We start from the raw sequence: 57,671 nt of genomic DNA on the forward strand, positions 1-57,671 counted from the left end.
AAGGTTTTTAACGCGTGAATTTTTTTACAGCCGTTAGTTAATTTAGTGCCAGATTGTGACTCAAAAAATACACTGTTTACTTTGGAAGCCGTTAGCTAATTTAGTGCTAGATTATGACTAAAAAACACACTGTTTTCTTTAGAGGTGGTAGTTATTTTAACCTTTAGTCTTTGTTGGTACTGTAAAATTATTGAGTTACAATCACCTAATACTAAATCCATTCATTTTCTGTTCGTTTATGCAGGTTAAAATACATGCTAGCTAGACATAAAACGTCGTTTTAGTCTTTGTTATTCATTTGATTCATAACATCCTGTTATTCTCTACTACGTGGCAAGCTAAAGCGGTTCAAAATCGTTCTTTACGATTTTTTGTCATTAGAATAATTAGTTACTGCAATCAATACCTTGCTTTCATGCGTTTTCCTGTGCATAAACAGATCACTTAATAAGTGGAATTGGTATAATTAGAAATTTAAGCCTTATGCTCTTGAGGAAACATGGAAATTCGCAGAATAAAGTATTCAGATTTGGGTGGCTTTGTAGCCCTATGGGATGGCGTTTTTAAGGAAGGTAAATATTTAAGCAGCCCGCCTCCGCCTGCCGGTGGAATAGGCCCGGTTTTACAAAAAGTTGCAGCGCATAAAATCCCGCAGTTTGTGGCTATTGTTGAAAATGAATTAGTTGCTAGTGCTGAAGCATTTCCTGGGGATATGTGCGGGCTTAAAGAGAAAAATAGTGCGCGAATTGGCGTGGTTGGCGCGCATGTAAAGCAGAGTCTGCGCGGTCAGGGTATCGGACGCACTCTGTTAAAAATGCTTATTGCCGATAGTAAAAGATACGGTTATTCAAAGTTAATACTGGAGGTTTACGAATCTAATAAGCCAGCCAAAAAACTCTATGAATCATTGGGTTTTATTTATAACGGCTTTGGTCGCGATGTCGTTTTCCCCTCGGGTCTAAAAGTACGCAGTGAACGAATGTCTTTGCTGTTAGGATAAGCTAATAAGCGCGTCAATTAGGACGCGTAGGACGCGCGAAAACTTGCCTCTATTCCGAGGGGGGGATAGGGGCGTTCTTATGGGAACCGGTTGTTAATAAACCTGGGTGATGCAATGTAGGCTGGCGATCAGCAACACCTAATCAAACCACTTTTCCTTTCAGCCTATGCAAAGCGGGCATTAAACAGAATTTATTTAGCCCTGTATAAATAAGGGGCACCATGCTCGCGTACTATAACGGTCAAACCTTTATTACGAGAAAGCTGATTTCAACGCATTGCTTTCAAAAAAATGATTATTTGTGTTTATTACAACGCAGGTAAAAGGTCGTTTCAGAGGCGCTCATTACTTTTTTATGAATAAAGTGTTCTTGTCCGGAGTCGAATCGATAAGAGTTTGAAAATTCCTTCTGTTCGGTATTGTCTAGCGCATCACTAACGATATTAATACCTAAGCTGCTCGCAATAACATTAGCGGATTTTAATTGTGCGTTATTCGCTAATGTTCCTGAACCATTTTTAATCTGCGGGTCTGATCTTTTTAGATTTACAACGCCCAGACGATTAATTAAATCGATAACATTAGCGTCCAAGCCAAAATTCGTCACTGTCAATGTAATCCCCATCTTATTAATATTATCCAGATTGGACAGAATATCTGCTGAGGCGTGGCGAATAATCGCTTTATCAACTAGAAATTCAAGCTGCCCGGTTGAACAGCCCGTTTCTTTTAAAATAGTTTGCAGTTCCGCAATGAAGCTAATTTGTGATAATTGTATTTGGAATAGATCAATGGCAATCCGGCCAAATTTAATCTGCGATTGTTCCCAGGAAAACGCTTGTAAGCAGGCTTTACGGATCATTTTCCAACCAATGGGTATTAGTAAATGACTCCCTTCCGCCACACTCAAAAAGCGCTCAGGCGGTAATATTCCACGTTTCGGGTGATGCCAACGCAGTAAACCTTGCAGCGCAACGATTTGCTGTTTATTAAGATCGTATTCCGGCTGGTAATACAAACTGAACTGATCTAATGAGAAGGCCTGTTTTAACTCTTTTTCTAATTCAAACTCTTTATTCAAACCGAGCGTCAAGCCAGGGGTATAAAAATTGTATACTGTGTTTTTGTCTTTTTTTCCACGCAGCATTGCTGTTTCAGCATTCAAAAATAGGGGCCCAACCTCAATCCCGTCATCGGGGGAAAGACTGATACCGATACTCGCGGTAAGATTTTTGTACACGTTTTCGATCATAAATGTGCTGCTAAACTGCTCTGCTATTTTATATGCGACCTTAGCTGCATCGTGTTCACTGGCTAATTCGTCAATGATAATAATAAATTGGTCCTTAACAAAACGTCCCAGAGTATCTTTTCCATAAATACAGTTTTTTAGACGCTTAGCAATCTCCTTTAAAACCTGATTGCCGCCATTGTATCCATACTTATCATCAATCGCTTTAAAATCATCAATATCAACTAAAATGACCGCCACTGCGCTGTGCTGATAATTAGCACGTGTTAACCTATCTTCCAATCGCCTAAACAGGGAGATTCGATTATGTAATCCCGTTAAGGGATCTTGTTCAGATAAAAAGCTGATTTTTTTATCTGTTACTTGAAAGTGCGTTAAATCGGTATAAGAATAGACTCGTTCAACCCTGTTTTCCTGCGTGTGCCGGATCTCATAGGCCTCTAACCAGGCGTGACAAACATCACCAAGTTGAGTGCGATAGGTGATATCTCCCTGCCAGGAACCGTCTGTTTCTAAAATCTGCTCAATGTTTTTATAATATGAACGATCATGGGTAGCTGAAACTAATAAATTGATCTTTTGCGCTAACAATTGCTTTTTACTATAGCCAAAAACAATACAAGCATTGCCATTGGCTGAAATTATCCTGCTGTCCCCGTCGGTAACGATCAGACTCTCTTTACTATTTTCAAATACAGCATCCGCAATCTCAGATCGTTTCTGCTCCTTTCGCTGTTCGCTTATATCCCGGCTAACAGAAATTAACCCTTGTAGATCTCCCTGTTTATCCTGCACAGGTATTTTTTTCATATTGAGCAAATGACGTTCGCCATCGTAATCGGTGGAAACAACTTCCTGTACATTGACGTTGTTATTTTTTATAACCTTTTGGTCTTGCTCTATAGACGCTATTGCTTGCTCTAAGGGGGAAAAATCATATACTGTTTTACCCAAAATCTCCTTTTCCAAAACACCCACAAATTTCTCAAATGGTCTATTACAGCCTAATATCTGGCTTTTTAAATCTTTATAAGAGATCATGTCCGGAGAAATATCTGCTGTTGCGCGCAACATGGTTTGCTGTTTTTCTAATAAATATTTTGACTTGTTGAGCTCTGTAATATCAAAAATAAGTCCGCTTTGTATTTTTCCGTCAGCGGTGAACTCTTTATGAATGATAAGATCATGCTCTTCACCGGCTTTATTAGTCCATTTATATTCATGCAAACCATCTTGATAATCAATAAGGGTTTGCCGATCTACCTTTTCGATCTCATCTTTTAAAGGAGAGTCAGATAGATCTGCTAATGTTTTTCCTATTACTTGCGCGGGAGTGAGACCTAACAGCTCGGAAAAATGGCGATTACAGGCTAAATATTGCGCTTGTTTATTTTTAAAGTAGATAGGAATACTAAGAGACTCTAAGACGGCTTTAAACTCGTCAGTAAAAATATTTTCAATACTAAGGGATAACTCTGTCTCTTTAGTTCCGTCACCTGTATTCAGATAGGTGGTATTCAACAAGGGAAAATTAGTTTTAATTTTATTTTTTATATCTGTATTAAGGGGGAGTTCTGATATGAAGTGGCTAAAATTATTTTCCGATAAAGTCAGCTCGAGTTGCGCGGCACTCACTAAATGAAAAAAGTGATAGTTATCTGTTTTTTTACCCGTAAAAAATGAGTTAAGCAATGTATCAACAAGGGCAATATTGTCACCAAGATACAATAGATTTTTAATGGAATTAGACAAAAATAACCCCCTTACATACAAATGCTACCTTAGTAACGTATGCTTTATCGTCATGGATGTATCGGTCACTCGGGTTCGAGTGTGTTGATTCATAGCCGATTCGTTAATAAATTGCTCTGTTTAAGCCATTTGCATAGTCACAATGGACTTTTATGTCTCCTGCGAGTCTATTTTCAGGAATATTACAATCATAGTGCGCTTTGAATAATGAATTATCAAATTTGTCAGCTAACCACTATACGGCAGCCAGTTTGACTGCTCGCTGGTTCAGGCTAAATACCGGCAGTATCAGTAATACCCCCATAAGCACTCTATCTGAGAGGATGTACTTGATCTATGTGCTCACTACTAAATTGAGACACAGTAACCATATCCTGAGTTATTACATTCCCTTTGGAAGGTACATACTTTGTTTTTTCATATACAAAGTCACAGTCAACCGTTGCGATCTTAGCTGCTGGTTGAATTTTCTAATATATAAAATTATTGGCTAAGCACTTAGCGGTACAGGCTAAACTTATGCTCCCGTATTTCAGTGTGTGAAATGGCTTGTCAACAAGCCTATAAAGTATAAATAAAATTATTTCTAATGACTGATTATACTAATTCCACTCATTAGTTGGTCTTGTTCCAGGCCGCCACACTTCAAATATCCGCAGACAGCGTTGCCGCTGAAAAGACGGTTTTACAAAAATGCGCAGTAAGAAGCTGGTGGTTTATTTAACTTTAAAAATTTTCGTGAAAAAACCTTACCGTTGAAAAGATATAATGCACATTTGTGCACAAATCCCTTCAAAGTTGTTTATTCTTTCACCCTTATTGTTTTAAGATTAAAACCACTATTAACAAAGATGTTCGATTGCGGCATAAAAAGGGTAAAAGTACCCGCAGTGTCAATCCAAAATTTAAAGGTCAAGCCCGCTTTTTAAGGATAAAAAATGATATTTGAAGATCAATTTACCAAGACAACAGTGAAGACTGCCGGCGCACAAATCAATGTGCTGCAGGGAGGATCCGGCGCGCCTTTATTGCTTCTACATGGTTACCCGCAAACTCATGTTATGTGGCACGAGGTTGCGCCGCATCTTATGCAAAATTTTCATCTGATTTGTCCGGATCTTCGCGGATATGGGGATAGTTCAAAACCCTTTGGCAGTGCCGATCACGCCACCTATTCCAAGCGCGAGATGGCTAAAGATATGGTCGAGGTGATGGCAAGCTTGGGGTACAGTGAATTCTTTGTCGCGGGTCATGACCGTGGCGCTCGAGTTGTCCACCGTATGGCATTAGACTATCCTGAAAAAATCAACAAAGCCTGCGTGATGGATATTGTTCCCACGCATCATATGTTTAAAACGACTGACCAGCAATTTGCGACCAGTTACTACCACTGGTATTTTCTTATACAACCGGACAATCTTCCTGAACGTATGATTGGCGCTGATCCTGCTTACTATTTGGGTGAAAGTCTAAAAAGATGGAGTGCTTCAGGCGCGGTATTCAAAAAACAAGCCGTTGATGAATATATACGCTGTTTTAGCAGCGCAGAAACAATTCATGCTTCCTGTGAAGATTACCGTGCTGCTGCAAGTATTGACTTAAAGCACGACCAACAAGACATGAGTCAGAAGATTAAGTCTCCTCTGCTGGTTCTATGGGGAGCAGAGGGATTTATTGAACGTAATTATGATGTGCTCGGCGTGTGGCGGGAACATGCCTTAAATGTACAAGGGAAGAGTTTGCAGTGTGGACATTTTTTGGCAGAAGAGGCGCCATTGGCAGTATGTGCAGAACTTATGCGATTTTTTGACCATCCCAAATAAGCGCCTTAGCACATTTTTACTGTCCTACCAGAATATATACCGCGCCTGCTCCTAGGGGGCACGGCTAGCGCATTTTAATCCCCGATTCTAGCAGGGTTGAACGGTAATCATCATCCAGTCCTGCCATCTTCTTTTTATGTGCAATACTGACTGATTTTGTATCATCTTGTTTAAACAGAGCCATTGCTATTTTTCGCATGACATTAAAAGCGAGGGGACCACGTTTTTTTCCGGATACGAGATTCATCTTCTCTAAATATCATATCAAGTACCCAGTGCATGCTTTCTACTTGCCAGTGACTACGGACGTCATGAAGTGTTTGCGCTGCATTTAAATCCAATGAGGAGATATACCAACGTGGTTCTGTTGTATCTTTACCCGTCGATTTTTCATGTTCTTCTGAGCTTACTTTGACGATACTTTTTAAACCAGACCAGCGATACTCTTTGCCTAACCAGCCTTTATCAACCTTCTCGCTGAGTCTTATACCACCAAGCCTCTAGCTTTGAAGCTTTGAAGGCTGGAAGGTTGGAAGGTTGGAAGGCTGGAAGGTTGGAAGGTTTGAAGGTTTGAAGGTTTGAAGGTTTGAAGGTTTGAAGGCTGGAAGGTTGGAAGGTTTGAAGGTTTGAAGGTTTGAAGGTTTGAAGAGTTAGAAGTTTTAAACAACTTAGTTTACCAATGTCGAAAAAAGAGGTTGAATTTTATGCATCACTGCATTGTATTATGGTAAGGCTTTGGGCAGTAGGGGGCGCTTCAGCCCCGATTGCCGCTTTTTGCGGCGCATAGAATAGAGCCTACTAACAGAAGGCTAAAAAATAATTAAATGATCACCTTGTAAAAAGGCATAAACCCTTCAACTGTTAATTTAAATGGATATTACAAGCTTTCTTTAGCGCATGCATAATGCAGCTTTACTCTGTTGTATATTATTAGAGCATCATAAAGCTGCGAATACGCCTGCAAAAAAGGATTGCTTATCCGTCTGAACTGACCTTGCTCAATGGATTAAGAAAAATGACACGATGTTGAGATAAGAGATTACTGAGAGCTGTCATTGAGCAACTATTCTTGGCACTCGACTGGAGATCGCCGTGACTATCTCATAATTTACAGTGTGCTGTTTTTTTGCGAGATCATCAGCTGTAATGGTTTCACTGCCCTGGGTTCCGATAATAACAACTTCGTCACCGATTGAGACTTCACCCCGAAGGTGTGTCACATCAATCATGCACTGGTCCATACAGATATTTCCAATCTGCCTGCAGCGCTCGTTACCAATTAAAACGTCAATTCTGTTGCTCAGCGTCCTGCTCAAACCATCACCATATCCAACGGGGATAGTGGCAATAAGAGACGGTTTATCGGTGCAATGCAGGTGGCCATAACTGATTCCGGTATCTTGAACGACTTCCTTGAGCAGCGTTATTCGGCTTACAAGGGACATTACCGGCTTGAGTTCGTTTAATTCTGGAGCCGCCATAGAGACAGATGGCTTTAGACCATACATTGATATACCTGGACGAATGGCATCAAGGTGTGCTTCTTCTAACGCAAACAGGGCAGCACTATTGGCAATATGATACAGCGGAATATTATAGGCTTGGGTCTCCTTCTTGAGTGCAGTGAAGGTATTGATCTGTGTCTTTGAAAATGACAAATCGTTTTCATCAGCGCGGGGAAAATGACTACAGATTCCACCAATAATGATTTCAGGTTGCGATTTACACTCATCAAGAAAGGTCAGTATCTGGTCGGGTCTGACACCCATGCGGCCCATTCCTGTGTCTACTTTGATGTGTATTGTTATCTGTTTTTCTCTTCTTTTTGCTGCCTGGGCAAGTGCCTGTAACTGCATCTGGCTACAAACTATCGGTTGAAAGTCATAGTCAAGGAGATAGTCGCTGTTTTCAGCAAGCGTTGGTGACAGGATGATAAATGTAGCGTTAATCCCTTTTTCGACAAGCTCCGCAGCCTCACTTAGATGTGCGGTACACAGAGTAGTGTAGCCCAGACTGAGCAGATGCTTTGCAATAATCTCTGCATCATGACCGTAGGCATTCGCCTTAATAGCGGGGAAAAGTGGCCGTTTACCGGCCTTTTTTTGCAGCACCTCCATATTATGAGTCAGGTGGTCGAGATGTATAATGGCTTTGGTTAAATGCGTGTTTTTATAATTCACAGTCCTGATAGCTCCCATTTAGATCATAATAAAAAAAGTTTAGCTTCCCTGTCTTTTTTGAGAGGGGTGAAAATGCGAGCCCGATGGCCCGCATTAAATATAACAAATTGATTAATAAACGATTAAATTTACCCGGCTGTTGAGCTAAATTTTATCCTCAGCAGGCAGGGCTATATCAGCGTCGTCTTCTTCCTCAACAAATTTCTTTATTTTTCCTGATTTTAGGCGTGACATATAAGAGTTTAATTCTCTTTTTACTACCGGCATTAAGAAATATAAGCCAATAATATTGATGATCGCCATAGCAAACATAGCGGCATCAGAAAAGTCAATCACAGCGCCTAAGCTTGCTGCAGCACCCACTATAATTAAGCAACAATACAAAATTTTATAGCTCATTTCTGTCTTTTTGCTCTCACCAAATAAATAGGTCCATGCTTTCAGTCCGTAGTATGACCAGCTAAGCATGGTTGAAAATGCAAATAGGACAACAGCTACCGCAAGCACGTAGGGGAACCAGCTAGCCGTTTGACCAAAGGCAACCGATGTTAAGGCAACGCCGGAAGCGCCGGAAGCGGTCAGAATCTGCCCATTTTCACCTAATAAATAAAGGCCGGTATTAGCATCAATCAGTAATTGACCGGAAATAATAATAACCAATGCTGTCATAGTACAGATAACGACGGTATCGATAAAAGGTTCAAGCAGTGAAACCAGGCCTTCAGTAATTGGCTCATTAGTTTTTACCGCAGAGTGCGCGATAGGCGCCGAGCCGACGCCCGCTTCGTTAGAAAATGCAGCACGTTTGAAACCTTGAATTAATGCTCCAACAATCCCGCCTGCCAAACCAACTTCAGTAAAAGCACCCTCGAAAATTTGAGTAAATGCCCAACCAATTTGATCCGCATTTGCGCCTAAAATAATCAATGCCGCCGCAACATAAAGAATGGCCATAAAAGGAACCACTTTTTCACTGACCTTAGCGATAGATTTTATGCCGCCAACAATCACTGCAAAAATAATAACAGCAAAGACAACGCCGGTGATCCAGCCTGGATATGCACCGGTAATAGTGCTTATTTGAGCATGAGCCTGGTTTGCCTGGAACATATTGCCTGCCCCAAATGAACTCAGTACACAAAATATAGCAAAAATACTGGCCATTATTTTGCCTCCGGGAATGCCTCTTTCAGCAAAACCTTTAGAGATATAATGCATTGGGCCACCGGAAATACTGCCATCAGCATTTATCTTACGGTATTTTACACCTAGCGTACATTCGGTAAATTTAGACGCCATGCCTAACAGTCCCGCAAGCACCATCCAGAATGTCGCCCCCGGTCCGCCAATACTTAAGGCGACAGCGACACCTGCTATATTACCGAGGCCAACGGTACCCGAAAGGGCGGTTGTTAACGCCTGAAAGTGGGTCACTTCACCTGGATTTTTGGGATCGGAATAGTCTCCCTTAATTAAATCAATCGTATGTCTGAGGGCACGAAATTGAATAAATCTAAAGTATAAGGTAAAAACAACGGCCGCAATGACCAGCCAAGTGACGATCCAGGGAAAACTGGTACCCGGAATAGGTGCAAAAATAAGGCTCACAAACCAGCCCGTTGCACTTGCAAAAGTATCATTAATGGTTGTACCAATGCTTTCATCTGCGAATGCAGCTTGGCTTTGGATCAGGGTTGTTATAAATATAACGAGTGAAAATATTAATTTTTTAATCTTCATTGTACTTTCCTTGGAAAATGACTGGGTGTATAAATGCCAAGAAGAAATAAAATTGTCAGTAACGCTTGCACATATTTTACTAACAGCACAAATAAGCTGTGACGAAATTCTTCCTGGCATTCCTTCCAACAATATAAATTTATTGATAGATATGCTGCTCTGTTCTTCTTCTTGATCTTTTTGAACTTCTTACCTTTAGGCATAAAAAATGCCTTGTTAAACTTTGTTAAGCCTGATGACTGCTATTAAACATTTAAATTAATAAACGCCAGCGCAGATCTTTATAATGCCTTTTTATAATATTGACATCTACTGTAAGTAACTAATTTTATTGTTTTTTATACCTTTTTTTGTACTTGTAAATAATCTTTATTATCCTCAAAAATAAGGCTTATGCCACAGGGCAGTGAATCACCTCATTTTCAATGTCTGCACCAGCTGTAATATAATATTGACAACTATAAAACCAATCCCCATACCGGCATTCTTTTCAGCAATAAGATCATGGGGATTCTGCATTAGTTCATGCTCACTGGAATCATGGCAAAAGAATGTTCATGATTTTTAATCTTTTTATGTACACCGATAAGCATAATAATTTCCTTGTTATTTATTGTTAGCAATAAACTGTTTGCTTGTTAATAGTTTGTTGCTTATTTGTTATTGCTGCGTGTTTGTGGGGGGAATTATAAGTGATTTTAAATGGTTTTTTTGACTCTAATTTCCTGATTAAAATAGATTTTTTAGATTATAATGCTGCAAATAAATACAAGTGCAGTTTATAATACTATTTATTGCACTTTGTGTGGTTGATGTAACTTTGGTGGTTGATCGGAATATCTATCTGTGTTTGTTGATCTAAATATATGATAGAGCGGCCGAATTGGACTGTCCCCCAAAAATTCGATTGCCTTCTGATAAGGGGATTACTTGCTGTTTTCCGAAGCGTTCTTTAACGGAATATTCACGATCTTAAGCCGTGTGAGTGCTTGGGGAAATATTGATTTTGCCTGATATCGTATTTGTGACTTATTTCAATCTATCGGCTGTCGGGAAATGAAAAATAATCACAAACTATATTAAAAACTTTAAAATGACCATTTTGTAGTTTTAAATGCTTTTCATGACTAATAAATAAGATGATAAAACTGCATATTGTGTGAGATTATAGGCCATATGACTTTAATTTAATTTGATTTGAGAGGTTGCGATGCAAGTTTGTGTATTAGGTGCGGGTGTTATTGGTCTTACTTCCGCTTACTATTTAGCGAAAAAAGGTTTTCAGGTGACAGTGATTGATCGTCAGCCCGGTGTTGCTTTGGAAACCAGTTTTGCTAATGCAGGACAAATTTCACCCGGCTATTCTGCGCCTTGGGCGGCGCCAGGTATCCCTTTTAAAGCGGTTAAGTGGTTAATGCAAAAGCATAGTCCGCTTAGACTGAGTCCTGAGCCTGAAATGAAAAAGCTTTTATGGATGGCGAAGATGTTGGGACAGTGCAATGGTGATGATTACAATATAAATAAATCCAGAATGATGGCCCTTGCCGAATACAGCCGCGATCAATTTATTGCCTTAAGAAAAGAAATTGGTATTTCATATCAAGATGGTCAGTCTGGTACGTTGCAGTTATTTCGCAAAGATGAGCAGGTGGAAGCCTCAGAAAAAGACATTAAAGTACTCAAGGCGTTAGGTGTACCTCATCAGGTATTAAGCCCGGAACAAATCGCGCAGGTGGAGCCTGGACTTGCCCCTGTGATTGATAAGTTCAAGGGGGGGTTGCGCCTGACCGGGGATGAAACAGGAGATTGTTACTTATTTTGTCAGTCTCTTAAAGAGAAATGCGAAAATTTGGGCGTGACTTTTCAATTTAACTCCGATATTAAATCTTTGGATGTTCAAGCAAATAAGATTAAAGGCGTTGAAACTCAGTTTGGTGTGCAAGCCTTTGATAAGGTACTGGTGTGTCTGGGGAGTTATTCAAAAGAGCTGCTTAAGGCCTGTGATATTGATATTCCGGTTTATCCCGTGAAAGGTTATTCATTAACTATCCCTATTTCTAATGAAAAATATGCACCGCTGTCAACGGTAATGGATGAAACCTATAAGGTCGCTGTCACACGCTTAGGTGACCGTATTCGTGCTGCAGGTACAGCCGAGTTGGCCGGTTATAATCTGGATTTGCCTAAGTCTAGAACCGACACTATTAGTCACGTAGTGGGTGACTTATTTGGTCAGGGATGTGATTTGTCTTTGGCGGATTATTGGACGGGTTTACGCCCTATGACACCCGATGGTACGCCGGTTGTCGGTGCCAGTGGGATTGATGGTTTATATCTTAATACCGGTCATGGCACCCTGGGCTGGACAATGAGTTGTGGTTCCGGGGCTGTTATTGCCGATATCATAGCGGGCAGCAAAACTGAGATTGATTCCGAGGCATTGTCAGCTAAGCGTTATAAGTAGTTTGACTATAGGTCGATCTCAAAGATAAGCAGGACAGGACGCCCTGAGCCCATTGATGACAATGAACTGTCGTCAATGACTCAGGGCGTCCTGCCCTACGCCTTTCAGGCCGTTGTCGTCAATTCCAGCGTTCAAATTTGTTCCTGATACATTTGTCACTTCCCGATAAAACAACGTGGGAATGGCGGGGGAGTTCGGTGCATAAAATAATGGTGATTTAGAGTTGAAAGAATAAAAAAGGACAGGCCGTCCAGTTTTTTTCTTGAATAAATTAAATCATTTTTAACTTGATCCGCGTTTAAACAACTTGCCTAAACAGGCATTAAGAAAATATCTATTAGCGGTGAGGTTGCAGAATTACCCGCAGCATAAAGAGGTTGAATTGATCACAAAGACTGATCGTCTTGAATTTTTCCTACCAGTAATACCGGGGCAGCATCGATTTCGGCTGCGTCCATCATTGACGCAATACGTTCTACAGCCGAAAGTAACTGGCTTTGCTCCCACTCTTCAAGATTTTTATAGCGCTTAATAAAATGCTCCTGAAGTGGTTTTGGCAGGTCGTTTAATAATGTTTGGCCCACTTCACTCAGGGATAAATGCACTTTACGTTTATCGGTTTTACTGCGTGTTCTAATAATTAAATGACGGCTTTCAAGCCTATCAAGAATAGTGGTTACAGTGGCTGCGCTGACCGTGATTTCTTTGGCAATCTGCTTTGCAAGCGGCTGGTCAAGTTGCGCTATTTTGCGCATTACCATTAATTGCGGCACGGTTAATCCAGTCTCTTTATGCAGTTTTCTAGAATGTATGCTGATCGATCTGATTACTCTGCGTAATGAAATTAATAGCTGTTCGTATTTTTCCATAGTTCCCTCATTATTTTAAGCGCACCATAACAGAAATTTCCATCAGACTCATGCGTAAAATAAAAAAAAGCAGAATGTCCTTATTATAACCAAAGGGCGATTCTGCTTTTTTACAAAAGGTACTTATATGTTAAGGGTTTGTTACACCGAAAGCTCCGATTTTATGATCAATTTGCAAGTTCAATCTTAGTAAAGTCGATTTTGTTTTCTATTGGAGAACGCTCAATATCGGCAACCGTACGGGAGTGATTATTCAGAATATAAGCGAAGCACCCTAAAATTAATGCTATTGCCAATGCGCCAACCCACTGGATTTGTAAAAAGTCTAATTTGAACAACAGTGTCAGTCCGCTTATTAGCGTAATGTTACCGATAATATAACGCGCTTTACCAAAACGCTGCACGGTCAGATTTAAGTTGTCCGTATAGAGCCGAACCAGTGAATCCAGTGAGTTGATCACAAATGTCACCCCCACGATCACCATCGCCAGATTATATAAGCCGACGGTTGGAATGGCGTTAACGCTGTAGTAATAAAGCACGGAAAACCAGATTGCAATTGGGATAGACGGGAATACCATCATCGCCAGTAATACCTGATAGGTTCTCATTCCGCTGACAAAACGTGCGGTAAATTGACCAATCATAATGCTCCAGGCAAACCACCAGAATAAGTAAAATTCATGGTAATCATTAATCGGCAATACAAAGTTGTGCAGATTGGCGAAGTAATCACCTAATAAAGCGAAGGTGGTAAAGAACTCACCAACACTTCCGTTATCGGATAAAAAGGCACCTGCCCACATTAATGCGATTAAGGCTAAAAATAACCAGGTACTGGCCAAACTTAAAATTCTGACGTAACGAATATTGGTACTGGAATAGACAGCCGCGGCAATCACCAGAAATACAATTAAGTAAAAACTGCCGACAATGCTTTCACCGTTACCTAAATCAGGTAAATACCAGGGCAGATTGATCAATAACAAGTAGGCAGTAAAGGCACAGGTACCAATAATGACGACATTATTAATAAATTTAATTAACGGAATTTCGAAAAACTTAACTCTTGGTTCAATAACACAAAAGTAGAAACAGGTTAAAAAGTAGAATGCCCAGATAAGGAAAGCCCAAAAACCAAACTCAATGGCTAAAGGATTACTGAAACCATATTCAGGGCTGCTCACCAAATCCGCATAACCTGCAAATTCGGTTAGCGGGAACATGATTAATCCGACATCTAAACCCGAGGTAAAGAGAATAGCGATAAAGGTAAACTTGCGCACGGGGGTGACACCGATACACTTCATATTACCCCAACGATAAATAACAAACGCAATGGCGGCAAAGGTAAATAAAATGCCTATTGATAACCAAGTAGCCATTATTTGACTCCCGAATGGATATTGTTAACAAACATAGTTAACTCCTTTTTTATGTTTTATTTGCGTCCTCAAGCCTTAAGTATCGTGCTAACGATAGTTAAACCCTGAAAAATTGAACGCGGCTAAGTAGGCCATTTATCTGTTTTTCTTAGGCTGGCCATGTACCTTTAATTTTTCATCAACGTTATTCTGATTAATATCAGAAGGCGAATAAAAGGACCGCAAAATGTGGCCCCTGGTTGCCTTCGTAACGATAATCAATCCAGCCTATTTATCGCCAATAAGCTTGCCAAGCATGGCATGGTAAATCTCCCGGTCGCCAACATGACCCATTAATTTACCGTCTTGCTCGACTAATACGCCGTGTCCGGAATGGTATCTAAGCGCCATAACGGTTTGCATTCGCGTTTCCAGCGGCACGACTAACGCACGCTTTTTATTAACGTCGTCGGTATCACCATCGCGCCACAGCGCTAAGGGTACTTTTATATCACCGTAACGAATCGAGCTGCTTGCAATGCTATCACCTTGATACAACCAGCAATCATCACGTTCACTAAGGCAGATTTCACTTTGTTGTTCCTGGAAGTCATTCAAGGGGCGCATTAGCGCCTGCGCGTTAACCACATCGATAGGATTGGTATGCGCGACAAAGGCTTCTACATAATCGTCCGCAGGATTCATCACAATGTTTTCCGGGGTATCGTGCTGCACAATAACGCCGTCTTTCATGATCGCAATATGATTACCAAGCTTTAGGGCTTCGTCTAAATCGTGGCTGACAAACAACACGGTTTTGTTTAATTGCTTCTGCAAGCGCAATAATTCATCCTGCAGATCGCTTCTAATAAGCGGGTCTAATGCGGAAAAGGGCTCATCCATTAAAATAATATCGGTTTCCATGGCAAAGGCGCGTGCCAAGCCAACCCGTTGCTGCATACCACCGGAAAGCTCACTGGGTTTTTTATCCGCCCATTCGCCCAGGCCTACCAGCGCTAATTGCTCAATGGATTTGGCGCGAACCGTGCGTTTATCCAGGCCCTTTTGCTCTAACCCAAAAGCAACATTTTCAGCCACGGTTAACCAGGGCATCAGGGCAAATTTTTGGAACACCATGGAAATGCGGTTCATGCGCACATGACGTCGCTGGTCTTCACTGAGTTCGTGAAAATTCTGCACACCTTGATCGGTTTCCAAAAATACATCGCCGCGTGTTACCGGATTCAAGCCATTGGCGGTACGTAATAAGCTTGATTTCCCTGAGCCCGACAGACCCATCAATACACATATTTCGCCTTTGCCCACTTTTAAACTGGCATTTCGTACGGCGGCGGTTAAGCCGGTTTTCTCTTGAATTTCCTGTAGACTTTCGCCATTGTCCATTAGCGGTAATGCGCGCTCGGGTTGCTTGCCAAAAACAACATCAACATTTTTAAATTCAATCATTTTATTAAGTCCTGTCGTTTATTTACTTTTAAATATGCGGTCAAGCATGATGGCAACTAATACGATGGCGAGTCCAGCTTCAAAACCCGTCGCAATATTGACCGTATTAAGTGCCCGTACTACGGGTTTACCTAAACCGTCGGCGCCGACTAAGGCTGAGATAACAACCATCGATAAACTGAGCATGATGCATTGTGTAATGCCCGCTCGAATACTTGACATGGCCGCAGGAATTTCAACTTTTAAAAGCAAGCTGCGCTTAGTGCAGCCAAAGGCACGACCGGCTTCCAGCAACTCTAGTGGCACTTGGGAAATACCTAAGTGGGTCAGCCTGATAGGCGCTGCTATCGCGAACACTATGGTCGAAATAAGCCCCGGCACCACGCCCAAACCAAATAAGGTTAACGCCGGAATAAGATACACAAAAGGGGGAATCGTCTGCATTAAGTCGAGCAACGGCCGTATAAAACGGTACAACTTAGGACGATGTGCTGCGGCAATGCCAATGGGCACACCCAGTAAGACGCAGAATCCGGTGGCGTAAATAATTAAAGAAAAGGTTTCAATGGTTTCTTCCCAGTAGCCGAGATTCCAAATCAGCAACAAGGACAAAACAAAAAAAGCGGTGACGGCTTTATTACGCTGTTGCCAAAAAATCAAACCCGCAACAATAATAATAAATAACCAGGGTGGCAGCATTGATAAAAAATCCACCAAACTTTCGATCATGACGTCCAGTACCATGGAAATCGCATCAAAAAAAGCACCGCAGTAGGTAATTAGCCCGTCCATCATAGTCTCGGCCCACTGACCGACAGGTAATTTATGCTCTGTTATAAAATTCATATTTTCAACGCCGTTTAATAAAAAAATTCAGGTTGACGATTGCCAACCTGGTATATACCCATGTTACTTCAAGATGCTTTGTCAGGCGCAAGCTCGGAGACCAGAGCAAGATGCAACATGAGGTAATGGTTATTCCCTTTCCGATTGGTGCAACGCAGCGCTGGTTTTCGAGCTAGCGCTCCGTAGGGTAAGGAAATTGTACCAATCTGCGTTGTTATAAAATCTCTATGTAGAATAACTAACCTTCAATTTTATGCCTAGCATCTCGGCACCATTTTCTTTGCTGACTTTGCATCTTGAAGTATCATAGGTATAAAACACTTAAAGCTTTAAATAGGCTTTTACGGCAGGTAAAGCAGGCTTACCATCGATAGTGTTAACACCTTTCAACCATGCATTTAAAACAGACGGATTATTTTTCAGCCAATCTGTTGCCGCGTCTTCCGGCTTTTTGCCCTCATTTAAAATAGCAGCCATGACTTCATTTTCAGCGGTCAGGGTAAAGGTAAGGTTGGTTAACAATGTGCCAACATTTGGACAGGCTTGGGTGTAACCTTTACGAACATTGGTGTACACACTTGCTCCGCCAAAATCAGGACCGAAAAAATCATCGCCGCCCGATAAATAAGCAATATCAAAATTTGCATTCATTGGGTGGGGTGCCCAACCTAAAAAGACGACCCAGTTGTTGCGACGTGTTGCACGTTTAACCTGCGACAACATACCCGCTTCGCTGGACTCGACGACTTCAAAGTCTTTTAGACCAAAGGCATTTTTAGCGATCATATCCTGAATGATACGGTTACCGTCATTGCCGGGTTCAATGCCGTAGATTTCGTTATCAAATTTATCCGCAAACTTAACAAGATCGGCAAAGCTTGTAACACCCGCATCATAAACATACTGCGGTACCGCTAATGTATATTTCGCACCGGATAGATTTTTGTGAATTGTTTCCACGGTGCCTGCTTCACGGTACGCTTTAATATCATTTTCCATGGTCGGCATCCAATTGCCGAGAAACACGTCGATGTCGCCATTTTCTATCGATTTATAAGTTACCGGTACAGACAACAATTGCGTATCCGTTTTATAACCCATTCCTTTTAACACGGTAGAGGTGATAGCGGTCGTTGAGGTAATATCTGTCCAACCTACATCAGAAAAACGCACTGTCTCGCATTGATCCGCAGCATTGGCTGTCAACGCGACGGTAGCCGCTAGCATGGTGAGTATTTTTTTGAGTTTCATAATCGTTCCTATTTTTTAGTTTGCGATATAAAAGACCATTGAAAAGATCGGCTAAAGAAATGCTTATTCTTCGACGGCCGGACTTAAATAGGGTGCTTTATTCCTATAGCGAAGGAGCACCCCATTAATTTTAAACCTTAACTTGGCGTTTAGGCGCTTGTAATCGTTGACTGTTCTGCCAGTCATCGGCCACAGTGACCTTAGCGTTGCTTGGCGCAATAGGTGTTTTGCCTAAAATAATATCGGCTGCACGCTCAGCGACCATAATGGTTGGTGAATTCAGATTACCGTTAGGAATGGTGGGGAAAATCGATGAATCGACAACACGCAGTGCTTCGATGCCGTGGACTTTCGTATCCGAGTTCACTACCGACATAGCATCCTCACCCATTTTGCATGAGCAGGAAGGGTGATAAGCACTTTCAACTGAACTGCGAACAAACTGATCAATTTCCTGATCGGTCTGGACCGTAAGTCCCGGCTGAATCTCTTCGCCGCGGTATTCATCTAAGCCGGGCTGATTGATGATTTCGCGGGTTAAACGAACACAAGCACGAAATGCTTCAATATCATCCTGGTGTGATAAATAGTTAAATTGAATTTGCGGCGCAATATGAGCGTCGTTTGATACAATTTTCACCGCACCGCGGCTTTTCGGTTTATTATGACCGACGTGAACCTGGAAACCATGACCTGCAAAGGCTTCTTTACCGTCATAGCGCATGGCTGCCGGCAGAAAGTGATACTGAAGATCCGGCCATTCCAAACTCGCCTTCGAGCGAATAAAGCCACATGATTCAAAGTGATTGGTCGCACCTAAACCGGATTTATTCAATAACCAGCGTACCCCAATCAATAATTTGTTGAACGGGTCAATTTTACCGTTAAGCGATATCGGTTTTAAGCATTTAAATTGAAAGTAAAACTCCAGATGATCCTGCAGGTTTTTACCGACACCCGGTAGCTCATGATGTTGCTCGATACCGGCTTGTGCCAGGGTATCGGCTTCACCAATACCCGACAGTTGCAGAATATGCGGTGAACCGATTGAGCCTGCACAAAGCAGAACTTCTTTATTACAGCGCGTATCGGTTAATTGACCTTTAACCTCATAACGCACTCCAACGGCTTTTTTACCTTCAAGCAATACTTTGTGCACTAGAGCATGCGTCACAACAGTCAGATTTTCGCGCTTCATGGCCGGTCTTAAATAGGCATTTGCCGTAGACCAACGCACGCCATTTTTAACCGTCATATGCATCGGGCCAAAACCTTCCTGCTGCTGCGCATTATAATCTTTCGTTGCTAAATAACCGGCATCCACACCGGCATCCACAAAGGCCTGGTATAACGGGTTTTTCATGTTATTGCCGTTATTCACAGCAAGCGGGCCAGTGTCTCCGCGATAATCATTACCGCCAAAGGACCAGGTCTCGGCTTTTTTAAAGTAGGGCAGACAATGAGCATAATCCCAATTTTTAGCGCCAGACTCCTGCCACTCGTCAAAATCACGTGCATGGCCGCGCACATAGACCATGCCGTTAATAGATGAAGAACCGCCTAATACTTTACCGCGCGGGCAATGCATGCGGCGATTATCCAAAAACGGTTCGGCTTGTGTTTCGAACTGCCAGGCATATTTTTTACTGTTCATCGGTATAGATAATGCGGTCGGCATTTGAATAAAGATACTCTTATCGCTGCCGCCAGTTTCTAATAACAGTACTTTATTTTTCGAATCTGCTGACAAGCGATTTGCAAGTACACAACCTGCACTTCCGGCACCGACAATGATGTAGTCATATTGTGCTGTAGTCATATTTATTCCTTAAAACGGGCTGTCAAGTAACTGCATGCCGATATATACCGCTTTAATCTGGGTATAGGATTTAAGTGTTTCGCTACCATTTTCGCGGCCAATACCGGACATTTTATAGCCACCAACCGGCATTTCAGCGGGAGATGCGCCAAAACTGTTAATCCAGCAAATACCGGCATCAATCTGATGTATCACTCGGTGAGCGCGCGTAATATCCTGAGTAAACAGGCCTGCTGCTAATCCTAAACGGGTATCATTTGCACGGCGAATAACTTCATCTTCATCACTGAAGGTCAGGACAGACATAACAGGACCAAATATTTCTTCTTTAGTTAAAGTCATTTCGTCGGTGCAGTCAGCAAAAATCGTTGGCGCAACAAAATAGCCGTCGGGTGCATTTTCTGGTCGTAATGCTTTACCGCCGGTAAGCAGGGTAGCGCCTTCGGCTTTACCTATTGCAATATAGTCGAGCACTTTTTGCTGGTGATCCTTGGAAATAAGAGGACCAAAGTTGGTCTCAGGATTCATCGGATCGCCGCAGATAATATTTTGCTCTGTACGCTCAACCAGACGCTTAATAAAACGGGGGTAAATATCGTCCTGCACAAATACGCGGGTGCCGTTTGTACAGACTTCACCCTGCGTATAGAAATTGCCTAACATAGCTGCAGAGACCGCATTTTCGAGATCGGCATCATTAAAAATAATCAACGGTGATTTACCGCCTAATTCCATGGTGACGGCTTTTAGTGAACTAGCAGCTGCTGCCATTACTTTTTTGCCAGTACCGACTTCACCGGTAAATGATATTTTAGCAATATCTTCATGGTTGGTAAGCCAGGCACCAACACGGCCATCGCCTTGAACTACGTTAAACACACCATCGGGCACACCCGCCAAAGTGAATATTTCGGCTAAACGCATTGCACCGCGCGGTGTTTCTTCCGACGGTTTAAAAATCATTACATTACCGCAAGCTAAAGCCGGGGCTGCTTTCCAACAGGCAATCTGCAGAGGATAGTTCCATGCACCTATGCCTGCACAAATGCCCAGAGGCTCGCGGCGAGTGTAATAAAAATCATCACCGACCTGCTGCTGATTACCTTCAATGCTCGGGGCAAGACCTGCAAAAAATTCAATGGTATCGGTACCTGTCACGACATCAACAACCGATGCTTCCTGCCATGGTTTACCGGTATCAAGTACTTCACCCTCGGCAAGCTCATCATTGTGTTCACGCAATAACGCCACGGCCTTAAGCAGAATACGACTGCGCTCGACCGGGGTCATTTTTGACCATTTAGCAAAACCTGCTTTGGCGCTCTCGATGGCGGCCTGCTGGACTGCTTGATCAGCTGTTTCAACTAAGTAGCTAACCTTTCCTGTCGCGGGATTGATTACTTCAAATGTTTCACCTGTGTTATTGGCTATATATTGACCGTGGATATAATTTTGATAAACGACTAATGATGACATTAATTTTCTCCGTGTTGCGCGATAAGGGCCTTAATAAAGGCTTTAGATAATATTTGGGCTTGTTTGAAATCTTCTTCGGGTGTTGAACTCAGCGCACTGCGCAGCCAGAAACCATCAATCATTGCTGCGCTTTGTTTAGCGGCATTCATTGCGTCGGTTGCGGGTAAAAGCTGCTTAAAAGAAAAAAGCAGGTTGCTGTATAAACGCTGGTTATTGATATGTTGAAATCTTGCCAGTCCCGGATCATGCATTGCCTGGGCCCAGAAACTTAACCATGTTTTAGCCACTGCTTCAGACCGTTGTAACTCGGTAAAATTGGCTTCAACAATCATAGAAAGTCTGACGGCAGGAGACAGTGTTTTTCCCGATGTCCTGATCAGTAATGCCTGCTTTAATTCATCGATAAGATATCTAAGGGTTGCTTCTATTAAACCCTGTTTTCCGCCAAAATAATGGCTGATGATGCCCGATGACATTCCCGCGAATCCACTGATGGTATTAATTGTCGTGTGCTGCAGACCATGACGTTCGACAGATACCAGCGTGGCATCGATAAGTTGCTGTTGCCTTAGCTTTTTCATCACTGGTCTTGGCATATATCGCTTCCCTGTGGTGTTGAAAATATTGTTGATTGAACGTTCAATTAACAGCTATCCTAATGATTCGTGCCCTAACTATCAAGTGTTAATTAAATGTTATTAGAATTGATTAGTCGTTAATTTAATGTGATGCGCCGTAAAAAAAGAATAACAAATTGCTTGGGGATGTTGATTCATGGGGCTTGTGGCATGTTTGTGAAAATAAGAAATAATTTAATAGTTACAAAAAAAATGATTTAGGCTGTAACTATTTAAGGGGGGGTAATAATAAAATAAACAGCAGTTAGGCTGTTTTTTAAGCAAATAACCTTGATTGTATTGCTTAAAAAGGGGAATGTGTTTGGCATTGTGTTCTGCGAAATGAAGCCGCCGCAGATTCTAATCAGGGGCTCAGCGGATTCAATAGAGGAACATATACAGTTCCAATCAAAAAGAAAAAACGCGTGTTTTACCCGCAGGGTAAACGCCAATATGACTCTTTTTTTATGGGTTTTAATGCCTCGATGGGGGCTCAAATGCTTGTTGTTCTGCACTGCGAAACTGTAACTCTGCCAGATGCGCATATAAGACATCGGTGCGCATAAGCTCTTCATGGCTGCCAATCGCTCGAATCCTGCCGTTATCAATAACAACAATGCGTTTTGCCTTGACCACCGTGGCCAAACGATGTGCGATGATAAGAGTAGTGCGCTTGTGCATTAATGTTTGTAAACTCTGCTGCACCAGTCGTTCACTTTCGGCATCCAGCGCACTGGTTGCCTCATCTAACAGCAGTATGGGGGGATCTTTAAGAATGGCACGGGCGATGGCAATGCGCTGTTTTTGACCGCCGGATAAACGCACGCCTTTTTCGCCTAAAAAGGTATTATAACCTTCAGGTAATTGCAAAATAAAGAGATCGGCAGAGGCGGATAGCGCCGCTGCCCGAACCTCGTGATCGCTCGCAGCCGGACGACCATAACGAATATTTTCCAGTGCACTGGTCGCAAATACGACGGTTTCCTGAGGAACAACGGCCATGACTGAACGCACATCCTGCGGATTCGCCGCGCTTATATTCACCCCATTGATAGAAATACAGCCCGATTGCGGATCGTAAAAGCGTAATAGAAGCTGAAAAAGGGTACTTTTTCCGGCACCGGAGGGGCCGACAAAGGCGATAGTCTCACCGGCTGTTATATTCAAATTAATGTTTTCTAATGCATTTTTATCGGGGCGTGAAGGATAATGGAAATTGACTTTATTAAAGCTTATCCTGCCTTCTCCCGATGCCGGGATAGGCATTGGATTCTCGGGCATACAAATCTTTGCTTGGGCATTGAGTAATTCGATTAACCTTTCCATCGCGCCAGCGGCGCGTTGCACTTCCCCCCACATTTCGCTGAGCATCGCACCTGAACTTGCAAGCAGTACGGTGAATAAAACGAACTGTGCCAATTCGCCGGGTAACATATTGCCATTGATCACTTCCTGCGTGCCTATCCAAAGTACTAAGGTGATTGCACCGAGCAGCAGAAACATGCTGCTGAAAGACATCACAAAGCGCAGCTTAATACGTTCAACGGCAGCTATAAATGCGGCTTCTACTGCTTTTTTAAAGCGTTGATTCTGGATTTTTTCCAGCGTATAAGCCTGCACTGTTTCGATAGCATTGAGCATTTCATTGGCCATCCCGCTAGACTCTGCAATTTTGTCCTGAGCGTTGCGCGATAGTGTGCGTACCCTGCGCGCAAGCCAAATAATGGGCCCGATAACCGCGGGAATAAGTAATACAATGATCAGTGTTAAAGAGGGGCTGCTATACATAATGCCGGCCAGGGAAATAAATAACATCACAGTGGAGCGTAGCGCGATTGAAATTCCGACACCGGATATGGCTTGTACCAGTGTGGTATCTGTGGTCAGACGGGAAAGCACTTCCCCTGTTTGTGTTACTTCAAAAAAGCTCGGATCTTGTTTGAGTACCTGCGCATATATTTTTTCGCGTATATCGGCAACAATTCGCTCGCCTAACCAGGTGATAAGGTACAAGCGCGTGGCTGACAAGATACTGATCAGGAGAATAACCCCCAGAACCACCTTAAAATAAAAATCTATTTTGTCAGCATTACCGCTGGTTATGCCGCTATCAATAAGGTAACGGGCTGCAATCGGCAGGCTGCCTGTGACCGCTGACGCCAGTAGTAGAATAATAATGGCCAGGATCAAAGTATTTTTATAAGGCCGCATAAAAGGCAGCAGGGCTTTTAAGGGTTTAAGGGAAGCGCCTTTAGGGCGTGGCTTAAGGGATTGCATATTATCCTACCTGCAAGTAATTAAATATATGAAAGAGAGTCAGCGCACTAGGTCATTAGATTAGGTCATCACATTATGCCATTACTCTATGTCATCAATCTACACCATCACTCTATGGCATCACTTTATGGCATCACTTTATGTCATCACGCCAGGTCATCACACTAGGTCATCACACTAGGTTGTTATTACTTCTCCGTGTTTATCCTGATTTTAGTTGGGCAATACAAAAAACGCTTGTTTTTGTATTAGATATTCACAGCTGATCATATAAAAACCCACCCAAAAAATTACTTAGGTTTGCAGCTTATAACGTATTTTTAACGGGGTTAATTTATAACGGGGTGATGCAGTATCACCCCTTTATAAAGCAGCGAACAGTTATTGCTGAGTTTGAAACCCCGCTATTTTATGCCAAAAACCATTGCACTCTTTACTCGCAAGTTGGATAGGTGAGCCTGTTCCATTAACAGCCGCCCGGTAATCTTGCAGTGAGGTAAAACTCTCTGTCCCGCTGGGGCTAACCCTAATAATATCCACAAGTCCCTGCATCGAAGGCACATCATTAAGCAGGTTATAACAATATCCGGATTGTGTTTGTATACCATTTAACACAAAAACTTGCTGATCCTCCTGGGTTGTTGCAGGACGCCCGACAGGATATTTAATGCAGCATAACTTACAATCATCCTTGGCTTTATTTTCTGATCGTGCGGTAAAGCAGCGCGCAGAATAGGCTAAGGGTATATGCCCATGAGCAAACAGCTCAACCTCGAATTGCTCCCTTATGCCTAATTGCGTGCACTCCGCTAATATTTTTATTAACCAGTCACGGGATAATTCTACGGGCATTACCCAACGCTGCATGCCTTTATTGATCAGCAATTTGATCACACTGGCGTTATAGCAGTTGATCGCAGGCCCGCACACAAAGGGGACTTTATTTTCTGCCAATATCTGCACCGCCCCCAAGTCATTTGCTTCTACTTTAAACAGTCCATTCTCACATATTTGCCGCAGTATTTTAATTTCAGAAGGCGCTTCTAACAACGCCATGGAGGATAAAACGACCTCTTTTTTTGCGTCTGCTAATTGTTTCGCTAAATTGATCCAATCTCGTGTTTTTAGTTCTCGTCGTTTACTGCAAACTGTCTCACCAAGATAGATAATGTCAGCTTCGCTCGTTAAAGCTTGCTGATAAAACGTCTCTACTGTCTGTTTTTCCCAGTAGTAGAGCAGGGGGCCTAATGCTAACTTCACTTGTATTCCTTAATATTGATTGTTTGCGGCTGTCGTTTATGATCAACAGGTTATTGCCAATCTCGGTGGTAAGCGCCTAAGGTTGTCTGAGTTCCTTCAGAAACATTTGCCAGCACCCTGTCCCATGACTCTTTTACTCGATAGGCAGCTGGATTTGCTCGATAGGAATCAATCGCTTCACGCCAAACGCGGGTTATTTGTTCAACATAAGCGGGGCTCCTTTGCCGACCTTCAATTTTAACGGCGCAAATATTAGCCTCCATTAACGCCGGCAGCATCGACAGTGTGTTCAAACTGGTTGGCTCCTCAATAGCATGGTAAAGGTTACCTTCAACATTAAACTTACCTTTACAAAGGGTTGGATATCCGGCTTTATCATCGGCTTTATAACGATCGATTAAAATATCATTTAAGCGCGTTTCGAGCCCGTTCTCGGTTTTTTGATAACGTACATACTTAGCCGGAGAACATGCCCCGACGGTGTTTGGTGATTCACCGGTAAAATAGGATGACAAATAACAACGACCTTCGGCCATAATACATAAACTGCCAAACGCAAAAACCTCCAGAGGCATATCAGTACTGCGGGACAGTTGTTTCACTTGCTGCAGGGAAAGTACACGTGGTAAGACAACGCGTTGTACATTAAAATTTTCTTGATAAAACTTTATGGCTTCGGTATTGGTGGCAGAGGCTTGTACCGATAAATGTAATTCTAAATCTGGGTGTTTATTCACGGCATAATCAAGTGTTGCAATGTCGGCAATAATGGCTGCATTAGCCCCTAAGTCAGCACATTTATCAACGGCGTTAAACCAGCGTTTTTCACCACCGGGATGCGCGAATGTATTGATTGCCACGTGTAATTTTTTATTATGATCACGTACATATTGCGCCCCCTGGTCCATTTTTTTGTCGTTGAAATTTAAGCCTGCAAAATGGCGCGCATTGGTATCATCCTTTAAACCAATATAAACGGCATCAGCACCACCATCAATTGCTGTTTTTAATGCCGGTAAACTACCAGCAGGGCACAAAAGTTCCATTTAAATTCCTCACTATAATAAACATAATGGATTGTAGGAAATGGACATTTTATTTTATTGATGTAAGGCAGGAGAAAGTAAGATAAACACAGTTTCAGCACTGTTTTTGATTTGGATCCGTATTTATTGATGAGATTAGTATTTATAATATGGGATATATTTTTACGCGGGAAAATCAATGTTTACTTCAGCCATTGCAAATGTTCATCACCAGCTTGTTATTAATGCGCCAAAGGCGTTAGCTTATCCAAACGCCTTTGTCCCTTTTTTTATGCAAAAAAAATTGTTATCGGAGTTATTAGATAGGTTACTTTCGGAGGCTATTGAAGATAATGAGTTGAATTTTTTACACCATAAATGGTTGAAAATTGAAGTGACAGATCTTAAGTTTAGTTGTTATTTGAGTTTCTTAGATAAGAAATTTATGATTAAACAGCAATGCGAACAGAGTGATGTCACATTTTCAGGGGCGTTAAATGAATTTATATTGATTGCCGGAAGAAAAGAAGATCCCGATACACTCTTCTTTCAAAGGCGTTTAGTGATTGAAGGGGATACTGAGTTAGGTTTAGAGATTAAAAACCTGCTCGACAACATAGATTTTGAAAATTTATCCCCTCTTGTTGAAAAATCCTTGAATAATTTTGCTGATTTTGTACAGCGCGGTTTAATTAAACCTCAGCGAAAAGAGATAAGTGCATAATTTTTGTGTCTGATCAGTAAGAAAGTTTCATAATCATTGCAAAAGCACTTGCTGATTTCGTTATCTTTAGGTAGCTTCGTCGTAATAATTAAGTCATAAAGAGAAATATATGTTAATAGTAGAATATTTGAGCAAAAGTTATCATCGATTTTTACCCGATTTAGCTGAGCATGCCAACCTAAAGTCTCGTTTTCTGATCACGCTAAACGGGCCAAGCAGCAGTGAACTGAGTGCTATTATTGGTGATATCAACAGTTTGACAAACAAATCGGTACAGGTATCTACGGCGATTTTAGATAAAGAAACCAATCAAGGCGTTGGTGAAATATTCCAAAAAGCTAAAGTTAGTCGCGATATTTTATTGTTTTCCGGCGCTGATTCATTACTTGAGAAACGTGCAGGAATAAGAGGTTCCCATGATCGTGATGCAAGTTTTGATCTTAATGAACTGCAGAAAAACATCGCCAATCATGATGGTATTGTGATCCTTGCGACAGACAAAAAACAGATATTGACGTCATCAATGTCTTCAAAAGTGAATGTGCTGATCCGTTTCCCCGTTGCAGATAAATAATTTTTCATTTTTAAAAAAAGTGTAATTTTAGACGCGCAGTACCACCTGTGCGTCTAAAGTCGTGCTTGCAGAACAATAGAACGCCCTGTTATCGTCCTCGCCAACCCCGTTTATACTCATACCTCCCTGTAAAAAATGATCAGTACATAACGATCCAAATGTTACTATTCAAATAATGTATTGTTGTTGCAATTATTCGAGCAATTGTAATAGTGCTTTGGAAGTGGCAAACGCTGCGATGGTATTTAAAAAAGAGCCCGATTATTATAATGTAACAAGAATGATAAAGGTGTATTAAAGATGTTTTATAGAGTAAGAACAGATCAGGAAATTGAGCAAGTGATTAATCTTGCCTGGTGTATTTGGACTGAACATTACACGCCTATTATAGGCGCTAAACAGGTTGAGTATATGCTCAACCATTTTCATTCAAAGGCACAAATAGCGCAGCAAATAAATGTCGATAATTACCAATATTTTTTAATTAAAAGTGAGACTAAAGAGATTGGTTATATTGGGCTTAAAATAGATAAAGATGCACTTTTTTTAAGTAAAATTTATATTTTAGGCTCTGCTCGAGGCACGGGCGTTGGCAGGGCCACAATTGAATTCATTAAAAATTTGGCAGAAAAAAACAATCGAAGAAAAATATATTTAACCGTTAATAAATATAATAACGATGCCATTACAGCTTATGCTAAATTTGGTTTTATTAAAACCGGTGAACTATGTGCAGATATCGGTGGCGGTTATAAAATGGATGATTTTCAAATGGAACTTGTTTTTTAGCTCGTTGAAAATTTCATCTCGTATAATCAAGCACAAGCGGCTTTAATTTCATTATGTTACCGGCCTTATTAAAGGATAAATAATATCTATTACATGCGCTATAGGGAGTAAACATGAGACGTCCATTTTCTGTAAATGTTTTTTTATATAAAATAGTGGCAGGAAAAATTGAATATTTAATGCTCAAACGCAACCCTCGAACTGACTTAAAGATACCCGGTTTTTGGCAATGCGTCAGTGGTGCTCTTGAAAAAGATGAAAATTTTGCAATGGCAGCTAAACGCGAGGTATTTGAGGAAACCGGACTGCTAATAGAGACTGTTACAGCGACCGGATTTAAACTGACTTACCCTATTCAAGATGAATGGCGTACTCATTACGGGCCGGATCCTATCGACGTGGTTGAGCCTGTTTTTTTCAGTAAAGTAGAAGCGGATCCGGTGTTGTCCGAGGAGCATTCTCATTTTGAATGGCTCGCCTATTCAAAAGCTTATCAACGTTTAACCTTCGGTGATTATCAACGCGCTATTGCGTCAGTTAATAATATGTTGAAAGCGAAAGCTTGAAAGCTTGAAAGCTTGAAAGCTTGAAAGCTAGAAAGCTAGAAAGCTAGAAAGCTAGAAAGCTAGAAAGCTAGAAAGCTGAAAGCTGAAAGCTGTTATAAGAGTGAGAGTAAATACACGAATCTTAACCACCCATATTTATCTTCAGGAATTATTATTATGAAACGTGTTGTATTGTATTCTATGAGCCATTGCCCGCATTGTGACGCGGCTAAAAAGTATCTGTCGCAACAGAATATCCAGTTTCGTTTAGTCAATGTTAAAACAGCAGCAGGGCAAAAAGAATTTAGTAAAAGCGGTTATCGCGGAGTGCCAATTCTAAAAATAGGGGATCAGTTTATAAACGGCTTTTCTGTTAAGGAATTTAATAAACTTTATCAGCTGTAAAATTAAAAAAGCGGCATGCAACACCATTCGAAAGTTTAATATTCAAATGCTGTTGCATGCCGCCGAGTTTTTTAAACAAGTGTTATTGAAGTTGTAATTAATCAGGTAACACTGATCAGGCCATTTTAATCAGGCAGGACAGCGTTATGGTAAACCTCTTGTACATCATCACAGTCTTCTAACATGGCCATAAATTTTTCAAATTTATCAACATGCTCAGGGGCAATATCATGGTCTATTTGCGGTACAAAAGTTATTTCTTCTATATCCAGTTCAAGATTCGGGTAAATATCATTTAATGCTGTTTTTGCTTTATAAAATTCAGTATGAGGACAAAAAACAGTGATTTTACCGTCTTCACCTTCGACATCGATCACGTCAACATCGGCCATCATCAGCTCTTCTAAAACTGCTTCATCATCTTCGCCTTTAAATACAAAAACAGCTTGATGTTCAAACATATGCGCAACCGTACCCGGTGATCCAATTTTACCACCCGTTTTCATAAAACAGTTGCGTACATCAGTCCAGGTCCGTTTATTGTTATCGGTTAAACAATCAACAATAACGGAACAACCACCAGGACCATAACCTTCATAGCTGGCACGTTCATAATCTTCACCGCCGCCGCCTTTCGCTTTTTCAATCGCACGTTCGATGACATGTGTGGGTACTTGGTCTTTTTTGGCGCCGTCGATTAAATGACGTAATGAGAGGTTTCCGTCGGGATCGAAGCCACCATTTTTAGCTGCAACGTAAATCTCTTTACCGTACTTAGAATAAACTTTAGTTTTAGCGCCCGCTGTTTTGGCCATAGACAATTTGCGGTTTTGATATGCTCTTCCCATTCGATTAGACTCTTTATATTGGATTGTTAAAAATAATAGTTAGAATTTTACCTCTTAAGGAGACCATTATGAAAGTCCCGCATCAAAAAAGTTTGTTTTACACAAATATTTATGGGTTTTTACTGATTTCAAAGCAAAAAATCAGTAAAAATGAGCAAAATTTTCCTTTCTAAGAATATTTAAAGTGCGGTTTCCCAATAGCGATAGGCCTTCATTTTATCCGTTGGCATAAAGTGAAGGCAAAAAAAGGATATAAAATCGCTATTATGAACTGCAGGATAACATTGAACAACCTGCTTTATCCCGCGCCCAATCCGGACGTTTTTGAGCATAACTGTTATGCTCGGGTTGATCATTATAGGGGTTTTTTAATATTTCCTGCAGGGTGGCAATTTCACTGAAATCACCCTTTTCAGCAAGTTCGATAGCCTGCTGCGCAAGATAATTACGGATGACATATTTAGGATTGACTTTATTCATGGCTGTCGCACGCATCTCTTGACTTAAACCATCAGCATTAACTCTTTCAAGATAAGACGTTAACCACTTGGTCATATCTTTAATATACTGATCATCAAGATCGAGCAGGCTGTAATAGCATGGGCCTAATTTTGCCATCCATTGGGTGGCTGTTTGCGTGTTCAAATCATTGGGAATATTTGCAAGTAAACGGTAAAAGACGGTCATATCTGTTTCCACCGCAGCCAATAATTTTTCTAAGGATTTAAACAGCGCTAAATCAGTTTCACCCTGATAATGTTTAAAGCCTAATTTTGCCGCCATCATATCGCACCATTTACGGTGATAATCGATGCCATAATCACTTAATATTGTTTGTAAAGGCTCAGCTTCTCCGATTAACGGGAAAATAGCATTGGCCAATTGAAATAAATTCCACTGACTAATTTCTCCCTGACCGCCAAAACGATAGCGTTTTTGCCCTTCATCCGTGGTGTTCGGTGTCCAATCAAGATCAAAATCGTCAATCCAGCCATAGGGACCATAATCAATGGTTTCACCAAGAATTGACATATTGTCGGTATTCATTACTCCGTGTACAAAACCAACCCGCATCCAATTAACCACAGTATCACAGGTACGCTCGCAGACTTCTTTAAACCACGCAAGGTAGACCTGTTGATCAAACACCCCTGAAGCGGGCGCTAAATGAGGATAATCAGACTTAATACAATGCTCTACAAGCTGTATTAAAAGTTGTTCATCACCACGAGAGGCGGGCAGTTGAAAACTACCAAAACGTAAAAAAGAAGAAGATACGCGGCACACTATTGCGGTAGGCTCTAATGCCGCATTACCGTCATACATCATATCCCGAACCACTTGATCGCCTGTTAAGCATAAACTCAAGGCGCGTGTTGTTGAAATACCTAAATGAAACATCGCCTCGGAGCACAAAAACTCACGTATGGAGGAGCGCAGCACGGCCATACCATCCGCCCGGCGAGAGTAGGGGGTTGGACCTGCGCCCTTTAGCTGCAGTGTTTGGTGACCTAAATTTGTCGTGACCAACTCGCCCAGATTGATTGCCCGTCCATCCCCTAATTGTCCAGCCCATTGACCAAACTGATGACCACCGTAACAAAGTGCATAGGGCTGCATTCCATCGAGTAACAGATTGCCGGTCATTATTTGAGGAAATTCAGGGCTGTTCAGGGCTTCGGTGCTAAAACCTAATTGTTCTGCCAATAAGCTGCTAAGCGCAACTAATTTGGGCGCTGTGGCTTTTACTGGAGAAACCAATGAATAAGCTGCATTTTCTACGCTGCGGCAGTAATTGTCGGTTTCATTATCAGCAGGTAAATTATTTCGAAGACGGTTATCAAATTTAAGATGGTTGAACGGCATGGGTTTCTTCCTTGCTGAAGATAAGAGAATTTTATACCATACTAAATCAGTAGGGTATGTTGAGCAACCGATAGTTAGGGAATGTCCCTATGCACTTAACCTTGCAGCTGCAAATAAATGCCATCTGGTTACCTTTATTCGTAAATGCTGATACGCATACCCAGAGTATGGTCGAGATAAAATAGCTATTTCCTGAATCTTATTAGCCTCGTCAAACAGACCCAACCTACAGGCAGTAATCTATTGCACCAACTAAACAGACCCAACCTACAAAGTATTTAAAACCAGCTTAACCAAAGTGAAGTGATAATCGGCAATGTGAAATGATAACAGACGATTATCCTCGTTATGAAAGGCATTATTTAATTCAGGTTAACAATGTTAATGCTCAAAAGCAGATTTGATTATTAAAAACGAGCGTAATTTCTGATCCTTCGCATGCTTTGCAGAGTCCGGTTTTATAAGTAGACAACTTTGTCTACTTTTCTCATTGAAAGTAGATTTACGAGAACACTTATATTATGTGAAGCTAAGCTGGTCTTTTCTTACTACCGGATTATAAATAACTAAGGTACAATTTTAATCATTTAACTTATCCTATACAGTATTGCCCTATGCCATTTTCAAAAACCCAGTCAATTGCACTTAAGTATCTATCTGCATATTCATTCGAAGTGCAAGATCAAATCAGAACCATGATTGAACAGGATACCTTAGGTCGTTTTTTACTTAAAAAATATCCTCAAAAACATAATATTAACAATGATAAAATGCTTCGTGAATATGTAATGGACTTGAAAAATACTAATTTACGAAAATCTTCACCGTTAAGTAAAATCATTTACGATAAGAAAATTCATGTTATTAACAATGCGCTGGGTTTACATACTTTTATTTCAAGAGTGCAGGGGGGGAAATTAAAAAGTAAAAATGAAATACGAATCAGTGAAATTTTCAAAACAGCACCGGAAGCATTTTTAGAAATGATTGTTGTCCATGAGTTAGCCCACCTTCGAATAAAGGCGCACGATAAAGCATTTTATCAATTGTGCCAGCATATGCTGCCCGAGTATCATCAGTTAGAATTTGAAATGCGTTTATACCTTACTCAGCTGGACCTTAAAGGAAAAATTTACTGAGGGTTGTGAGCACCGGCCTGATTTCGATACATTAATAAAAGGCCCTGGGGTTTTGGGCTATTTATCTGTTGAAATAATTCAAAGTTAAAGACCTGAGGAGGGGCTAAATAAAAAAGGTTAAGACAATATCTTAACTCTTTTCTTCAAATTCAACGTTCTGAATATTAATGCGCTTTACTGTTGGTACCATTACGCACTAAATCTTGGCCTGTTTGGAATACTTCTTCCGTAATCCAACGTGACAATAATAATTGGTGCTCGTCATCTAATACTGCGACAAAACGACGACCATCTTTATTGTTTGTCGCCATTGCCACACCTGCTACATTTGTTAAATCCAAATCATCATTTTCAACTGAAATTAAAAAAGTTTTTAACTCTGCTAGGTTTGTGATGATATCTGTTTCGTTACTCATATTTACATTCTCTTGCTGAACTAAATCGATAATCACGGAATGTTACGGTGTTTATCTTTCTAAGGCAACTCTTCACTTCAGTGGCCATGGGGTAATGTAATATAGTGTCATACTAAATTTGGTGTCCAATTTTTTATTTTTTTAAGGTGTTTAGGGGGATTTTCGAGTTAGCTTCTGAGGCGATGTATGGACTCCACAACGCTAGCAACTAGCCTAGCGTTACGGTAACCATTAGGAGATCATACAATGTTGAAATCTAATACCAAATCCATTAAATTCATGCCCATTTATACTTGTTAAAACACATGCTAGCTAGATATAAAACGACGTTTTAGTCTTTTTGCTTGATTTGATTCATAACATCCTGTTATTCCCCACTACGTGGCCAGCTAAAGCTGTTCAAAACCGTCCCCTACGATTTTGTGCAATTAGAACAACTAGTTACTGAAATAAACTCCTTGATTTTATGCGTTTTTCCGGCGCCTAAACCGATCACTTAATGACTGATATTGGTATGATGTGACAAAATATACTGCTTAAATAAAATTTTTATTGGCAAATATATTTTATGCTTTCTATACTTAATAGTGGTAAAAGTACCGCAGTTATCATGGTATTTAAGGGATTACTAATATATCGGTTGAAGACGGATTTTTAACTCATTTTGGAGGAATCTGATGCTGTCTAAACCAATCTATGAGTTTGTTCCCTACGCTTGTTTAAGTGTAGGTGGAGTGAGTATTGTCTCTTTTGAGGTGGTACTTGGTATTTTTTCTGGGGCGATTTTATATGCATTGGGTGCATTAGTGTGGACGATGCGTTTTCATTATCGGCATCCCCCACAACTCAACTTTACTCGTCGGGGTAATTCCTTGCCTGAAGAGATTTATGAGTTCAAACCATTTCTATTTTTAGCCAGTTCACTGTTCCTGTTTTCATTTTATACTAGTGCTTGGACCCTTGGTATTGGTTTGGCGATAATTGTGCATAGTTTTTATATCTTGTTTAAGCGTTACCGGAACCGTTCTTGCGTAGGTGCGTAATTCTGTTCCTTCTGCTTTACCTCTAATGTTTAGTGAAATATGGCTTTATTTATATTCTCATTTCCTTCCAAAATAAAAATCAAAGTTTCTTCCCTGAAAAGTCGATGTACTGCCTGAACGATTTCGCTAAGGTGCTTTCGTTCTCATAACGGCTTACAAACCTTTGGCTAACTAAAAGGCAAAAGCGATCCTATTCACACGGATAGATTAGTAAAAATATTACCATCGCATCGAAAAATAGTCCTATTAAACCTTGGTCTGTTTTTGTGATCGACAAGGCTCAGAAGGTATTCCTTTTTCGCGGCTTGATCATATTGTGAATGACTGGATTGGACGAGCAGAGTCTTACGAGATGATAAGCGGGTGATGTAAGCATTGATGATCAAATCGGGTGTGAATTAGCGAGTCGTTTTGATGAAAATTATCATGGTGCGCTGGGGTCGTTAGAAGAATTAGCCTTCTATGCTAACATACTGTTAAATGTTGGATTACCAAGAAGAATGTCTTGCATCGATCTTTGCATTAATCCCCCTGATTTAAAAATACTTTAATGACAATCTATGCATTTCTGCTCGTTGAGGGTCTTCAACACGCGTTCAATTCAGTCAATCTAACCATTTAACGTGTTTTTCAATGAAATTTTACTGACTATTTTAATAAATTACTTACATTCTGCCTATTAGGGCTGATATTTATGAGTCTTTATATTAAATTATAACCATTGTAATTAATGGATGTCCGCAATTGTTTTCTTATTAACAGTAGTAGGGCTGTTTAACGAATATTCGGAAAGTGCTCTAGGTTTTCCTATTGCTTTTTTAAAATTTAATATTAACTGTTAGGGTACAAATAACTATGAAAATGTTAATAATTGGTGCGAATAGTGCCTTATCTACACTTCAATTTACTTTAAACCACAGCTTACCCAGGAAAACAGATGTGTCTGTTTTTTGCTTAAATACAAATGGAAAAGTGAATGGTGATGAAGGAATGGTTTTTTACGGTGCACCTAATTCAGCATGTGGTTCGGTCAAAATAAGCGATAGCGCAATTGAATTTGATCTCAATACTGTCCCAAGTCACATTAAAAAGTTTGCGATAACGGCAACATTAGATCAGGGTGTTTTTGGAGAGCAGGATAATATTAGATTAAAAGGAACTGATTTTGAATGTTTATTAGAAACACAAGGTCGTTCCGAAAGAGCGCTCATTCTTTTAGAGATTTACAAACATAATAATGCATGGAAAGTACGTTTTGTAGGGCAGGGATTTAATGGTGGATTGCAGCCTTTAGCTGAATTATATGGTGTTGATATTGCTGACGTTGAGGTTGCTGAGGTTGCTGAGGTTGCTGAGGTTGCTGAGGTTGCTGAGGTTGCTGCTGAAACTCCTGTTCCTAAGCCAATTGTCCCACCTACCAATCTGAGTAAAATAAGCCTAACTAAATCCGCGCCCAAAGTTGATTTAACTAAACGCGCTGGAGATTTAGGTTTAATCAAAGTAAATTTAAATTGGAATAAAAAAGCGGGTGGTTTCTTCGCTTCTAAAATTGACTTAGATTTAGGGGCATTTATTGAATTAAATAATGGTCACCGTCAAATCATACAGGCTTTAGGGGATAGTTTTGAATGCTCCCCCTATATTAAATTATTAGCTGATGATCGGACAGGGGCAAGCGAAGAGGGGACATGGTTGCATATTGACGGCAATAAACTCCAAGATGTAAAACAGATTATTATTTTTGCTTTTATTTATAAAGGTGTTACTAATTGGAATAAAATAGATGCAAAAGTTACTTTGCATGTTCCCGGAATGCCGCCTATTGAAACTAAATTGACCGAGCAGGATAAAAATAACAGTTTTTGTGCTGTTGCGGCAATCTCCGTTAATAATGGTTTTGTTAATGTAGAACAATTAAATCGATTATTTTCGGGACACGAAGACTGTGACGAAGCCTTCGGATGGGGATTTAACTGGAAATTGGGCAGTAAATAACCTTGTCAATTGATGGATAAGTAACTGTAAGGTCTGTCACTGGCCCCCCTCTAATTGACTAAATATCAATCCGATGTTTTATTTTATTCGGTTAGAAAAATGAGTGGCCTGGTTCGTTTAGCCTAGCTCGTTTATTAATGAATGTCCGCAATTTTTATGATTTAAAGAATATAAGGTATGCAGCCTTTTTGTGTTGATAAACAAAAAAGGCTGGTTTAGCCAACGGCGCGAGTTTTACCTGTGATTTTTGTAAAAGAGTTGCGTAATAGGCGTTTAATGTCACCCCATAGCGATGAAAACGAAGGCAAATATGAGGTAAGCATATTTTAGATATTACGAAAAAGGATATTAATTATATCGATACTCAACCTTGTCGATTTGCGCTATTAAAAGATTGAGTTCCTCTGGTGTGACAGTCGATATTACTTGCTAAATCCTAAAATTATTTTATACAAAGAGTGTGCATCATCATTACCACAAAGCTCACGTATAGAGTGCATTGCTAAAGTAGGAAGTCCAACATCAAGTGCATCAATCCCAAGTCTTGTCGCAGTTAATGGACCGATAGTTGAACCACATCCCATATCACTTCTTGTTACAAACTCTTGATACGGCTCATTGACAGCGTTAGCGACATTCATAAATCTTGAAATAGTTGTCGAGTTTGAAGCATATCTCTGGTTTGCATTTATCTTTATCACACAGCCTTTATTTATGTGTGGAGCATGATTAGCATCGTGTTTGGATGGAAAGTTGGGATGGATTGCATGTGCATTATCAGCAGATATTAAAATCGAGCCTCTTATCATCTGCATATAGTCCTCATAATCGCTATACATTCTTCTAAGCGTATTTTCTAAAAAGCTCCCACTTGCACCACTGGTTGACTCACTACCAACCTCCTCATGGTCACTGGCAATAAATATCATCGGTTTATCATCATCTACACTGCATATACTTAGCAGTCCAACATAACAGCTAAGCAGGTTGTCTAACCTTGCGCTCGCTATAAAGTCGTCATTTAAACCTAGAGGTGAAGCATTCGCTGTGTCATAAAAACTAAGTTCATTTGCATAAAGCGCTTTAATATTCCTAATCCCCAACTTCTCAAGCTGCAATTTTAAGAAATCATCAAACTCAAAATCAGCATTGGTTGTAAGGACAGGTGAGATATCTGTCTGCTTATTGACCGTTCTCTCTTTATTAGCATTCTCATCCAAATGAATTGCAAGTGATGGGATAATAGCAATCGACTTTTTAACATTAATCAAAACATTTTGAATCACATTGTTAGAATCAAGATAAGAAACACGCCCTGCAAGTGAGAGATCTCGGTCAAACCAAGGATTTAGTAAAAGACCGCCATAAGGCTCAACTGCAAATTTCACCACACCATGCTCTTTAATAACTGGTTTTGGCTTTAGTTTTAGATTGGGTGAATCCGTATGAGTACCCACTATTGTGTGGTTTTTGTCCTTAGGATATGTAAAAGCGATAATAGAAGAGTCGTTGCGTGTTACAAAATATTTTTCACCCTCTTTCAACTCCCATTTTTGGCGTTCATCAAGCTTTATAAATCCAGCATTCTCTAATCTTATGCTCATATTTAAAGTGGCATGAAAAGGGGTGGGAGACGCATCTAAAAATGCTAAAAGTCCTTGGTTAAAATCTTGTTTATTCATATTTTAATCCTTCAAAAGTGTAAGTGATAATTTAACGCTACATTCTTTTCGAAGTCAAAGATGACTCCGTTTTAAATCAATTTAAGCTTTTGTAAGGAGTCACTTTTAGCCTGATATTTTAATGTTATTTAGCCTATGTACGCGACGTTTACGTTGAAATGGGCGCTATTCCCTAGTATCTCTTCACATATCTGCTGGGGAAATACATTTAATGCCGTTAACACTATGGTAAAGGAAGGGTTAGGATGGCGTTATATTCCAGCTTATATGGCAGAGCAATATGAACATCAGGGTGACAGGGTAAGAATGAATCTAAGCTTTGATCATAAGCCGTGGCCAGTGCAGATCGATCGCGTAATGACCAAGCCAAAGGCCAAAGGTCCTGCCTTAATGTGGTTGGCTGATGCGCTCATTCATTTGTTGGATAAACGCACGAAGATATTGCCATGATAGAGGTGACCATATAAGCTCACCTATTAAACTTAACGACTAAATAATACTAGATATTTGTATTAAAAAATAATTCAACGGATATGTCTGCAAGCCGATATATGTATTCAAACAATGAGGTATGTATGGAATTAAGCACATGGTTACTTTACATAAGTGTTATTAGCATATTAATAATAAGCCCAGGACCTTCGGCTTTATTATGCGTATCTGATGGTTTTAAATTTGGTAATAAAAAAACTATTCCAACTGTTTTGGGAGGAGCAAGTGCAGCATTAGTGCTAATGTCAATTTCAGCTATCGGCCTTGGAGCTGTCTTAGCTGCATCTGAAACACTCTTTCTTGTTATTAAACTTATTGGCGCATTTTATTTGATTTATTTAGGCTGGGCGGCTTGGAAAGAAGGCAGTATAAAAATTGAAGATAACAAATCACATGACAATAAAGAAGTTGGTTACTCATCCTACGCCCGTTTCCAAAAAGGGTTTATAGTAGGTATTAGTAACCCTAAAGATTTATTGTTTTTTATCGCGTTATTTCCCAGTTTTATTAATACAGACTTACCACCGGTTGATCAATATGTCGTACTTGCATGCACTTGGTTTTTACTCGATGTTAGCTTCATGTTTTTGTATGCAGCCCTTGGAACGAAAATAAGTCCTTTCCTATCAAAGCCTCGTAATATGAATATAGCTAATCGTACTATAGGCAGTGTATTTATTTTCCTAGGTGGAGCCTTAGCGGTATCTACTGGTGTCAATAACAAAATATAATTGGGTAGGAGCTGTCGAGCTTTTAGCCCCACAACACCCAAAAGGTGTCTCCGGACAAGGCTGTTCATCTTCTTTATGAATAATGACACTAGCCCTTGTCGTCTTAATAACTCATTACTGAGTCCTATAATGATCCCTTGAGTTGTAGAGTTCCTAAAGGGATATTTTCGGGATAAAACAGATCTGGGCAGTCATAAACTTTCTTCTTCAAAATAAAAATAGTGCCATCGGACTTAAGTTTACACTATATATTTATGACCTAATTTCATCATCCCCTGCAATCGAAAGGGGGTGATAATTATATTGTGTACGCGGACTTTATATAAAAGTCATTACTCTGTGTAGCGCGCAGCGCCTCGGTGCCCTTGGTGGTAGTCCCTTAAATTTAACACTTCATCATAAAAATGAATGTTCGAATTTAAGTCCTAAAACACTAGTCTCGGTAACAATACATCAAATGGATAACGGTAATAGGCTTTTTAAAAATAAACACTTGTTTATAAAATATACTGCTAATGATTTTAAAGTGTTGTTTTACTTTTTTAACCGCACTTTCAGTGAACTTAGTCGCATCTTCAACTTTTTCCTGATTATCCTGACTTTTTCCGTAAGCAAAGAGTAATGAGTCAACTTTTTTAAAAGCATTATCAACCGTATTTTGATAATTCAGTGCGGCGGATTTAAAACGGGCTTAGTTAAAAGCGACTATTGCATCTCCCCGATCGACATCAAAAATATTCCTGTGGATCCCGACACTGCCAACCCTGCAAATGAAGCTCTATTGAAAAGAACGCTAAAATCGAGAGCCTGTTGATAGGTATCGACAAACCCATGATTGATACTGCGTATATCAAGTTCAATCTCGGGGTAAAGATCAAGAAATGAAAAAAAATAGGGGAGATCGCTTCATTGGTTTCTGGTAGCAATCCAATCTTGTGGGGAGGCTGAAATATGAGTGGTGGCCTGATGAGCACGCTCTAATGCCTGTAACGCTTTAAGCGCCTCATCGTAATAGGCTTTTCCATAGTCTGTTAAGGGTGATTTTCGGGTTGTTTTGAAAAAGTGTGATATCGAGCGCCTCTTCTGAGCGGTTTATTCTTCTGCTAACGTTATCTCTTGGTAGATCTAGTGCATTGGCGGCTGCGGTAAAACCACCCAAGTTGACAACCGTGGTAAACAGCTTAAATCGTCTATTTTCATGTTAATAAACCACCTGAATTAGAAACTAGGCACTCGAATGTTCTGCTAATATATCATTATTGATTAATGGAGGTTTTCCATATCATCCGGAGCATATATCTGGCCGTTAAAGGCAATATATACTCCCGCTTCTAAACACTGAGCTGCCATCGTCGCAGAGCCAAGATTGAACCCCGCATCATTTGGGGAAAAGCCTTCTAACGGAATCATAGAGCCTGTAAAAATAATAACTTGTCCATGCTTATTGGGCAGCAATGTCTGCAAATAACGTGCACTTGTAAACATGGTAAAACTGCCATGAGTAACGACGTGTCTATCACTTTCGCTTTCCATTATCGCTGTAAATACTTCATCAATATCTTCGTCGCTAATATCACGGCTGTCTTTCATACAGATTTCTGTTGTCACTATTTTTGAATGTCCCATTCTTGCGTACTTTTCTAGAAATGAAGTCAGTACACTTTTTTCATGCGGCATCGTAGTACATTTATCCGTGTCATAGTAAGAATCAATTGTTCCACCGGTAATAATCAGTTGTATTTTTTTTATATCATTTACTTTCATCATTAACCCTTAAGTATTTTTATAGTTTTGTGATTATCAAACTAAGTATTAAAAAGAAGCATATAGCATATCAGATAGTAAAAATATCTACGCTCGCTTTTTCTCGAAGCGAGCGTCGTAGTTCCCAAGGGAATTCGGCCACTTATTTTGTTTTATAAGTCGCTAAGGGGGCATTTGCGAGTTGGCTTACTGAGGCGGAACAGGCATATATCACCACAGGATCCGAGGCACATTCCTGTTTTATTATTGGTCAATTTGACCAAGTAACTAGCCTATTTTAAAAATTAATATGCCCGGGCATTTGCTGAGTTTTATTAAATAAAACCTTCAGCAGTATCAATGGCACCTCGAGCCTCAATTAACGTGCAACCAGTCTCTGCCATTAATCGATTGACTGTCATTGCAGGGTTAGATTCCATTATCAACGTTAAATTAATGGTTGGTTTTGGTAGCGCTTTATCAATGGCTTCTGCAATCCACAATGCTTTTTTCTGCCGTAATTTATCACTTATCTCAACAAGCTGACTTTGGTTGCCCATTAGTAACCAATTTTTCGAACGACGGATACGCTTTAAGCTACAACAGTGTTGAGTAGCAAGTTCTATCATTGTCGCTTTACAATCAATACGATGGATAAAATTATTTAACTTAATTGAGAGCATTTTTGAAGTGTAATTTGGCACAGCACCCTCCATCAGAATTGTTTGTTAAGTCCAAGGTCAATAATAACGGTTGCACAGACGTTTGACGAACAATAGTATTAAAGCATTTTCAATGTCTGGATTATCTGTTACTTGAATAAACTTATGGTGCTTAGTTTTTAATCTTGATAACAATAAATCGTCAGCTTGTTTTCTGAGGTTCTTTGAGGCGCTATTTATCCGTTGAGATCACCCCATTTACGCTCGCTTTCTCCCAATTGCGTGCAAAATCGGACTTCATAAAAATTTTCAGAATACATGGATATACGAATTCATCGAGGGCTGTAACTCAGAAATGGACAAAAATTCGTTAGAGCTTTTACTTTATTTGATAATTATCGAATTAGTTTAGATCGTATAAGATAGTATACCCGCACAATGGCGGGCACCCCTAAAGAACTGGTTAACTGAGAAATAACCACAGACCCACGGCCATCATTAAACTACCTGAGATACGATTCATCAGACGGACATTCTTGGAATGACCCAATAAACCTTTTAATCCCTTGCCACCAAGGGCGTAGATGGTCATACAGATAAACTCGAAGGCGAGAATAATTGCCACTAGCAGAGTCAGCTGCGGGGCTAAAGGTTTACTGCTCTCAATAAAAGGCGGTAACAGAGAGATCATAAATGCCCAACCTTTAGGATTGGCAATGGCAGTCACAAACCCCTGGATCACAAGATCCCAATGATGACCAACCTGTATCTGGTTATTGCCATCACTTAACGCAAGCTTGCCCTTCGATTGCCACATCTTAATCCCTAAGTAAAACAGATACGCCGCACCAACCGACTTTAGAATGGTAAATAACCAGGGATAGTTCAACATTACAGAAGCGATGCCCAGCACTGCTGCAACAGCCACCAGACCGATACCAATCATTTCGCCTACCATCATCCACAGGGTACGTCGATAACCGATGCTCATACCCAGACTCATGGCCATGGTCATGCACATACCTGGTGTGATGGAAACAAAAAAGAAGGTAGGAATAAATACACCCAACAGCGCCATGTTCATAGAGATTTCCTTGAAAAAGTAAATAATAACTGTGTATAAATATATCCCGAAAGCGATGACACTGTCTTAGCAAGATAGGTTTGCAAAACTATCATTCATGCAACTATAATTGCATAAAACTTAATTAAGAGAGCTAAATCATGCAAGAGATGGTTGTAGATAAACACGACATTAGCATTATCAACCTGTTACAGGAGAACAGCCAGATCCCTCGGCTGGCGCTGGCCGAGAAAGTTGGCCTGTCTTCTTCCCAGTGTTTCCGTCGCTTAAAAAGACTGGAAGATGCCGGAGTGATCGACCACTATGCCGCCATTCTAAATAAAGAAAAAGCCGGAATAGGTGTATCTGCTGCGATCATGGTGCAGTACAGGAAAAGTGAAGTGAACGCTCGGGAAAAGACTATCGAACTGATTCAGTACACCCCGGTAATCTATGAGTGTTATTCGATCACTGGCGAGTACGACTTTATGTTGAGGGTGTACTGCAAAACCATGAATGAGTTTAACATTCTGGTAAACAACACCTTTCAGGTGAGTTTTATCTCTGGCCTACACACCTACATGTTGTTGTCTTGCATTAAAGATAAGCAGAGTCTGTCGCTTTAGGCTTGATTAAGATAAGGCCTGACTCACCAGCTAAAGCTTATCTATCTGAACAGAAGGGAAGTTATAAAAATGGGTGGCATGGTTGGTGCTTTTACATTAAATTATAGCGAGTGTAATTAATGGTTGTTCGCATGGTTGTTCGCATGGTTGTTTAGGTTCTTCATTAAGGCAGTGTGGAGCTGGATAACCCGATTATATGCACCGAATTCATATACTTATTTGGTGTTTTTAATTTCGACCTGGACACCAATGACTTGCGCTAAACCTGACACTAGATTCTCTTTTGCACTGGCAAAAAAACCGTCTCGAGTTTCGGTTGATGCAGCCCAGAATAAAAACAAAATCAGCAACGCAGTTGTAAAGAAGTTGCCCATTTTCACCGATCACGCCATGAACAGGCCAAAGTCTGGCTATCTGATCGCACCAGCCGGCAGAAGCCCCCGTTATTGCTACGACATTTATCCCGGCTGCCGTGAGTTTATCAAGTGCAATCAGCGTTTCGAATGGCAGCTTTCCCTGCCAAGTTTAGGTGTCGTCAACGTCAGTTAATAACCATTTAATCGCGCTTGCTTGAGTAACCGATATTTAGGCTTAGGCATACAGAAGCTCTCTTTTACTGTTCATTTTGAGATCAATATTAATGTGTTTTGATGTGTCGGCATCAAATAAATGCAGATGTTTCTGGTCGATATCAAGTCCGAGGATATCTCCAATTTCAATTTTACTGTGTCCTTCAGCACGCACAACCAGACTTTGAGCGGTTTCATCCATTGTTTTATGGTAAAGCGTTTTACAGTAAAGCAGAAGATCGGCCCCTAACGATTCGACAAGCTCAACTTCGACTTCAAACCAGGGCATTTTTTCAACAATGTTGATATGTTCGGGGCGAAGCCCTAATTTTATATCACCCGGTTTTAAAGATTGAGTATCGATGGGGGATAATGAATAACCCAGTTGAAGACCTTCCTTGGTCACCTTTGCATCGAGAATATTCATTGCCGGTGAGCCGATGAAGGTCGCCACAAACACCGAAGCCGGATTGTCGTAAATCTCCAGTGGTGTGCCCACTTGCTCGACTGTACCTTGATTAAGCACCACCAGTTTGTCGGCAAGGGTCATGGCTTCGACCTGATCGTGTGTGACGTACACCGAAGTGGTTGCGAGTCTGCGTTGCAGTTTCTTGATCTGCAGTCTCATTTGAACTCTTAATTTAGCATCCAGATTAGAAAGCGGCTCATCAAACAGGAATATTTTTGGCTTACGCACAATCGCCCGCCCCATCGCAACACGTTGCCTTTGTCCTCCGGAGAGTTGTTTTGGTTTTCTCTCAAGCAGATGTTCTATCTCTAACATTTCAGCGGTGTCATTGACGATGCGCTGAATGTCCGCTTTTGGTGTTTTACGGTTACGCAGTCCATAGGCCATATTGTTATAAACAGACATATGAGGATAAAGCGCGTAGTTTTGAAATACCATCGCAATATCTCGTTCGCTTGGCTCGAGATTATTAACCAGGCAATCATCTATTTTAAGATTACCCGAGGTGATTTCTTCAAGCCCGGCAATCATTCGCAGTAAGGTCGATTTCCCGCAACCGCTTGGCCCAACAAGGACAACCATTTCACCCTCTTCGATATTCAAACTGAGTTTATGAACAGCTTGATAACCATTTGGATAGGATTTTGTAATATTTGAAAGTGTTAAGGTTGACATTTATTTCTCCGAATCTACAAGGCCTTTAACAAAGGCTTTCTGCATAGCAATAACCACAATAACAGGCGGCAGCATGGCTATAATGGTGGTGGCCATAATTTTATTCCATTCAATCAGACCATCAACGACACCGAGCATCTGTTTAATGCCCATCACTATGGTGTAGTACTGAACATCTGTGGTGATCAGCAGCGGCCATAAATACTGATTCCAGCCATAAATAAAAGTAATAACAAAGAGTGCTGCGATATTAGTCCGAGAAAGCGGCAACAATATATCAATAAAAAATCGAATAGGGCCGGCACCATCAATGCGCGCTGCCTCGAACAATTCTTTAGGGACGGTTAAAAAGAACTGCCTGAATAAAAAGGTAGCGGTTGCACTGGCAATCAGGGGAATGGTCAATCCTGAGAATGAATTAAGCATATTTAAGTTGGTAATAACCTCAAAGGTCGGGATTATACGCACTTCAACGGGTAGCATCAGAGTGAAGAAAATAATCCAAAAGGCGAACATACGGCCCGGAAACCGGAAAAAAACCACCGCGTAAGCCGACATAATTGAAATCGTCAGCTTGCCCACGGTAATACACAGCGCCATCACCATGGAATTAAACAGCATCTGGGTGATTGGCAGTTGTGAATTATTAAACGTACTTTGGTTGCTGAGCAGATCGGAAAACACGCTAAATCCGAGATCCCCAAACCAAAGCGGTGTACCCGTTGCAAAGGCGGTGTTTTCGTGGGTGGTAGCAACCAATGCTACCCACACGGGGAAAGCAATTGAAAGAATGCCAAGAATTAAAATAATATGGCAAAACAGCGAAAAGAGGGGTCTTCGTTCTACCATTAGTAGGCTACCTTTTTTTCTATGTATTTAAATTGGAATACGGTTAAGAGCGCCACCATTATCATTAAAATGACCGATTGAGCAGCTGAGGAGCCTAAATTCAGCCCGATAAAACCATCGTTATAGACTTTATATACCAACGTCGAAGTACTTCTGCCGGGTCCTCCCTGAGTCATTGCATGAATAATCCCAAAGGTATCGAAAAACGCATAGACAAAATTAATCACTAGTAGGAAAAAGCTGGTGGGTGAAATCAACGGAAAGCTGATAGTGATAAAGCGTTTTACCGGGCCACTGCCGTCAATGGCCGCCGCTTCATGCAGCGATTTTGGAACAGATTGTAATGCGGCAAGGAAAAATAAAAAGTTGTAACTGATTTGTTTCCAGGTCGATGTGATAATCACCATCCACATAGCATGTGCGCTGTTGAGTGTCGGATTCCAGTTAACCCCGAACCATTGTAATAGTTCTGCCACAACGCCTATGGTGGGATCAAATAAAAACAACCAGAGCGATCCGGCCACAAGGGGCGCAACGGCATAGGGCCAAATAAGAAAGGTACGGTAAAACATTGAACCTCGAACGATATGTTCGGCAAAGGCCGATAATATCAAGGCACTGATCATTGCCAGAAAAGCGACACTGATGCTAAATTTAAGAGTAGTGAATAAGGAATTAAGATAATTACTGTCGTTATACAGGTGGATAAAATTTTCCAGACCGACAAATTCATGGTTCAACCCAAAGGGGTCCTCCAGCTGAAATGACTGGAAAATGGCTTGCCCGGCAGGCCAAAGAAAAAATACCGCAGTAATCAACAGTTGCGGGCTGATAAGTGCAACGGGTAACCATTTATTTTTAAATACAGCTTGCGATGACATAGATGTTCCACAGTTTTATGGTCATGTTGATAGTGATGTTTATAGTTAGGAAGTAAAATATCGCCATTCTGTTAATAAAAATGGCGATAAAATATTAAGCTATCTGTTACTGAGTACGTTCAAAGCGTCGCAACTGCTCATTACCAAGACGCACAGCATTATTCAGTGCGGCTTGAGCTGATTGATCGCCAGACCAGACTGATTCTAACTCTTCATTGATAATGTCACGTGTCTGCAGGAAATTGCCAAAACGAATTCCCTTGGAATTAACAGTAGGCTTGGTTGACGTCATTTGAATAACCGCCGTTTCCGTACCAGGATGCGTTTTATAGAATCCCTGCTGCTGGGTCAGCGTGTGCGCCTGCTTAGTAATGGGTAAATATCCGGTAAACTGATGCCAATCTGCTTGCACCTTCGGACTTGACAGGTAAGTGAAAAATTCAGCCACTCCTTTATATTGTTCGCTTGAATGCCCGCGTAAGACCCATAATGAAGCACCACCAATAATCGTATTTTGTGGTGTTGAAATAAGCGTGTCTTCAAAAGGAAGTTCGGCAACACCTACGTCTATATCTTTCATATTTTCTTGAATACCCGCAAGGCCCGCCGATGAGCCCATGGTCATTGCACATTCCTGCGTGTAGAACAACGGCATACCTTTGGATTGACGGCCACCGTATTTAAATATTCCAGATTCTGACCATTTGGCCATTTGTGCTATATGCGCCACAAAAGGCGCGCTATTGAATTTAAATTTCGTGTCTAAGCCATCAAATCCATTGTTGTTATCCGCAAGCGCAATATTGTTGCGGGCACCAAAGTTTTCGATTTGTGTCCAGGACTGCCATGTGGTACTAAAACCGCATTGGGCACCCGATGCTAATAACTTAACAGAGACATCTTCCATCTCTTGCCATGTTTTGGGTGCTGATTTAATACCTGCTTTTTTAAACATGGCTTTGTTGTAATACAGAACAGGGGTCGAACTATTAAACGGCATGGACAACATTTTCCCGTCATTTGTGGTGTAATAGCCGGTCACTGCAGATAAATAATTGTCGGGATTAAAAGACTCATTCGTCGCTTTCATCAATTCATGAATGGGATAAATGGCTTGCTCTGCTCCCATCATAGTCGCGGTGCCTACTTCAAAGACTTGCACAATAGCAGGTTGCTGCTGGGCTCGAAATGCGGCAATAGCACTGGTCATTGTCTCAGCGTAGCTGCCTTTATAAACGGGTTTTATTTCATAGTCGGATTGGCTTTTATTAAAATCAGCAGCAATTTCATTTACTTTTTGGCCTAAATTTCCGCCCATTGCATGCCACCACTCAACCTCGGTTGTCGCATGAACTTGCGCACTCAAGAATGTTGCCGCTACCGCCAACCCAGTGAGGTGTTTAACAGACATATAATTTCCTTTCTCATATTAAGTTATTATTTAAAGGAGCAGTGTGCTTATTTGTCCACCCTCCACTGATTTAATGTTCATTTGAAGAATAAAGAAAGTTGATTACACTTCAATGACACTTTAATGACGCTTTATTGAACTTAACTGAACGTATTTTATGTTCGCAATGATGTTCAGGTGAAATAAAACGGTCATAAAGTTTTGTTAGGGTTTATGTTAAATTAATTAATTATTGGAAGAATAATGAAAATAACCGCGCATCGAGGAGGTTCCAGTCTGGCGCCGGAAAATACCCTGGCAGCTTTTAATAAGGCCGCTGAACTGGGTTGTGAGTGGATTGAAATTGATGTCCAGCTGAGTCTGGATAAGGTGCCCGTTGTTATTCATGATAAAACGGTTGAGCGCTGTACCGATGGCATTGGTGCTGTGTCAACCATGACCTTAGAGAGCCTTAAATCACTGGATGCCGGATTATGGTTTGGAGAAGAATTTCGAGATGAACGTATTCCGACGCTTAAAGAAACGCTCTTATTAGCAAAAAATAAGCACCTCAAAGTGAATGTTGAGATAAAACTCTATCCGCAAGATAATCTTGCTCTGCTTTGTGAAAAAATTAAAAAAGTCATTATTGATGTGGATGTGGAAGCATCTCAAATGTTATTTTCCAGCTTTAATATAGCGGCATTAAAATACATGCAATACCATCAACCTCAAATTCATCGGGGTCTACTGGTAGAAACAATTCCTGCTAATGCGCTATTGTTATTAGCGGAAATTGAAGCTTATAGCCTGCACTGCAATTACGTTTTTTTGAAGGAACAACAAGCACAATGGATAAAAAAAAGGGGTTACCAACTTTACTGCTACACCCCCAATTCACCTCAGCAGGTTAGTCTGCATTGGGATTGGGGAGTCGACATGATGATCACCGATGTGCCACAAGCCTATATCAAGACGATAAATTTAAATTAATCAACTTTAATTAATAAACAAGGCAGGAACCTCACACTAGCCATGCAGAAACTCAGTCTTCGTCAACAGACAATAATAGATATGATTCATCATCAAGAGTATTACTCTATTGATGAACTCGCTCAATATTTTAATGTCACTGCACAAACTACCCGCCGGGATATCAATCAACTCTGTGCGGTAGGACTCGCCTGTCGCCATCACGGTGGTGTTGGTTTACCCGTCACCCTGGCTAACCGAAGCTATGTTTCCCGAAAAGTGACCAATCAAGCGGAAAAGCAGCAGATTGCAGAATCTGTTGTAGCTGCGATCCCTAATGGTTGTACATTATTTCTGGGGATAGGCACCACGATAGCCTGTATCGCAGAAAAATTGCTCAATCATAGCGAGCTTAGAGTCGTGACCAATAATTTTGAAGCCGCTCATCTGTTATCACAATACGATAATATCGAAACCTGGATTCCGGGAGGGCGGATTCGCACTAATGATAGAGATGTCGTGGGTGACAGCATTGGCGCGTTTTATGGTCAGTTTATTGCCGACATTGGCATTATCAGTTGTGCATCAATCAATCCTATCGAAAAACCCATCGCATTAAACAGTTTGGCAGTAAAATCCGAGGGTGGAATGCAGGAAGTTGCCTTTGAATATGAACTGGGCGAAGCCATTGTCAGCCAGGCCATTATTTCGGGTTCAAGGAAAAAGTGGCTGGTGGCAAACAGTGCTAAACGGCAACGTAAAGCCAATGCTAAAGTTGCCCCTCTCGGTCATTTTGATCGCGTATTTGGTGGTATTACAGATTCAAATTGATAGGGCTTGTGGCCAAAATAGTTGGCGTACAGAGACTTAGGTTTTTATATGCCGCCTTAATTATGAGAGTGACATAAACAATTAAACGATTTAAATGGGTATTTCAATCGTTTAATTAAGCTCGTAGGGTGCGCTCAGCGCACCGATTTCCGCTGCATAGAATGCACCTGCCGATAACATAATACCCATTCCATTAATTAACATTCAATCTATTGAACAAAGTGTTTGCTCTCTAGATCACTGATAAAAATATTCCACCCCGACTGGATTTATTAATAGCAAAAGAAATAATTAAATGATCACATTATAAAAAAGTAATTAATCTTTAACTTATTGATTTTAAATTATATTTATATTTATATTAAGATCTTATTTTTTTGGGGGTGTAAGCCACATCTGAAACCGCAAAATATATTAATGCACTTAGCTTTATGGGCACTATATTTTACGCCAAATACACTGCGCAGATAGAGTGATTGTGCATTTTATAATCCTGCAGCAAAAATAGCTGGACAGCTCGCGATTCTAATTGACCAAATACTAATCCGCTTTTTTATTTTATTCGGTTAGAAAAATGAGTTAGAGTTAGAAAAATGGGTGGCATGGTTAGTCTGCATGGTTAGCCTTTAGTTGTTGAAGTTAAAAGAGCGGGTTTACCCCCACGGCAAGATCACTATAAAATTAACAACTAATTTTATAGTGATCTTGCCGTGGGCTTTGTTCGTATTAGTTCTATTGCCGTACCCTTCAGGTTAGGAATGCAGTATCGTTTACATAACAATTTTGTTTAAAAGGCCGCCATGTTGCTAGAAAACCACACCATATATGCAAAGCGATTGATTGTATCGTTGCTACTAATCACTAGTCTGGCAGTCACCTACGGGTCATTTTATTTCACTCAGATTAATTCTGAGAAAAATATCCAAGCTTATTTTGATTTCAGAGTGAGAGAAGCGGTTTCGCTCATTGAGATAAGAATCAAGGCTTATGAACAAGTGTTGCGCGGAACAGGGGGGCTGTTCAATGCATCAAAGACAGTTGAGCGAGAAGAGTTCAAACGCTATATATCTTCGCTTAATCTGGCAGAAAATTTTCCCGGCATACAGGGTGTAGGATATTCCATTATTATACCATCTACATTGATAAATAATCATATAGAGGCGATACGAAGTGAAGGTTTCCCTGCTTACTCAATCTACCCCGAAGGCGAGCGTGATATCTTTTCATCAATCATTTATCTTGAACCTTTCTCACAGCGTAATTTACGGGCATTCGGATATGACATGTTCTCAGAGCCAATGCGTCATAAGGCCATGCAGAAGGCAATTGATAATGACGCTATGTCACTTAGTGGAAAAGTTAGGTTAGTTCAGGAATCTGGCGCTAATGATCAAAGCGGATTTTTAATGTATCTGCCGGTTTATGAAAATGGCAAACCGCATACTTTACTTGCTGATAGGCAGGAGAACATTATTGGTTGGGTGTATGCAGTTTTTCGAATGAATGACTTTATTAGCGGCGTTCATGGGGAGCAAGCTGAGGACTTGGATGTTGAAATTTTTGATGGTGATATCATATCAGACGAAACACTAATGTTTGACTCATATGGTCCGTTTTCATTGAATAAACAGTTCGATAATATTAGTTATAAAATCAATCAGATTAATGTCGTAAATCATATTTGGACAGTTCGTATCCGTCCTTCGTCTTTATTTGATTCGCGCGTCAATAAGAGCTGGCCACTTTTTGTCGGAGTGATTGGTACTATTGCTAGCTTCACCATATCATTCATATTTTGGCTCTTACTGACAGGTCGAGAGCGTGCGATAAAAGCTGCAACAAACATGAATATGAAACTGATAAAAGAACAGTGGAGATTGAGTTGTATTATTGAGGGAACGCATGCTGAAACATGGGAATGGAACATTCAAAGTGGAGATGTATTTTTTAATGAGTACTGTGCTGAAATTATTGGCTATAAACTGAGTGAACTTGAGCCGATCACGATTAAAACGTGGCATAAAAATATACATCCTGATGATTTACAAAAATCAGCTGATTTATTGACAAAACATTTTGCAGGTGAACTACCTAACTACGAGTGTGAAATTCGTATGCTGCATAAAGATGGATCATGGGTGTGGATATTGGCTAAGGGCAAAGTAGCATCATGGACAGATGACGGTAATCCATTATTGATGTTTGGTCTTCTTCAGGAAATTAACCAGATGAAATTGACTGAGAAAGCGTTGCGGCATCAATCGCAACATGATGCGCTGACTGGCCTACCAAACCGAATGCTATTAACAGATAGAATACAACAGGCGCAATTTATTGCATCACGAAATAACAAAAAGCTGGCTTTAATGTTCATTGACCTAGACAAATTCAAGCCCGTTAACGATGAGCAAGGTCACCATGCAGGAGATTTTATCTTAATCAAAGTCGCTCAGCGTATTAAGAGCTGTCTACGTGACTCGGATACTGTGGCGCGTGTAGGTGGCGACGAATTTATTGTGTTGTTGCCCACAATCGAAAGAGAGCAAGATGCATCTGGAGCCGCAGAAAAGATTCTCGATGTGCTCAATACGCCTTTCGAATTTGCAGAACAAAGTTTGAGCATAACGTCGAGTATAGGCATTGCTTTCTTTCCTGAGCATGGCAACGATGGTAGTACTCTTATAAAGAATGCCGACACAGCCATGTATTGCGCAAAGGGTGACGGTCGAAATAATGTGAAAATTTATCAACCCAATTGATAAAGATTTCTCCAAAATATAAAGTCAATTTATATGCTGGTATGTATTCTATCTTGCTGTTTTATAAGCTTAGTAAGGTGTAATCTTTGTCATTATATTCATAATTAAAATGTGTATTAGTAAGATTTAACTTGATATTCCCACGTTCAACATAGAAGTGCACCACTTATATTTAACTTAGCTATTTAAAGCTATTTAGCTATTTAACTTAGCCACCCATCATCATTGGCGAATATTTAAGCACTGGTCTATTATTTAGTTACCTTTGTTTACTTGCTATTTAACTTAGCCACCCATCATTATTGGCGAATATTTCACTATTTAACTTAGCCACCCATCATCATTGGCGAATATTTAAGCACTGGTCTATTATTTAGTTACCTTTGTTTACTTGCAGGTAATAAATGATGGCCAGACCAAGACAAACGATAGTGAGCTTAGATGACACGTCTTACTATCACTGCTGCTCACGTGTTGTACGTAAAGCATTTTTATGTGGCATTGATAGTACGACAGGTGAAAACTATGAACATCGTCGAGAGTGGGTTGACGCTCGCATTCTAGATCTTGCGACTATCTTTGCGATTGATATCTGTGCCTATGCAGTGATGAGTAATCACTTGCATATTGTCCTTAAAGTGAATGCCGATAAAGCCAATAGCTGGTCTGATAAAACAGTGCTTGTTCAATGGCATAAAGGCTTTAAAGGCACGTTACTGACGCAGAAATTTGTTAAAGGTGAAGACCTTAATAGGCTTGAGCTTGAAACTGTTCATAACTGCATTACTGAATATCGTCATCGCTTAATTGATCTTAGCTGGTTTATGCGATCACTCAGTGAGCCGATTGCCAGGCAGGCCAATAAAGAAGACAACTGTACCGGCCGATTCTGGGAAGGCCGTTTTAAATCCCAGGCATTACTTGATGAAGCCGCAATACTCGCTTGTATGGCGTATGTTGATTTAAACCCCATTCGCGCCAAAATGGCGACAAGCCCTGAAACCTCCGATTACACCAGCATCCAGCGAAGAATTCACTCGGCCATAAAAGGTGAACAGCCCGCAGAATTACTGCCCTTTGTAGGTGATGAATGCCTGAATATGCCTGACGGGGTGATGTTCAGTGTGAAGGATTACATTGTGCTTGTTGAAGATACTGCTCGAATTATACGAGAAGATAAGCGCGGTGCCATCAGTTCAAGCAGTCAAGGTATCCTCAATAGACTTAATATTCCTGCAGAGAACTGGCTTAAAATCACGATTGAATTTGGTCATTTATTTAAAGGGGCGGTGGGTGCCTTACCGGCATTAACCGAATACTGTGAACATTTAGACCGAAAGCGACGCCACGGCGCAGCAAACTGCCAACGCTGGTTGTGTGCTTAAAGCTCAATTTTTCAACTACCTGTAAGTCATTTTCTGCTTGATTGATATCAAGCTTCTTCTACTGGTTTAAAGCAGCCAACTTCCTCATATTTCACAATCTAAAGCCCAGTTTATTAAAATAAGTTCAATTGATGCGTATGAATGGTCATAAAATGCTATCGAAATACATGCTGAAAGAGGCTGTGTTATTTTTTAGAAAAATGGGTGGCATGGTTAGCAGCAGGTGGCATGGTTAGCAGCAGGTGGCATGGTTAGCAGCATGGTTAGCAGGCACCAAAAGCATTAATTAAGTGATCAGATTGACCCACTCCCTTTGGCATAGTTTTTTCACCTCTTCTCCCTAATGTCGGTTAGAAAAGTGGGTGGCATGGTTAGCCGTTTCCTTTTGAAATCTATAATGAAATATGTGGTGCACTTCCAAGTTGAACGTGGGCTAGTCGTTTCCCTACAGACTTAGCTGAGCTTCTGGCTGAAATGTTGCATCAGTTAAAAAATCAGATCTATTCCTGAAGCCAAACGCCTTGTATAATAGGATGCACGGTAATGATTACGTTGCCGTGCATTGGGAGAATAAACCCTCGTGATTTTCCACCTTACCGTTGATAATCCAAAACAACCAATAGCGCAGTTACTATTATTGCGATGATGTTTGGATCAATTCACACTCACTTCTGTGACAGATGATAGTTTATCGAGGACTTTCAAGTCTTAATGGTGCTTGTCTCTATCGCTATATACTTCGCAGTTAAATCGTACCCATCACTATTTCTCTTTTATCATTTACAGGATTTTTATGACACCAGCTGCAACGTTACCTAGCCAACTGAATACTACCGCCATTTTGCTGGTATTAGCATTAGGCACCTTTATTTTGGGATTATCGGAGTTCTCGATGATGCCAATGCTGCCCTTAATCAGCGAAACATTTGCCTCAACCCCGTCACAAAGCGGTTATGCCATTAGTGCTTACGCGATAGGGGTTGTTGTCGGGGCGCCGATTTTAATGCTGACAACAGCCAACATGAAAAAACGCCATGCCTTGGTAATATTTCTAACATTAATGTTTATCGCCAATGGCTTAAGTGCCATGGCAACCTCACTTGAGCAGCTGATTGTGTTTCGTTTTTTAAGTGGACTGCCCCATGGCGCTTACTTTGGCGCTGCCATATTATTAGCCGCCGATATTGCCCCACAAGATAAACGCGCCAGCTATATATCCAAAGTGTTTATGGGCTTAACCATTGCGACTATCGTCGGGGTGCCTATCGTGACATTAGTCGGGCAAAATTTAAGCTGGCGCTATTGTTTAGCGGGTGCATCTGCTCTCGCCTTAGTGGCACTGGTGTGCGTATATGTGGTGGTCCCTAAAATAGAAAACAGCCAGCCGTCAAATTTAATCAATGAATTTGGCGTGTTGAAAAATAAATTGGTCTGGTCCATTCTAGGCATTGTGATTATTGGCTTTGGCGGCGTATTTTGTATTTACACTTATATTGCCGACACCATTTTAGTGGTCACCGAAACACCGGCATACACAATTTCAATCGCGATGGTGATGTTTGGTATTGGTTGTACATTAGGTAACTACGTATTAGGAAAAGCAGCCGATCGTGCGGCTTTAAACACTACCGGCATAGCCTTAATATCTATGATTATATTTTCCCTCGCCTACGTCAGTGCCAGCCATAACATTTGGTTATTGTATGCTGTAATTTTCTTTATTGGTTGCAGTTTGGGCTTAGCCACCTTAATTCAAACCTTGCTGATGGATGTATCACCAAACGGCCACGCAATGATAGGTGCTTTGGTGCAATGTGCATTTAACATTGCCAATGCCATCGGGCCTTGGGTGGGAGGCATGGTTATCGCACAAGGTGTATTACCCAACGAGACGGGTTATGTTGCGGCGGTACTATTTACTGGCGGCTTAATAATGTGGCTGTTAAGTTATCTGCAAATGAATAATAAAAATGCGCAATTGGAGCAGTGCCCAGCGTGATCAGATTGTCGATGACATACCCTATGACATTGCGCTTAATGGACCCATTACGTACATGGGTCACATTTTGTTTTTGCCTTTTTAAATTCAAACTCATACCAAAAGCATTAATTAAGTGATCAGATTGACCCACTCCCTTTGGCATCGTTTTTTCACCTCTTCTCCCTAATGTCGGTTAGAAAAGTGGGTGGCATGGTTAGCCGTCTGGTTAGCCGTTTGATGTGGGTTAAAAAAGTGGGTGGCATGGTTAGCCGTTTGATTTTGAATAGTAAATCGGATAATGCATTTCGTATGATGTTATCGGTAGGGTGCATTCTATGCACCGCAGGCAGCGATAATCGGTGCAGCGAATAAGCGACAGCTTAGTATCTGAGCAGACACCCTACGAGCTATGCGTTTATTGTCATCGTGCGTGCTAGTTGACGTTCAAATAAGACCGCCATTAAATTTATGATCAATTTTAAATAATAAATCGGATCACTTTATTAATGCGTTTGGTATTACGTCATTTCAGGATGTAGATTTGGCTGTCCTGAATTATTTTTGTGGGGTCTTTGTATGATTGCCGGGTGAGCGCCTTGTGCCACTCACCCGCTAGATCGATTTACACTTTCGTGAGGATGCGATCGCGATACCGGTTCAGCTCTGTCAGCTTGGCTGTTGCGGCTTCTTTACGGTTGAAAGAGATGTCTTCAATTTTGTCCGCCGCGACATCGAGGTAGGACTTCAGTTCGTCACCTGTCAGATATTTCCCGCTCAGCTGGTTCAACTTGCTCCAGCCGTCCTTGAAGTTATCGATGAACTTGGCCGACACAACCTCGACCGCTTGCCATTCTGCGGTTTGCGTGATGAAGAAATCATTCGTATTCCGCTTAATTCGCCCAGTGAAGCTCTTCGTGAGATGGTCTCGATCAATGGCTTTCTGGATCGTCTCCGATTGCTCGCGTGAGCTTTCCATGATTTGTTGCATGAAGTCGGCGAAGGATTTGAAGAAAAATGATATTTCGATGATGATTTCACGCATACGTTTCAGCGCCTTGAGGCTCAGGCTCAGTGACTTGATAGCC

Annotated in this window: 47 protein-coding genes and 1 pseudogene (1 of these 48 running past the window's edge); 20 read left to right on the top strand and 28 right to left on the bottom strand. The window is 40.8% G+C overall.

Annotation, left to right across the window (positions count from 1 at the left end):
• Nucleotides 1-499: 499 nt before the first annotated feature.
• Entirely contained in the window at nucleotides 500-1,000 is a 501-nt protein-coding gene (locus CXF72_RS18900) for a GNAT family N-acetyltransferase (RefSeq protein WP_101041339.1), read from the top strand.
• 295 nt (nucleotides 1,001-1,295) lie between these two features.
• Here the strand turns inward: CXF72_RS18900 and CXF72_RS18905 are convergent, their stop codons facing one another.
• Nucleotides 1,296-4,004: a sensor domain-containing protein gene (locus tag CXF72_RS18905; RefSeq protein WP_101041340.1), complete on the bottom strand. Its 2,709-nt coding sequence runs from the start codon at nucleotides 4,002-4,004 to the stop codon at nucleotides 1,296-1,298.
• Between the two features lie 938 nt (nucleotides 4,005-4,942).
• Here CXF72_RS18905 and CXF72_RS18910 point away from each other — a divergent pair.
• Nucleotides 4,943-5,827 (top strand): alpha/beta fold hydrolase, encoded by an 885-nt coding sequence (locus CXF72_RS18910; RefSeq protein WP_101041341.1) that lies wholly within the window; start codon nucleotides 4,943-4,945, stop codon nucleotides 5,825-5,827.
• Nucleotides 5,828-5,891: 64 nt separating this feature from the next.
• On the opposite strand, the pseudogene CXF72_RS18915 reads toward CXF72_RS18910, so the two are convergent.
• The 3 genes and pseudogenes from CXF72_RS18915 to CXF72_RS18925 form a co-directional block, all read right to left on the bottom strand.
• A pseudogene (locus CXF72_RS18915) lies at nucleotides 5,892-6,297 on the bottom strand (ISAs1 family transposase); the annotation flags it as partial.
• A 582-nt stretch (nucleotides 6,298-6,879) separates the two neighbouring features.
• Nucleotides 6,880-8,007 carry an alanine racemase gene (gene alr / locus CXF72_RS18920; protein ID WP_157823299.1) on the bottom strand — a complete coding sequence of 376 codons (1,128 nt, stop codon included), beginning with the start codon at nucleotides 8,005-8,007 and terminating at the stop codon, nucleotides 6,880-6,882.
• 144 nt (nucleotides 8,008-8,151) lie between these two features.
• Nucleotides 8,152-9,747: an alanine/glycine:cation symporter family protein gene (locus CXF72_RS18925; RefSeq protein ID WP_101041344.1), complete on the bottom strand. Its 1,596-nt coding sequence runs from the start codon at nucleotides 9,745-9,747 to the stop codon at nucleotides 8,152-8,154.
• Between the two features lie 1,210 nt (nucleotides 9,748-10,957).
• Between CXF72_RS18925 and CXF72_RS18935 the strand changes: the two genes are divergently transcribed.
• Entirely contained in the window at nucleotides 10,958-12,211 is a 1,254-nt protein-coding gene (locus CXF72_RS18935; RefSeq protein ID WP_101041348.1) for a D-amino acid dehydrogenase, read from the top strand.
• 386 nt (nucleotides 12,212-12,597) lie between these two features.
• Here CXF72_RS18935 and CXF72_RS18940 read toward each other — a convergent pair whose 3' ends face one another.
• From CXF72_RS18940 to ubiU, 11 genes are all read right to left on the bottom strand, one after another.
• A complete protein-coding gene (locus CXF72_RS18940) occupies nucleotides 12,598-13,080 on the bottom strand; it encodes a MarR family winged helix-turn-helix transcriptional regulator (RefSeq protein WP_101041350.1) in 483 nt (160 codons plus the stop codon).
• 167 nt (nucleotides 13,081-13,247) lie between these two features.
• Nucleotides 13,248-14,465: a BCCT family transporter gene (locus CXF72_RS18945; RefSeq protein ID WP_101041352.1), complete on the bottom strand. Its 1,218-nt coding sequence runs from the start codon at nucleotides 14,463-14,465 to the stop codon at nucleotides 13,248-13,250.
• Between the two features lie 267 nt (nucleotides 14,466-14,732).
• Nucleotides 14,733-15,911: a choline ABC transporter ATP-binding protein gene (gene choV / locus CXF72_RS18950; protein ID WP_101041354.1), complete on the bottom strand. Its 1,179-nt coding sequence runs from the start codon at nucleotides 15,909-15,911 to the stop codon at nucleotides 14,733-14,735.
• Nucleotides 15,912-15,929: 18 nt separating this feature from the next.
• Nucleotides 15,930-16,757, bottom strand: a complete 828-nt coding sequence (gene choW / locus CXF72_RS18955; RefSeq protein WP_101041356.1) for a choline ABC transporter permease subunit — start codon at nucleotides 16,755-16,757, stop codon at nucleotides 15,930-15,932.
• 321 nt (nucleotides 16,758-17,078) lie between these two features.
• Complete coding sequence (locus tag CXF72_RS18960; protein WP_101041358.1) at nucleotides 17,079-18,008, bottom strand: choline ABC transporter substrate-binding protein; 930 nt, start codon at nucleotides 18,006-18,008, stop codon at nucleotides 17,079-17,081.
• 130 nt (nucleotides 18,009-18,138) lie between these two features.
• Nucleotides 18,139-19,827: a choline dehydrogenase gene (gene betA, locus CXF72_RS18965; protein ID WP_101041360.1), complete on the bottom strand. Its 1,689-nt coding sequence runs from the start codon at nucleotides 19,825-19,827 to the stop codon at nucleotides 18,139-18,141.
• Between the two features lie 9 nt (nucleotides 19,828-19,836).
• Nucleotides 19,837-21,303, bottom strand: coding sequence for a betaine-aldehyde dehydrogenase (betB, locus tag CXF72_RS18970; protein WP_101041362.1), 1,467 nt, complete (start codon nucleotides 21,301-21,303; stop codon nucleotides 19,837-19,839).
• Nucleotides 21,303-21,899, bottom strand: coding sequence for a transcriptional regulator BetI (betI, locus tag CXF72_RS18975; RefSeq protein WP_101041364.1), 597 nt, complete (start codon nucleotides 21,897-21,899; stop codon nucleotides 21,303-21,305). Before betI ends, betB begins: the two co-directional genes overlap by 1 nt.
• Nucleotides 21,900-22,394: 495 nt before the next feature.
• A complete protein-coding gene (locus tag CXF72_RS18980) occupies nucleotides 22,395-24,197 on the bottom strand; it encodes an ABC transporter transmembrane domain-containing protein (protein ID WP_101041366.1) in 1,803 nt (600 codons plus the stop codon).
• A 381-nt stretch (nucleotides 24,198-24,578) separates the two neighbouring features.
• Nucleotides 24,579-25,457, bottom strand: coding sequence for a U32 family peptidase (locus CXF72_RS18985; RefSeq protein WP_101041368.1), 879 nt, complete (start codon nucleotides 25,455-25,457; stop codon nucleotides 24,579-24,581).
• A gap of 50 nt (nucleotides 25,458-25,507) precedes the next feature.
• A complete protein-coding gene (ubiU, locus tag CXF72_RS18990) occupies nucleotides 25,508-26,503 on the bottom strand; it encodes a ubiquinone anaerobic biosynthesis protein UbiU (protein WP_101041370.1) in 996 nt (331 codons plus the stop codon).
• Between the two features lie 178 nt (nucleotides 26,504-26,681).
• On the opposite strand from ubiU, the gene ubiT reads away from it, so the two are divergent.
• The 5 genes from ubiT to CXF72_RS19015 all read left to right on the top strand — a co-directional run bounded on the left by ubiT (nucleotide 26,682) and on the right by CXF72_RS19015 (nucleotide 29,519).
• On the top strand, nucleotides 26,682-27,206 hold the full coding sequence (gene ubiT / locus CXF72_RS18995; RefSeq protein WP_101041372.1) for a ubiquinone anaerobic biosynthesis accessory factor UbiT: 525 nt from the start codon (nucleotides 26,682-26,684) through the stop codon (nucleotides 27,204-27,206).
• Between the two features lie 109 nt (nucleotides 27,207-27,315).
• Complete coding sequence (locus tag CXF72_RS19000) at nucleotides 27,316-27,780, top strand: AAA family ATPase (RefSeq protein ID WP_101041374.1); 465 nt, start codon at nucleotides 27,316-27,318, stop codon at nucleotides 27,778-27,780.
• Nucleotides 27,781-28,080: 300 nt separating this feature from the next.
• Nucleotides 28,081-28,569, top strand: a complete 489-nt coding sequence (locus CXF72_RS19005) for a GNAT family N-acetyltransferase (RefSeq protein WP_101041376.1) — start codon at nucleotides 28,081-28,083, stop codon at nucleotides 28,567-28,569.
• Nucleotides 28,570-28,682: 113 nt separating this feature from the next.
• Nucleotides 28,683-29,135 (top strand): NUDIX hydrolase, encoded by a 453-nt coding sequence (locus CXF72_RS19010; RefSeq protein ID WP_101041378.1) that lies wholly within the window; start codon nucleotides 28,683-28,685, stop codon nucleotides 29,133-29,135.
• A gap of 156 nt (nucleotides 29,136-29,291) precedes the next feature.
• A complete protein-coding gene (locus CXF72_RS19015; RefSeq protein WP_198552675.1) occupies nucleotides 29,292-29,519 on the top strand; it encodes a glutaredoxin family protein in 228 nt (75 codons plus the stop codon).
• 125 nt (nucleotides 29,520-29,644) lie between these two features.
• Here the strand turns inward: CXF72_RS19015 and CXF72_RS19020 are convergent, their stop codons facing one another.
• Together CXF72_RS19020 and CXF72_RS19025 are read right to left on the bottom strand one after the other, a co-directional pair.
• Nucleotides 29,645-30,367: a YebC/PmpR family DNA-binding transcriptional regulator gene (locus CXF72_RS19020; RefSeq protein WP_101041381.1), complete on the bottom strand. Its 723-nt coding sequence runs from the start codon at nucleotides 30,365-30,367 to the stop codon at nucleotides 29,645-29,647.
• Nucleotides 30,368-30,631: 264 nt separating this feature from the next.
• Nucleotides 30,632-32,233, bottom strand: coding sequence for a protein adenylyltransferase SelO (locus tag CXF72_RS19025; RefSeq protein WP_101041383.1), 1,602 nt, complete (start codon nucleotides 32,231-32,233; stop codon nucleotides 30,632-30,634).
• A gap of 614 nt (nucleotides 32,234-32,847) precedes the next feature.
• Here CXF72_RS19025 and CXF72_RS19030 point away from each other — a divergent pair.
• Nucleotides 32,848-33,372 (top strand): M48 metallopeptidase family protein, encoded by a 525-nt coding sequence (locus CXF72_RS19030; RefSeq protein ID WP_101041385.1) that lies wholly within the window; start codon nucleotides 32,848-32,850, stop codon nucleotides 33,370-33,372.
• A gap of 164 nt (nucleotides 33,373-33,536) precedes the next feature.
• On the opposite strand, the gene CXF72_RS19035 is transcribed toward CXF72_RS19030, so the two are convergent.
• Nucleotides 33,537-33,788, bottom strand: coding sequence for a hypothetical protein (locus tag CXF72_RS19035; RefSeq protein WP_101041387.1), 252 nt, complete (start codon nucleotides 33,786-33,788; stop codon nucleotides 33,537-33,539).
• A gap of 677 nt (nucleotides 33,789-34,465) precedes the next feature.
• Between CXF72_RS19035 and CXF72_RS19040 the strand changes: the two genes are divergently transcribed.
• Both CXF72_RS19040 and CXF72_RS19045 read left to right on the top strand, forming a co-directional pair.
• Nucleotides 34,466-34,831 carry a hypothetical protein gene (locus CXF72_RS19040; RefSeq protein WP_101041389.1) on the top strand — a complete coding sequence of 122 codons (366 nt, stop codon included), beginning with the start codon at nucleotides 34,466-34,468 and terminating at the stop codon, nucleotides 34,829-34,831.
• Between the two features lie 855 nt (nucleotides 34,832-35,686).
• A complete protein-coding gene (locus CXF72_RS19045; RefSeq protein WP_101041391.1) occupies nucleotides 35,687-36,826 on the top strand; it encodes a TerD family protein in 1,140 nt (379 codons plus the stop codon).
• Nucleotides 36,827-37,248: 422 nt separating this feature from the next.
• On the opposite strand, the gene CXF72_RS19050 is transcribed toward CXF72_RS19045, so the two are convergent.
• Nucleotides 37,249-38,508 (bottom strand): M18 family aminopeptidase, encoded by a 1,260-nt coding sequence (locus CXF72_RS19050; RefSeq protein ID WP_101041393.1) that lies wholly within the window; start codon nucleotides 38,506-38,508, stop codon nucleotides 37,249-37,251.
• A gap of 135 nt (nucleotides 38,509-38,643) precedes the next feature.
• On the opposite strand from CXF72_RS19050, the gene CXF72_RS19055 reads away from it, so the two are divergent.
• Together CXF72_RS19055 and CXF72_RS19060 are read left to right on the top strand one after the other, a co-directional pair.
• Nucleotides 38,644-38,958: a LysR family transcriptional regulator gene (locus CXF72_RS19055; protein ID WP_198552676.1), complete on the top strand. Its 315-nt coding sequence runs from the start codon at nucleotides 38,644-38,646 to the stop codon at nucleotides 38,956-38,958.
• A 125-nt stretch (nucleotides 38,959-39,083) separates the two neighbouring features.
• Nucleotides 39,084-39,731, top strand: a complete 648-nt coding sequence (locus CXF72_RS19060) for a LysE family translocator (protein ID WP_101041395.1) — start codon at nucleotides 39,084-39,086, stop codon at nucleotides 39,729-39,731.
• Nucleotides 39,732-40,734: 1,003 nt separating this feature from the next.
• Here the strand turns inward: CXF72_RS19060 and CXF72_RS20375 are convergent.
• The 4 genes from CXF72_RS20375 to CXF72_RS19080 form a co-directional block, all read right to left on the bottom strand.
• Nucleotides 40,735-40,911 carry a LysR family transcriptional regulator gene (locus CXF72_RS20375; RefSeq protein WP_442966054.1) on the bottom strand — a complete coding sequence of 59 codons (177 nt, stop codon included), beginning with the start codon at nucleotides 40,909-40,911 and terminating at the stop codon, nucleotides 40,735-40,737.
• Between the two features lie 83 nt (nucleotides 40,912-40,994).
• Complete coding sequence (locus CXF72_RS19070; protein WP_101041397.1) at nucleotides 40,995-41,498, bottom strand: asparaginase domain-containing protein; 504 nt, start codon at nucleotides 41,496-41,498, stop codon at nucleotides 40,995-40,997.
• 311 nt (nucleotides 41,499-41,809) lie between these two features.
• A complete protein-coding gene (locus CXF72_RS19075; RefSeq protein ID WP_232785033.1) occupies nucleotides 41,810-42,178 on the bottom strand; it encodes a ribosome recycling factor family protein in 369 nt (122 codons plus the stop codon).
• A 421-nt stretch (nucleotides 42,179-42,599) separates the two neighbouring features.
• Nucleotides 42,600-43,220: a LysE family translocator gene (locus CXF72_RS19080; RefSeq protein ID WP_101041401.1), complete on the bottom strand. Its 621-nt coding sequence runs from the start codon at nucleotides 43,218-43,220 to the stop codon at nucleotides 42,600-42,602.
• Between the two features lie 140 nt (nucleotides 43,221-43,360).
• On the opposite strand from CXF72_RS19080, the gene CXF72_RS19085 reads away from it, so the two are divergent.
• Nucleotides 43,361-43,825 (top strand): Lrp/AsnC family transcriptional regulator, encoded by a 465-nt coding sequence (locus tag CXF72_RS19085; RefSeq protein ID WP_101041403.1) that lies wholly within the window; start codon nucleotides 43,361-43,363, stop codon nucleotides 43,823-43,825.
• A gap of 249 nt (nucleotides 43,826-44,074) precedes the next feature.
• Nucleotides 44,075-44,374, top strand: coding sequence for a hypothetical protein (locus CXF72_RS19480; RefSeq protein WP_157823300.1), 300 nt, complete (start codon nucleotides 44,075-44,077; stop codon nucleotides 44,372-44,374).
• Between the two features lie 42 nt (nucleotides 44,375-44,416).
• Here the strand turns inward: CXF72_RS19480 and CXF72_RS19095 are convergent, their stop codons facing one another.
• From CXF72_RS19095 to ugpB, 4 genes are all read right to left on the bottom strand, one after another.
• Nucleotides 44,417-45,538 carry a sn-glycerol-3-phosphate import ATP-binding protein UgpC gene (locus CXF72_RS19095; RefSeq protein WP_101041404.1) on the bottom strand — a complete coding sequence of 374 codons (1,122 nt, stop codon included), beginning with the start codon at nucleotides 45,536-45,538 and terminating at the stop codon, nucleotides 44,417-44,419.
• A complete protein-coding gene (gene ugpE, locus CXF72_RS19100) occupies nucleotides 45,539-46,387 on the bottom strand; it encodes a sn-glycerol-3-phosphate ABC transporter permease UgpE (protein ID WP_101041406.1) in 849 nt (282 codons plus the stop codon).
• Nucleotides 46,387-47,268: a sn-glycerol-3-phosphate ABC transporter permease UgpA gene (gene ugpA, locus CXF72_RS19105; RefSeq protein ID WP_101041407.1), complete on the bottom strand. Its 882-nt coding sequence runs from the start codon at nucleotides 47,266-47,268 to the stop codon at nucleotides 46,387-46,389. The genes ugpE and ugpA overlap by 1 nt, the downstream gene beginning before the upstream one ends.
• 106 nt (nucleotides 47,269-47,374) lie before the next feature.
• Nucleotides 47,375-48,679 carry a sn-glycerol-3-phosphate ABC transporter substrate-binding protein UgpB gene (gene ugpB / locus CXF72_RS19110; RefSeq protein WP_101041409.1) on the bottom strand — a complete coding sequence of 435 codons (1,305 nt, stop codon included), beginning with the start codon at nucleotides 48,677-48,679 and terminating at the stop codon, nucleotides 47,375-47,377.
• 243 nt (nucleotides 48,680-48,922) lie between these two features.
• On the opposite strand from ugpB, the gene CXF72_RS19115 reads away from it, so the two are divergent.
• The 5 genes from CXF72_RS19115 (at nucleotide 48,923) to CXF72_RS19135 (ending at nucleotide 56,604) form a co-directional block, all read left to right on the top strand.
• Nucleotides 48,923-49,651 carry a glycerophosphoryl diester phosphodiesterase gene (locus tag CXF72_RS19115; protein ID WP_101041411.1) on the top strand — a complete coding sequence of 243 codons (729 nt, stop codon included), beginning with the start codon at nucleotides 48,923-48,925 and terminating at the stop codon, nucleotides 49,649-49,651.
• 42 nt (nucleotides 49,652-49,693) lie between these two features.
• A complete protein-coding gene (locus CXF72_RS19120; protein WP_101041413.1) occupies nucleotides 49,694-50,461 on the top strand; it encodes a DeoR/GlpR family DNA-binding transcription regulator in 768 nt (255 codons plus the stop codon).
• Between the two features lie 800 nt (nucleotides 50,462-51,261).
• Nucleotides 51,262-53,220 carry a CHASE domain-containing protein gene (locus CXF72_RS19125; protein ID WP_101041415.1) on the top strand — a complete coding sequence of 653 codons (1,959 nt, stop codon included), beginning with the start codon at nucleotides 51,262-51,264 and terminating at the stop codon, nucleotides 53,218-53,220.
• A gap of 407 nt (nucleotides 53,221-53,627) precedes the next feature.
• Nucleotides 53,628-54,605, top strand: coding sequence for a transposase (locus CXF72_RS19130; RefSeq protein WP_198552678.1), 978 nt, complete (start codon nucleotides 53,628-53,630; stop codon nucleotides 54,603-54,605).
• A 793-nt stretch (nucleotides 54,606-55,398) separates the two neighbouring features.
• Nucleotides 55,399-56,604 (top strand): MFS transporter, encoded by a 1,206-nt coding sequence (locus CXF72_RS19135; protein WP_101041419.1) that lies wholly within the window; start codon nucleotides 55,399-55,401, stop codon nucleotides 56,602-56,604.
• Nucleotides 56,605-57,208: 604 nt separating this feature from the next.
• Here the strand turns inward: CXF72_RS19135 and CXF72_RS19140 are convergent.
• Nucleotides 57,209-57,671, bottom strand: the 3' portion of a protein-coding gene (locus CXF72_RS19140; RefSeq protein ID WP_101041421.1) for a tyrosyl-tRNA deacylase. Its footprint extends 1,433 nt past the window's final position; 463 of the gene's 1,896 nt are visible here — the last part of the coding sequence; its start codon lies off the right edge, out of view; the stop codon is at nucleotides 57,209-57,211.

The organism is Psychromonas sp. MB-3u-54, from assembly GCF_002836415.1.
In the GTDB taxonomy this organism is placed as follows: Bacteria; Pseudomonadota; Gammaproteobacteria; order Enterobacterales; family Psychromonadaceae; genus Psychromonas.

What these genes read in the sequence shown, in the direction of transcription:
- CXF72_RS18900 (WP_101041339.1), top strand. Translation starts at nt 500, where the DNA reads ATGGAAATTCGCAGAATAAAGTATTCAGATTTGGGTGGCTTTGTAGCC.
- CXF72_RS18910 (WP_101041341.1), top strand. Translation starts at nt 4,943, where the DNA reads ATGATATTTGAAGATCAATTTACCAAGACAACAGTGAAGACTGCCGGC.
- CXF72_RS18925 (WP_101041344.1), bottom strand. Translation starts at nt 9,747, where the DNA reads ATGAAGATTAAAAAATTAATATTTTCACTCGTTATATTTATAACAACC.
- CXF72_RS18935 (WP_101041348.1), top strand. Translation starts at nt 10,958, where the DNA reads ATGCAAGTTTGTGTATTAGGTGCGGGTGTTATTGGTCTTACTTCCGCT.
- CXF72_RS18940 (WP_101041350.1), bottom strand. Translation starts at nt 13,080, where the DNA reads ATGGAAAAATACGAACAGCTATTAATTTCATTACGCAGAGTAATCAGA.
- CXF72_RS18945 (WP_101041352.1), bottom strand. Translation starts at nt 14,465, where the DNA reads ATGGCTACTTGGTTATCAATAGGCATTTTATTTACCTTTGCCGCCATT.
- choV (WP_101041354.1), bottom strand. Translation starts at nt 15,911, where the DNA reads ATGATTGAATTTAAAAATGTTGATGTTGTTTTTGGCAAGCAACCCGAG.
- choW (WP_101041356.1), bottom strand. Translation starts at nt 16,757, where the DNA reads ATGAATTTTATAACAGAGCATAAATTACCTGTCGGTCAGTGGGCCGAG.
- CXF72_RS18960 (WP_101041358.1), bottom strand. Translation starts at nt 18,008, where the DNA reads ATGAAACTCAAAAAAATACTCACCATGCTAGCGGCTACCGTCGCGTTG.
- betA (WP_101041360.1), bottom strand. Translation starts at nt 19,827, where the DNA reads ATGACTACAGCACAATATGACTACATCATTGTCGGTGCCGGAAGTGCA.
- betB (WP_101041362.1), bottom strand. Translation starts at nt 21,303, where the DNA reads ATGTCATCATTAGTCGTTTATCAAAATTATATCCACGGTCAATATATA.
- betI (WP_101041364.1), bottom strand. Translation starts at nt 21,899, where the DNA reads ATGCCAAGACCAGTGATGAAAAAGCTAAGGCAACAGCAACTTATCGAT.
- CXF72_RS18980 (WP_101041366.1), bottom strand. Translation starts at nt 24,197, where the DNA reads ATGCAATCCCTTAAGCCACGCCCTAAAGGCGCTTCCCTTAAACCCTTA.
- ubiU (WP_101041370.1), bottom strand. Translation starts at nt 26,503, where the DNA reads ATGGAACTTTTGTGCCCTGCTGGTAGTTTACCGGCATTAAAAACAGCA.
- ubiT (WP_101041372.1), top strand. Translation starts at nt 26,682, where the DNA reads ATGTTTACTTCAGCCATTGCAAATGTTCATCACCAGCTTGTTATTAAT.
- CXF72_RS19000 (WP_101041374.1), top strand. Translation starts at nt 27,316, where the DNA reads ATGTTAATAGTAGAATATTTGAGCAAAAGTTATCATCGATTTTTACCC.
- CXF72_RS19005 (WP_101041376.1), top strand. Translation starts at nt 28,081, where the DNA reads ATGTTTTATAGAGTAAGAACAGATCAGGAAATTGAGCAAGTGATTAAT.
- CXF72_RS19010 (WP_101041378.1), top strand. Translation starts at nt 28,683, where the DNA reads ATGAGACGTCCATTTTCTGTAAATGTTTTTTTATATAAAATAGTGGCA.
- CXF72_RS19015 (WP_198552675.1), top strand. Translation starts at nt 29,292, where the DNA reads ATGAAACGTGTTGTATTGTATTCTATGAGCCATTGCCCGCATTGTGAC.
- CXF72_RS19020 (WP_101041381.1), bottom strand. Translation starts at nt 30,367, where the DNA reads ATGGGAAGAGCATATCAAAACCGCAAATTGTCTATGGCCAAAACAGCG.
- CXF72_RS19025 (WP_101041383.1), bottom strand. Translation starts at nt 32,233, where the DNA reads ATGCCGTTCAACCATCTTAAATTTGATAACCGTCTTCGAAATAATTTA.
- CXF72_RS19030 (WP_101041385.1), top strand. Translation starts at nt 32,848, where the DNA reads ATGCCATTTTCAAAAACCCAGTCAATTGCACTTAAGTATCTATCTGCA.
- CXF72_RS19035 (WP_101041387.1), bottom strand. Translation starts at nt 33,788, where the DNA reads ATGAGTAACGAAACAGATATCATCACAAACCTAGCAGAGTTAAAAACT.
- CXF72_RS19040 (WP_101041389.1), top strand. Translation starts at nt 34,466, where the DNA reads ATGCTGTCTAAACCAATCTATGAGTTTGTTCCCTACGCTTGTTTAAGT.
- CXF72_RS19045 (WP_101041391.1), top strand. Translation starts at nt 35,687, where the DNA reads ATGAAAATGTTAATAATTGGTGCGAATAGTGCCTTATCTACACTTCAA.
- CXF72_RS19050 (WP_101041393.1), bottom strand. Translation starts at nt 38,508, where the DNA reads ATGAATAAACAAGATTTTAACCAAGGACTTTTAGCATTTTTAGATGCG.
- CXF72_RS19055 (WP_198552676.1), top strand. Translation starts at nt 38,644, where the DNA reads ATGTACGCGACGTTTACGTTGAAATGGGCGCTATTCCCTAGTATCTCT.
- CXF72_RS19060 (WP_101041395.1), top strand. Translation starts at nt 39,084, where the DNA reads ATGGAATTAAGCACATGGTTACTTTACATAAGTGTTATTAGCATATTA.
- CXF72_RS19070 (WP_101041397.1), bottom strand. Translation starts at nt 41,498, where the DNA reads ATGATGAAAGTAAATGATATAAAAAAAATACAACTGATTATTACCGGT.
- CXF72_RS19080 (WP_101041401.1), bottom strand. Translation starts at nt 43,220, where the DNA reads ATGAACATGGCGCTGTTGGGTGTATTTATTCCTACCTTCTTTTTTGTT.
- CXF72_RS19085 (WP_101041403.1), top strand. Translation starts at nt 43,361, where the DNA reads ATGCAAGAGATGGTTGTAGATAAACACGACATTAGCATTATCAACCTG.
- CXF72_RS19480 (WP_157823300.1), top strand. Translation starts at nt 44,075, where the DNA reads ATGACTTGCGCTAAACCTGACACTAGATTCTCTTTTGCACTGGCAAAA.
- CXF72_RS19095 (WP_101041404.1), bottom strand. Translation starts at nt 45,538, where the DNA reads ATGTCAACCTTAACACTTTCAAATATTACAAAATCCTATCCAAATGGT.
- ugpE (WP_101041406.1), bottom strand. Translation starts at nt 46,387, where the DNA reads ATGGTAGAACGAAGACCCCTCTTTTCGCTGTTTTGCCATATTATTTTA.
- ugpA (WP_101041407.1), bottom strand. Translation starts at nt 47,268, where the DNA reads ATGTCATCGCAAGCTGTATTTAAAAATAAATGGTTACCCGTTGCACTT.
- ugpB (WP_101041409.1), bottom strand. Translation starts at nt 48,679, where the DNA reads ATGTCTGTTAAACACCTCACTGGGTTGGCGGTAGCGGCAACATTCTTG.
- CXF72_RS19115 (WP_101041411.1), top strand. Translation starts at nt 48,923, where the DNA reads ATGAAAATAACCGCGCATCGAGGAGGTTCCAGTCTGGCGCCGGAAAAT.
- CXF72_RS19120 (WP_101041413.1), top strand. Translation starts at nt 49,694, where the DNA reads ATGCAGAAACTCAGTCTTCGTCAACAGACAATAATAGATATGATTCAT.
- CXF72_RS19125 (WP_101041415.1), top strand. Translation starts at nt 51,262, where the DNA reads ATGTTGCTAGAAAACCACACCATATATGCAAAGCGATTGATTGTATCG.
- CXF72_RS19130 (WP_198552678.1), top strand. Translation starts at nt 53,628, where the DNA reads ATGGCCAGACCAAGACAAACGATAGTGAGCTTAGATGACACGTCTTAC.
- CXF72_RS19135 (WP_101041419.1), top strand. Translation starts at nt 55,399, where the DNA reads ATGACACCAGCTGCAACGTTACCTAGCCAACTGAATACTACCGCCATT.